Source organism: Mesorhizobium sp. P3_B5, assembly GCF_056402815.1.
The window spans coordinates 1-57,671 of sequence record NZ_JBFUGR010000010.1 but is presented as its reverse complement, the minus strand read 5'-3'; the positions used below and the strand labels follow the sequence as shown (position 1 = coordinate 57,671).

General features: G+C 62.2%; 41 protein-coding genes and 3 pseudogenes (1 of these 44 running past the window's edge). 14 read left to right on the top strand and 30 right to left on the bottom strand.

The features are described from left to right. A protein-coding gene (locus AC1DVW_RS22700; protein WP_477243135.1) for a hydrogen peroxide-inducible genes activator crosses the window boundary here: on the bottom strand, positions 1 to 366 show its beginning. 543 nt of this gene lie to the left of the window's left edge; only the first 366 of its 909 coding nucleotides appear in the window; its start codon is at positions 364 to 366; its stop codon lies off the left edge, out of view. A gap of 127 nt (positions 367 to 493) precedes the next feature. Between AC1DVW_RS22700 and katG the strand changes: the two genes are divergently transcribed. Then, positions 494 to 2,683 (top strand): catalase/peroxidase HPI, encoded by a 2,190-nt coding sequence (gene katG, locus AC1DVW_RS22695; RefSeq protein ID WP_477326035.1) that lies wholly within the window; start codon positions 494 to 496, stop codon positions 2,681 to 2,683. A 77-nt stretch (positions 2,684 to 2,760) separates the two neighbouring features. Here the strand turns inward: katG and AC1DVW_RS22690 are convergent, their stop codons facing one another. Then, complete coding sequence (locus tag AC1DVW_RS22690) at positions 2,761 to 3,438, bottom strand: MIP/aquaporin family protein (RefSeq protein WP_477326033.1); 678 nt, start codon at positions 3,436 to 3,438, stop codon at positions 2,761 to 2,763. A gap of 318 nt (positions 3,439 to 3,756) precedes the next feature. Here AC1DVW_RS22690 and AC1DVW_RS22685 point away from each other — a divergent pair, with 318 nt between their 5' ends. The 3 genes from AC1DVW_RS22685 to AC1DVW_RS22675 all read left to right on the top strand — a co-directional run bounded on the left by AC1DVW_RS22685 (position 3,757) and on the right by AC1DVW_RS22675 (position 6,284). Beyond that, the gene (locus AC1DVW_RS22685; RefSeq protein ID WP_477326031.1) at positions 3,757 to 5,046 is read left to right on the top strand and encodes an RsmB/NOP family class I SAM-dependent RNA methyltransferase; all 1,290 of its coding nucleotides are present in this window, start codon (positions 3,757 to 3,759) and stop codon (positions 5,044 to 5,046) included. Between the two features lie 139 nt (positions 5,047 to 5,185). Beyond that, a complete protein-coding gene (locus tag AC1DVW_RS22680; protein WP_477243140.1) occupies positions 5,186 to 5,644 on the top strand; it encodes a PaaI family thioesterase in 459 nt (152 codons plus the stop codon). A 4-nt stretch (positions 5,645 to 5,648) separates the two neighbouring features. Then, positions 5,649 to 6,284, top strand: a complete 636-nt coding sequence (locus AC1DVW_RS22675) for a 5'-methylthioadenosine/S-adenosylhomocysteine nucleosidase (RefSeq protein ID WP_477274586.1) — start codon at positions 5,649 to 5,651, stop codon at positions 6,282 to 6,284. A gap of 10 nt (positions 6,285 to 6,294) precedes the next feature. On the opposite strand, the gene AC1DVW_RS22670 is transcribed toward AC1DVW_RS22675, so the two are convergent. Further along, entirely contained in the window at positions 6,295 to 6,612 is a 318-nt protein-coding gene (locus tag AC1DVW_RS22670) for a hypothetical protein (RefSeq protein ID WP_477243142.1), read from the bottom strand. An 84-nt stretch (positions 6,613 to 6,696) separates the two neighbouring features. On the opposite strand from AC1DVW_RS22670, the gene AC1DVW_RS22665 reads away from it, so the two are divergent. Then, positions 6,697 to 7,200, top strand: a complete 504-nt coding sequence (locus tag AC1DVW_RS22665) for a MarR family winged helix-turn-helix transcriptional regulator (RefSeq protein ID WP_477326029.1) — start codon at positions 6,697 to 6,699, stop codon at positions 7,198 to 7,200. A gap of 56 nt (positions 7,201 to 7,256) precedes the next feature. Further along, positions 7,257 to 8,819, top strand: coding sequence for a glutamine-hydrolyzing GMP synthase (guaA, locus tag AC1DVW_RS22660; protein WP_477326027.1), 1,563 nt, complete (start codon positions 7,257 to 7,259; stop codon positions 8,817 to 8,819). 278 nt (positions 8,820 to 9,097) lie between these two features. Here guaA and AC1DVW_RS22655 read toward each other — a convergent pair whose 3' ends face one another. Both AC1DVW_RS22655 and AC1DVW_RS22650 read right to left on the bottom strand, forming a co-directional pair. Continuing rightward, positions 9,098 to 9,943 (bottom strand): fumarylacetoacetate hydrolase family protein, encoded by an 846-nt coding sequence (locus AC1DVW_RS22655; protein ID WP_477326025.1) that lies wholly within the window; start codon positions 9,941 to 9,943, stop codon positions 9,098 to 9,100. A gap of 66 nt (positions 9,944 to 10,009) precedes the next feature. Next, positions 10,010 to 10,689 (bottom strand): annotated as a pseudogene (locus AC1DVW_RS22650) (aldo/keto reductase); the annotation flags it as partial. Between AC1DVW_RS22650 and AC1DVW_RS22645 the strand changes: the two are divergent. After that, complete coding sequence (locus AC1DVW_RS22645; protein WP_477326266.1) at positions 10,630 to 11,073, top strand: aldo/keto reductase; 444 nt, start codon at positions 10,630 to 10,632, stop codon at positions 11,071 to 11,073. The pseudogene AC1DVW_RS22650 and the gene AC1DVW_RS22645 overlap by 60 nt on opposite strands. 281 nt (positions 11,074 to 11,354) lie before the next feature. Here AC1DVW_RS22645 and AC1DVW_RS22640 read toward each other — a convergent pair whose 3' ends face one another. Beyond that, positions 11,355 to 13,574: a mechanosensitive ion channel family protein gene (locus AC1DVW_RS22640; RefSeq protein WP_477326023.1), complete on the bottom strand. Its 2,220-nt coding sequence runs from the start codon at positions 13,572 to 13,574 to the stop codon at positions 11,355 to 11,357. A 492-nt stretch (positions 13,575 to 14,066) separates the two neighbouring features. Here AC1DVW_RS22640 and AC1DVW_RS22635 point away from each other — a divergent pair, with 492 nt between their 5' ends. Beyond that, positions 14,067 to 14,285 (top strand): glycosyltransferase family 2 protein, encoded by a 219-nt coding sequence (locus tag AC1DVW_RS22635; protein WP_477326021.1) that lies wholly within the window; start codon positions 14,067 to 14,069, stop codon positions 14,283 to 14,285. 6 nt (positions 14,286 to 14,291) lie between these two features. Next, a complete protein-coding gene (locus AC1DVW_RS22630; protein ID WP_477326019.1) occupies positions 14,292 to 17,252 on the top strand; it encodes a trifunctional glycosyltransferase/class I SAM-dependent methyltransferase/polysaccharide deacetylase in 2,961 nt (986 codons plus the stop codon). Positions 17,253 to 17,294: 42 nt separating this feature from the next. On the opposite strand, the gene AC1DVW_RS22625 is transcribed toward AC1DVW_RS22630, so the two are convergent. Further along, positions 17,295 to 17,975, bottom strand: coding sequence for a peroxiredoxin-like family protein (locus AC1DVW_RS22625; RefSeq protein WP_477326264.1), 681 nt, complete (start codon positions 17,973 to 17,975; stop codon positions 17,295 to 17,297). Between the two features lie 19 nt (positions 17,976 to 17,994). Next, complete coding sequence (locus AC1DVW_RS22620) at positions 17,995 to 21,294, bottom strand: ATP-binding protein (protein ID WP_477326017.1); 3,300 nt, start codon at positions 21,292 to 21,294, stop codon at positions 17,995 to 17,997. 240 nt (positions 21,295 to 21,534) lie between these two features. Between AC1DVW_RS22620 and AC1DVW_RS22615 the strand changes: the two are divergent. Beyond that, positions 21,535 to 23,300, top strand: a pseudogene (locus AC1DVW_RS22615) (adenylate/guanylate cyclase domain-containing protein). A 16-nt stretch (positions 23,301 to 23,316) separates the two neighbouring features. Here AC1DVW_RS22615 and AC1DVW_RS22610 read toward each other — a convergent pair. The 3 genes from AC1DVW_RS22610 to AC1DVW_RS22600 all read right to left on the bottom strand — a co-directional run bounded on the left by AC1DVW_RS22610 (position 23,317) and on the right by AC1DVW_RS22600 (position 26,137). Beyond that, positions 23,317 to 24,696: a hypothetical protein gene (locus AC1DVW_RS22610; protein WP_477243153.1), complete on the bottom strand. Its 1,380-nt coding sequence runs from the start codon at positions 24,694 to 24,696 to the stop codon at positions 23,317 to 23,319. Continuing rightward, positions 24,696 to 25,208, bottom strand: a complete 513-nt coding sequence (locus AC1DVW_RS22605; RefSeq protein ID WP_477243154.1) for a GNAT family N-acetyltransferase — start codon at positions 25,206 to 25,208, stop codon at positions 24,696 to 24,698. Before AC1DVW_RS22605 ends, AC1DVW_RS22610 begins: the two co-directional genes overlap by 1 nt. Positions 25,209 to 25,282: 74 nt before the next feature. Continuing rightward, entirely contained in the window at positions 25,283 to 26,137 is an 855-nt protein-coding gene (locus AC1DVW_RS22600) for a hypothetical protein (protein ID WP_477326015.1), read from the bottom strand. A 161-nt stretch (positions 26,138 to 26,298) separates the two neighbouring features. Here AC1DVW_RS22600 and AC1DVW_RS22595 point away from each other — a divergent pair, with 161 nt between their 5' ends. Beyond that, complete coding sequence (locus AC1DVW_RS22595) at positions 26,299 to 27,714, top strand: DUF5939 domain-containing protein (RefSeq protein ID WP_477326013.1); 1,416 nt, start codon at positions 26,299 to 26,301, stop codon at positions 27,712 to 27,714. 57 nt (positions 27,715 to 27,771) lie between these two features. On the opposite strand, the gene AC1DVW_RS22590 is transcribed toward AC1DVW_RS22595, so the two are convergent. The 8 genes from AC1DVW_RS22590 to AC1DVW_RS22555 form a co-directional block, all read right to left on the bottom strand. After that, positions 27,772 to 28,251, bottom strand: coding sequence for a class I SAM-dependent methyltransferase (locus AC1DVW_RS22590; RefSeq protein ID WP_477243991.1), 480 nt, complete (start codon positions 28,249 to 28,251; stop codon positions 27,772 to 27,774). Between the two features lie 147 nt (positions 28,252 to 28,398). Continuing rightward, on the bottom strand, positions 28,399 to 29,580 hold the full coding sequence (locus AC1DVW_RS22585) for an ABC transporter permease (protein ID WP_477243157.1): 1,182 nt from the start codon (positions 29,578 to 29,580) through the stop codon (positions 28,399 to 28,401). Next, positions 29,577 to 30,575 carry an ABC transporter permease gene (locus AC1DVW_RS22580; protein WP_477243158.1) on the bottom strand — a complete coding sequence of 333 codons (999 nt, stop codon included), beginning with the start codon at positions 30,573 to 30,575 and terminating at the stop codon, positions 29,577 to 29,579. Before AC1DVW_RS22580 ends, AC1DVW_RS22585 begins: the two co-directional genes overlap by 4 nt. Positions 30,576 to 30,577: 2 nt before the next feature. Beyond that, positions 30,578 to 32,476 carry an ABC transporter substrate-binding protein gene (locus tag AC1DVW_RS22575; RefSeq protein ID WP_477243159.1) on the bottom strand — a complete coding sequence of 633 codons (1,899 nt, stop codon included), beginning with the start codon at positions 32,474 to 32,476 and terminating at the stop codon, positions 30,578 to 30,580. Next, a complete protein-coding gene (locus AC1DVW_RS22570) occupies positions 32,473 to 34,368 on the bottom strand; it encodes an ABC transporter ATP-binding protein (RefSeq protein WP_477326011.1) in 1,896 nt (631 codons plus the stop codon). The genes AC1DVW_RS22575 and AC1DVW_RS22570 overlap by 4 nt, the downstream gene beginning before the upstream one ends. Positions 34,369 to 34,511: 143 nt before the next feature. After that, positions 34,512 to 35,852: an adenylate/guanylate cyclase domain-containing protein gene (locus AC1DVW_RS22565; protein ID WP_477326262.1), complete on the bottom strand. Its 1,341-nt coding sequence runs from the start codon at positions 35,850 to 35,852 to the stop codon at positions 34,512 to 34,514. A gap of 232 nt (positions 35,853 to 36,084) precedes the next feature. Further along, positions 36,085 to 37,428 (bottom strand): nucleotide sugar dehydrogenase, encoded by a 1,344-nt coding sequence (locus tag AC1DVW_RS22560; protein WP_477326009.1) that lies wholly within the window; start codon positions 37,426 to 37,428, stop codon positions 36,085 to 36,087. A gap of 111 nt (positions 37,429 to 37,539) precedes the next feature. After that, positions 37,540 to 38,721 carry a DUF3095 domain-containing protein gene (locus tag AC1DVW_RS22555; RefSeq protein WP_477326007.1) on the bottom strand — a complete coding sequence of 394 codons (1,182 nt, stop codon included), beginning with the start codon at positions 38,719 to 38,721 and terminating at the stop codon, positions 37,540 to 37,542. A 74-nt stretch (positions 38,722 to 38,795) separates the two neighbouring features. On the opposite strand from AC1DVW_RS22555, the gene AC1DVW_RS22550 reads away from it, so the two are divergent. Both AC1DVW_RS22550 and AC1DVW_RS22545 read left to right on the top strand, forming a co-directional pair. Then, positions 38,796 to 39,884: a glycosyltransferase family 4 protein gene (locus tag AC1DVW_RS22550; RefSeq protein WP_477326005.1), complete on the top strand. Its 1,089-nt coding sequence runs from the start codon at positions 38,796 to 38,798 to the stop codon at positions 39,882 to 39,884. Then, entirely contained in the window at positions 39,881 to 40,642 is a 762-nt protein-coding gene (locus tag AC1DVW_RS22545; RefSeq protein WP_477326003.1) for a polysaccharide deacetylase family protein, read from the top strand. Before AC1DVW_RS22550 ends, AC1DVW_RS22545 begins: the two co-directional genes overlap by 4 nt. Positions 40,643 to 40,704: 62 nt before the next feature. Here AC1DVW_RS22545 and AC1DVW_RS22540 read toward each other — a convergent pair whose 3' ends face one another. From AC1DVW_RS22540 to AC1DVW_RS22530, 3 genes are all read right to left on the bottom strand, one after another. Continuing rightward, positions 40,705 to 41,559 (bottom strand): MBL fold metallo-hydrolase, encoded by an 855-nt coding sequence (locus tag AC1DVW_RS22540; RefSeq protein ID WP_477326001.1) that lies wholly within the window; start codon positions 41,557 to 41,559, stop codon positions 40,705 to 40,707. Between the two features lie 134 nt (positions 41,560 to 41,693). Beyond that, entirely contained in the window at positions 41,694 to 42,143 is a 450-nt protein-coding gene (locus AC1DVW_RS22535) for a cyclic nucleotide-binding domain-containing protein (protein ID WP_477325999.1), read from the bottom strand. A gap of 186 nt (positions 42,144 to 42,329) precedes the next feature. Then, positions 42,330 to 45,044 carry an ABC transporter transmembrane domain-containing protein gene (locus AC1DVW_RS22530; RefSeq protein WP_477326260.1) on the bottom strand — a complete coding sequence of 905 codons (2,715 nt, stop codon included), beginning with the start codon at positions 45,042 to 45,044 and terminating at the stop codon, positions 42,330 to 42,332. Between the two features lie 268 nt (positions 45,045 to 45,312). Between AC1DVW_RS22530 and AC1DVW_RS22525 the strand changes: the two genes are divergently transcribed. Continuing rightward, entirely contained in the window at positions 45,313 to 45,987 is a 675-nt protein-coding gene (locus AC1DVW_RS22525) for a class I SAM-dependent methyltransferase (protein WP_477325997.1), read from the top strand. 122 nt (positions 45,988 to 46,109) lie between these two features. Here AC1DVW_RS22525 and AC1DVW_RS22520 read toward each other — a convergent pair whose 3' ends face one another. The 8 genes and pseudogenes from AC1DVW_RS22520 to AC1DVW_RS22485 all read right to left on the bottom strand — a co-directional run. After that, the gene (locus tag AC1DVW_RS22520; RefSeq protein ID WP_477243169.1) at positions 46,110 to 47,282 is read right to left on the bottom strand and encodes a glycosyltransferase family protein; all 1,173 of its coding nucleotides are present in this window, start codon (positions 47,280 to 47,282) and stop codon (positions 46,110 to 46,112) included. After that, positions 47,279 to 48,523, bottom strand: a complete 1,245-nt coding sequence (locus AC1DVW_RS22515) for a glycosyltransferase (RefSeq protein WP_477243170.1) — start codon at positions 48,521 to 48,523, stop codon at positions 47,279 to 47,281. Before AC1DVW_RS22515 ends, AC1DVW_RS22520 begins: the two co-directional genes overlap by 4 nt. Position 48,524: 1 nt before the next feature. Continuing rightward, on the bottom strand, positions 48,525 to 49,739 hold the full coding sequence (locus tag AC1DVW_RS22510; protein WP_477243171.1) for a glycosyltransferase family protein: 1,215 nt from the start codon (positions 49,737 to 49,739) through the stop codon (positions 48,525 to 48,527). A gap of 115 nt (positions 49,740 to 49,854) precedes the next feature. Continuing rightward, positions 49,855 to 50,457, bottom strand: coding sequence for a hypothetical protein (locus AC1DVW_RS22505; protein WP_477243172.1), 603 nt, complete (start codon positions 50,455 to 50,457; stop codon positions 49,855 to 49,857). Positions 50,458 to 50,601: 144 nt separating this feature from the next. Further along, positions 50,602 to 52,335, bottom strand: coding sequence for a tetratricopeptide repeat protein (locus AC1DVW_RS22500; RefSeq protein WP_477325995.1), 1,734 nt, complete (start codon positions 52,333 to 52,335; stop codon positions 50,602 to 50,604). A 28-nt stretch (positions 52,336 to 52,363) separates the two neighbouring features. Then, positions 52,364 to 53,704 carry an HlyD family type I secretion periplasmic adaptor subunit gene (locus tag AC1DVW_RS22495; protein WP_477325993.1) on the bottom strand — a complete coding sequence of 447 codons (1,341 nt, stop codon included), beginning with the start codon at positions 53,702 to 53,704 and terminating at the stop codon, positions 52,364 to 52,366. A 105-nt stretch (positions 53,705 to 53,809) separates the two neighbouring features. Next, entirely contained in the window at positions 53,810 to 56,113 is a 2,304-nt protein-coding gene (locus AC1DVW_RS22490) for a peptidase domain-containing ABC transporter (protein WP_477325991.1), read from the bottom strand. 229 nt (positions 56,114 to 56,342) lie between these two features. After that, positions 56,343 to 57,671: pseudogene (locus tag AC1DVW_RS22485) on the bottom strand (hypothetical protein); the annotation flags it as partial.

Genomic DNA, 57,671 nt, shown 5'->3' with positions numbered 1-57,671 from the left:
CGCCGGGAAATGCCGTTTCAGCTCCGGCAGTACATGCGGCAACAGATAGGGTGCCACCGTCGGGATGATGCCAAGCCGGAAGCGGCCTTCCATGGCCGGGCGGCCGCGCCGCGCCGTGGTCTCGATCTCGCGAATGTCGGCAAGAATGCGCTCGATGCGCGGCAGCATGACCAGCGCCTCGTCGGTCATCCGCACCGCTTTGCCGCCGCGCTCGAACAGCCGGCAGTTGAGCCGCTGCTCCATCTCGGCGATCTGCGACGACAACGCCGGCTGGCTGACGCCGGCGAGTTTCGCGGCGCGGCCGAAGTGCAGCGTCTGCGCCAGCGCCTCGAAATAATGCATCTGTCGCACGGTGAGGCCAATCATAAGGAAAACCTATCGCAACAAACAGGAAAGGCAATTTGTTTTTATCGGCTAGGCAGCCTAGTCTGGAACCATTCCAGAGTGGCGCGGCTCAAGGCCCGCCCGGGAAATCAGCGAATTGGAGAGCAAGATGGACGCGAACACTGACGATCCCAGCGCGGGCAAATGCCCGGTCGTGCACACGACAATTGCCAGGGCCAACCGCGACTGGTGGCCGAACCAGCTCAACGTCCAGGTTCTTCACCAGCAGTCGCCGCTGTCGGATCCGATGGGCGAGGCGTTCGACTATGCCGAGGAATTCAAAAGCCTCGACCTCGACGCCGTCATCAAGGACCTGCATGCGCTGATGACCGACTCGCAGGAATGGTGGCCGGCCGATTTTGGCCATTACGGCCCGCTGTTCATCCGCATGGCATGGCACAGCGCCGGCACCTACCGCATCGGCGACGGCCGTGGCGGCGCCGGAGCCGGCCAGCAGCGTTTCGCGCCGCTGAACAGCTGGCCGGACAACGTCAACCTCGACAAGGCCCGCCGCCTGCTGTGGCCGATCAAGCAGAAATATGGCCGCAAGATCTCCTGGGCCGACCTGATGATCCTCACCGGCAACGTCGCGCTGGAATCGATGGGCTTCAAGACCTTCGGCTTCGCCGGCGGCCGCGCCGACGTCTGGGAGCCCGAGCAGGACATCTATTGGGGTCCCGAAGGCAAGTGGCTGGCCGACGAGCGTTACAGCGGCGACCGCGACCTGCAGAACCCGCTCGGCGCCGTGCAGATGGGCCTGATCTACGTCAACCCGGAAGGGCCGAACGGCAACCCGGATCCACTGGCCTCCGCCCGCGATATCAGAGACACCTTCGCCCGCATGGCGATGAACGATGAAGAGACCGTCGCACTGATCGCCGGCGGCCACACCTTCGGCAAGACCCATGGTGCGGGCGATGCTGCCCTGGTGGGCGTCGAGCCGGAAGGCGCCGAGATCGAGCAGCAAGGCCTCGGCTGGGCCAACAAGTTCGGCACCGGCAAGGGCGGTGACGCGATCGGGAGCGGTCTCGAAGTGACCTGGACCACGACGCCGACCAAGTGGAGCAACGACTTCTTCGACAACCTGTTCGGCTTCGACTGGGAACTGACCAAGAGCCCGGCCGGCGCGCATCAGTGGACGCCGAAGGGCGGCGCCGGCGCCGGTACTGTCCCGGATGCGCACAATTCGGGCAAGCGTCACGCGCCCGCCATGCTGACCTCGGATCTCGCGCTGCGTTTCGATCCGTCCTACGCAACGATCTCAAAACGCTTCCATGAGAATCCGGACCAGTTCGCCGACGCCTTTGCCCGCGCCTGGTACAAGCTCACCCACCGCGACATGGGTCCGCTCGTGCGTTATCTCGGCCCGCTCGTTCCAAAGGAAGAGCTGCCTTGGCAGGACGTCATTCCGGCCGTCGATCATGTCTTGATTGACGAGCAGGATGCCGAAGCGCTCAAGGCCAAGATCTTGGCGTCCGGCCTTTCGGTGGCGCAGCTGGTCTCGGTGGCTTGGGCGTCGGCCTCGACCTTCCGTGGCTCCGACAAGCGCGGCGGCGCCAACGGCGCGCGCATTCGCCTCAGCCCCCAGAAGGACTGGGCCGTCAACCAGCCGGCGGAATTGGCCAAGGTTCTCGACAAGCTCGAAGCGATCCAGAAGGACTTCAACGCTTCGCAGACCGGGGGCAAAAAAGTCTCGCTGGCCGACCTGATCGTTCTCGGCGGCAATGCCGCTATCGAGAAGGCCGCCGGCCACAGCGTGGACGTTCCGTTCTGGCCAGGCCGCATGGACGCCTCGCAGGAGCAGACGGACATCCACTCCTTCGCACCGCTGGAACCGACAATTGACGGCTTCCGCAACTATGTCAGCGGCAAGCAGCGCCTGTCGCCTGAGGAGGCGCTGGTCGACCGCGCGCAATTGCTGACGCTGACGGCGCCGGAGCTGACGGTTCTGGTCGGCGGCCTGCGCGTTCTCGGCGCCAATGCCGGGCAGTCGAAGCACGGCGTCTTCACCAGCCGGCCGGAAACGCTGAGCAACGACTTCTTCGTCAATTTGCTCGACATGGGCACCGAGTGGAAGGCGACGACGGACGCCAAGGACGTGTTCGAGGGCCGCGACCGCAAGACCGGCGAAGTCAAGTGGACCGGCACCCGTGCTGACCTCATCTTCGGTTCGCACTCGCAGCTGCGCGCCATCGCGGAAGTCTATGCAACGGCCGACGCCAGGACGAAGTTCGCGAAAGACTTCGTTGTGGTATGGACCAAGGTGATGAACGCCGACCGCTTCGACATCGCCGGCTGATCCAGCCAGAGCTCTGTCTCACAAAAAAGGCGCGGGCCGTGGCCCGCGCCTTTATCTTATATCCAGCCCTCGAAAAATCAGTCCTTTTCGAAGATGCGCGCCTTGGCAACGACGCCGGCAATCGCCCCGCCGATCAGCGGTGCGACAATGAACAGCCACAGCTGGCCGATCGCCGCACTGCCCGAAAACAGCGCCGGACCGATGGAGCGGGCCGGGTTGAGCGACGTGCCTGTGACCGGGATGATGGCGAAGTGCAGCCCCGCCAGCGTCAGGCCGATGACCAGCCCGGCGAACGCCGTCGAGTGCTTTTCCGCGGTTACGCCGAGGATCACCGTGACGAAGGTGAAGGTGCCGATCAATTCCCACAGGAAGGCCGAGCTGACGCCCCATTTCGTCACGTCCCAGCCATTGGCACCGAAGTTGGTGATGGGCTCGCTGGTCTTGCCGGAGACGATGATCCACAGCGCCAGCGAGGCGAGGATCGCGCCGATGATCTGCGCGATCCAATAGGGAACGACATCCTTGGCGGGCAGCCGGCCGGCAAGGAAGACGCCGAGCGTCACCGCCGGATTGAGATGCGCGCCCGAGATCGGGCCGATCGCATAGGCCGCCGCAATCAGGCCGATGCCGAACGCCAGACCGATGCCTTCCTGGCCAAGCGGCAGCGCGCCGCCGAAGCCACCCGTCACCACCGAAGCCGTGCCGATGAACACCAATAGAAATGTGCCTAGAACTTCCGCCAGGTAAGTCTTCATTGCCCTCTCCTCGTATCGATCCGCTGGCCTGCTTTTTTGCGCCGCGAATCATGGCGGAAAGAGTATTCCCAACGGAAAAACTTGGAAAGCAGAGCGGTTGCGCCACAGATCATGCTTGCAGTCGCCAGTTGCGAACATTAGAGACCTGTCATCTATTGAGTGGTCTGTCGTTGCACGGACATATACTGGCCGGGTAGCTTCGCCGGCCCCGATTGGCATTGCCTCATCCAGCGAGGCGGAAGCGGGGTTCAATCCGGACGCGAAAGGCTCTAAGAGCAGGCCGAGAAGATCATGCGCTCGATTTTGGTGGAATGACGAATGAGACTGGGCGGACGGCTGGCGGCAGCCATCGAAGTGCTGGAAGACATTAGCCGGCGCCACCGGCCGGTGGCCGACGCGCTGAAGGACTGGGGCCTGTCGCACCGCTTCGCCGGCGGCGGCGACCGCGCGGCGATCGGCAACATCGTCTACGACGCGCTGCGCCACAAGCGTTCCGCCGGCTGGCTGCTCGGCGATGACACGCCGCGCGCCGTCGGCTTCGGGGCGCTTCTGCTCGAATGGAACCAGACGGCGCTGTCGCTGAACCAGGCGCTCGACGGCGACAAGTTCGCACCGCCGCTGTTGAGCGAAGAGGAATTGAAGACGCTCGCCGACCGCCGCCTTGCCGATGCGTCGCCGGCGGTGCGGGCCGACATTCCCGACTGGTGCGCGCCGCTTCTCGAAAGGACCTTCGGCGAGACATGGGTCGATGAAGGGGCCGCCCTTGCCACACGCCCGCCGCTCGACCTCCGGGTCAACACGCTGCAGGCCGATCGCACCAAGGTGCTGGCCGAATTGGCCGAGACCGGCGCCAAGGCCGCACAGATCGCGCCATACGGCATTCGCATCCCGCCGATCGACGGCGACGGCCGGCATCCGAACGTGCAGGCAGAACCCGCCTTCCAGAAAGGCTGGTTCGAGGTCCAGGACGAGGGCTCGCAGATTGTCGCCGCATTGGCCGGCGCCGAGGCCGGCATGCAGGTGCTCGACTTTTGCGCCGGGGCCGGCGGCAAGACGTTGGCGCTGTCGGCGGCGATGGGCAATAAAGGCCAGGTGTTTGCCCATGATTCCGAGAAGGCGCGACTGGCGCCGATCTTCGACCGCATGCGCCGCTCGGAAAACCGCAACGTGCAGATCGTCACCAAGCCGGCGGAACTGGCGCCGCTCACTGGCCATATGGACATCGTCCTGGTCGACGCGCCTTGCACCGGCAGCGGCACCTGGCGGCGCCGTCCCGATGCCAAATGGCGGCTGACGCAAAGACAGCTCGACGCGCGCAAGGGCGAGCAATCGGCGATCCTCGATGTGGCCAAAGCTCACGTCAAACCGGGCGGGCTGCTGGTCTACATCACCTGCTCGGTCTTCGATGAGGAGAATGGCGAGCAGGTTGCCGCCTTCCGGGAACGCCATGACGGGTTTGTCCAGCTCGATCATCGCAAGCTGTGGGACGGCCGCTTTCCGGGCCACGCGGCCGCCGCACGGATCGGAGAAAGCGGCGATATTTCATTGTCGCCTGCGCTGAGTGGCACCGACGGGTTTTACTTCTGTGCGCTGCGCCGGGCTGGCTGACCTTGCCTGAACTCCGGCAATCCGCAGCGGATCGGTCCGCCGGGGGCAAACGCGGCTGATTGCTGCAGTGCAGCAATTGCGATTGCCTGCCGCCCATGCCTCTGCGATAAGCTTTGCCAGGAAAACAAAGGCGTTGGCCATGGCAGCAAAGATCGTACCCGCCCCGGACTATGAGGATCGCGTCAGGACCTCTTTTGCCCGCCAGAAGGCAATGGCGACGATCGGCGCCGAACTGACGCTGGTGACGCCCGGCATCATCGAGATCGAGATGCCCTATTCAGCGGCACTGACCCAGCAGCATGGCTTCCTGCACGCCGGCGTCATTTCGACGGCGCTGGATTCTGCCTGCGGCTATGCCGCGTTTTCGCTGTTGCCGGAAAGTTCCAGCGTGCTGACCATCGAGTTCAAGGTCAATCTGCTGGCGCCGGGCAGGGGCGAACGCTTCCTGTTCCGCGGCTCGGTGACCAAACCCGGCCGCACCATCATCGTCGCCGACGGCCAGGCCTATGCCTTTACCGCCGACGGCGAGGCCAAACTCATCGCCACCATGACCGGCACCATGATGACGGTGGTCGGCCGTGATGGCATAGCGGGCTGAGCCGATGGGTGACGTCGTGCGCATCGGCGGCAAGTCCGTCCTCTTCGTCATGGCGGCGCAGGCGGAGTACGGCCCGCATTTGCAGCGTCTGTTCACGCCGCTGATGACCGGCGTCGGGCCGGTCGAGGCCGGCGTCAGGCTGGGCGCTGAACTCGCCCGCCTGAAGTTTGAAAAGGCGCTGCCGGACCTCATCGTCTCGCTTGGCTCGGCCGGCAGCCGGACACTGGAGCAGGCGGAAATCTACCAGGCCGTTTCGGTCAGCTATCGCGATATCGACGCCTCGCCTTTGGGTTTCGAGAAGGGCGCCACACCGTTTCTCGATCTGCCGGTGACCGTGCCGCTGCCGCTCCGGATTCCTGATATCAGGCAAGCGACGCTGTCGACCGGCGGCGGCATCATTTCCGGCGCCGCCTACGATGCCATCGCCGCCGACATGGTCGACATGGAGACCTTCGCCTGCCTGCGCGCCTGCCAATTGTTCGGCGTGCCGCTCATCGGCTTGCGCGGCATTTCCGATGGCGCCGCCGATCTCAGGCATGTCGGCGACTGGACCGAATATCTGCACGTCATCGACGAGAAGCTGGCGGGCGCCGTTGGGCGGCTCGAACAGGCGATCGGTGACGGCCTGCTCGGCGCTTGACCGCAACCGATCAGGCCGCAAGGCGTTCCGGATCGCCGAAATCGATGCGTGAAATGCGCCCGCGCACGGTGCCGGTCGCGTCGACATAGTCGATGGCGCCCGGCGTGTGGTCGAGTTTCCAGGCGCCGGTGGGGCCGTCCTGCCATTCGACCTTGTAGCCGTCGTCCTGCAGCGTCCAAAGCCCATGGAAACGGGTGCCGTCCGGCAGCAGCATGTGCGCACGGGTCCCCGTTTCGTAGTGGATGAAGGCGCTCTTGCCGCCCATATCGATGACATGCGTGGTGCCGATCATGATAATGGCCAGCGTATCCTTGTTCAGAATTGTCATTGTCCCTGTCCGAAGGTTTGAGTTCGAAAACGCTCGACGCAATGGAAATCGTCAAGTACCTTGACTATATGGAGTCCTGAGAAAATGGTCAAGGAGCTTGACGAAAAAACCGATGCACTGCCCGATCACGTCGGCTGGCGGCTGTGGCAGGTAAGCCGTGCCTGGCAGGCCGAGTTCGCGGCCGCGATGCGCACCGCCGGCCATGGCTGGTTCACCGAAGCGCGCGCCGGACTGCTGGGGCACATCCCCCGCGGCGGCATGCGCCAGTCGGCGCTGATCGATCGCTCGGCGATCTCCAAGCAGGCGGTTCAGCAATTGCTCGACGGCCTGGAAGCGGACGGCGTGCTGGAGCGTCTGCCCGATCCCATGGATGGTCGCGGCAAGCTTGTGCGCTATACCCGCAAGGGGCTGGACGCCTTGCGCGACGGCGACCGCATCAAGCTGCAGATCGAACAGGGCTACATCGCCCGTCTCGGCCAGCAGCGCTTCGCGGCGTTGATGGACGCCTTGCGCTCCCTCGACGCGGGGCAGGCGCACGCATTGGAGAAACCCGTCGGACCTCGAGACGAAGCACCGGAATCGAAGTGAGAGGCGCGGCTTTCTAACCCATTGCGCCGACTCATTTCTTTCTCTAAACGCTCGCCATGAAGACAGCCAATCACCCCGACACCGTCCTGATTGTCGATTTCGGCAGCCAGTTTACGCAGCTCATCGCCCGCCGCATCCGCGAGGCCGGCGTCTTTTCCGAGATCGTGCCGTTCCAGTCGGCCGAAGCAGCGTTCAAACGCATCAATCCGAAAGCCGTCATCCTCTCCGGCGGCCCGGCCTCGACCTCCGATATCGGCAGCCCGCGCGCGCCGCAGATCGTCTTTGACGCCGGCGTACCGGTGCTCGGCATCTGCTACGGCCAGATGGCGCTCTGCGTGCAGATGGGTGGCGTCGCCGAGAGTTCCGATCACCGCGAATTCGGCCGCGCCTTCGTCGAGATCGAAAAGGACAGCCCGCTGTTCGAGGGCCTGTGGGCGCCCGGCCAGCGCCATCAGGTGTGGATGAGCCACGGCGACCGCGTCATCTCGCTGCCCAGGGGCTTCGAGGTCCTGGGAAAGTCGGAGGGCTCGCCCTTCGCCATCTTCGGCAACGTCGCGCGCAGGATGTACGGCATCATGTTCCACCCCGAAGTGGTGCACACGCCGGACGGCGCAAGGCTGCTGCGCAACTTCGTCCACAACATCGCCGGCATCGAGGGCGACTGGACGATGCGCGCCTACCGCGAGCACGCGGTCGAGACCATTCGCAAGCAGGTCGGCAAGGGCAAGGTCATCTGCGCGCTATCGGGCGGCGTGGACTCCTCGGTTGCGGCCTTGCTCATCCACGAAGCGGTCGGCGACCAACTGACATGCATCCTTGTCGACCATGGCCTGATGCGCAAGGACGAGGCGGCAGGCGTCGTGGCGATGTTCCGCCAGCACTACAATCTGCCGCTGATCCTGGTCGATGCGTCGGAAAAATTCATCTCGGCGCTGGAAGGCGAGTCGGACCCCGAGAAGAAGCGCAAGACCATCGGCCGGCTGTTTATCGAGGTGTTCGAGGAAGAGGCCAAGAAACTCGGCGGCGCCGATTTCCTGGCGCAAGGCACGCTCTACCCCGACGTCATTGAAAGCGTCTCCTTCACTGGCGGCCCGTCGGTGACCATCAAGTCGCACCACAATGTCGGTGGCCTGCCCGATCGCATGAACATGCAACTGGTCGAGCCGCTGCGCGAACTGTTCAAGGACGAGGTGCGGGCGCTCGGCAAGGAACTCGGCCTGCCCGACAGCTTCATCGGCCGCCATCCTTTTCCCGGCCCCGGTCTCGCGATTCGCTGCCCGGGCGGCATTACCCGCGAGAAGCTGGAGATCCTGCGCGAGGCCGACGCCATCTATCTCGACGAGATCCGCAAGGCCGGTCTCTACGATGCCATCTGGCAGGCCTTTGCCGTGCTGCTGCCGGTGCAGACCGTCGGCGTTATGGGCGATGGCCGCACCTATGAATTCGTCTGCGCGTTGCGAGCCGTCACCTCGGTCGACGGCATGACGGCGGATTTCTACCACTACGACATGACGTTCCTCGGTGCCGCTGCCACGCGCATCATCAACGAAGTGCGCGGCATCAACCGCGTGGTCTACGACGTGACCTCGAAGCCGCCCGGCACGATCGAGTGGGAATGATTCAGACCCACCCAAACGCCGCCGAGAACACGCCAATCTGCGACGTAACATGCTGAAAACAAAAATAAATCGTTCCGGGGACAATCAGCGACAATCGGTACGCACATAAGTCCGCATGGCGGATATCGGCTGCCTTGGGATATGACGCCTCGCAGACCCTGCTTGGCCATTCCGGCAAGAAGGTGATCCGCTGCCGAGCATCGTGCTACCGAGATGGCACAGCGCCACGCCTCGCGCAGCGCCTTTGAGTCACGCAAAAGGCTCGGAGGGAGAGCCGCCTACACGTCCGCCCTAAATGTCTGCTTCTGCTGGCCGAGCCCTTCGATGCCTAGCTCCACCACATCACCAGCCTTCAAAAACACCGGCGGCTTCATGCCGAGGCCGACGCCGGGCGGTGTGCCGGTGGAGATGATGTCGCCGGGGTGCAGCGACATGAACTGGCTGAGATAGGAAACCAGATAGGCAACGCCATAGACCATGGTCCTGGTCGAGCCGTTCTGCATGGTCTTGCCGTTGACCGTCAGCCACATTTTGAGGTTTTGCGGATCTGAAACCTCGTCCTTGGTGACCAGCCACGGTCCTGTCGGGCCAAACGTGTCGCAGGACTTGCCCTTGGTCCACTGGCCCTGACGCTCGGCCTGGAAGGCGCGCTCGGACACGTCGTGGGCGACGCAGTAGCCGGCAACATAATCCAGCGCGTCGGCCTCGCTGACATATTTTGCCGTCTTGCCGATGACCACGGCCAGTTCAACCTCCCAGTCGGTCTTCTCGGAGCCGCGCGGGATCAGGACGTCGTCGTCTGGCCCAACAATGGCCGAGCTTGCCTTCATGAAGATGATTGGCTCCGACGGCACGGTGGCGCCGGTTTCGGCGGCGTGGTCGGAATAGTTGAGGCCGATGCAGATGAACTTGCCGGTGCCGGCAACGCAGGCGCCGAGGCGCGGCTTGCCGGAAACGGCCGGCAACGACTTCGCATCGAGCTTCGACAGCGCGGCGAGCGATGCCGGGTCAAGCGTCTTGCCGGCAATGTCGGTGACATGAGCGGAAAGATCGCGGATCGTTCCATCGGCGTCGAGCAGGCCGGGGCGTTCGCTCCCGATCTCGCCATAGCGCAGCAGTTTCATCTTGTTCTCCTGATTGCGCGACAGACGGTAGCAAACTGTCCCATCGATGCGGCCAGCGGTGTTTGATCACCAGCGCTGGTGCACGTAGGGCTTGATGTCCTGGTCGTAGATATCCCGGATATTGCCCATGAGTTCGACGGACAGCGGCGCAAGCTCCGCGGCTTCGGCATTGGCGATGGCCTGCGCGGGATTGCGCGCGCCCGGGATGACCACCGTGACCGCGTCGAACATCAGGATCCAGCGCAGGGCAACTTCGCCATCGTCGTGTCGCCCGAAACGAGTGGCCGGATGCGTTCGACCACAGCCAGCCCGACTTCGTAAGGCACGCCCGAGAAAGTCTCGCCGACGTCGAAGGCCTCGCCGTTGCGGTTGAATTTGCGGTGGTCACTGTCCTCGAATTTGGTCTCGGACTTGAACTTGCCCGACAGCAATCCGCTCGCCAGCGGGACACGGGCGATGACCGCCACATTGTTCTTCTTCGCGAGATCGAAGAACAATTCAGCCGGGCGCTGCCGGAAGGCATTGAAGATGATCTGGACGCTGACGACGCCGGGATATTGCATCGCCTTCAGCGCCTCTTCGACGCGCTCGACGCTGACGCCGTAGTTGCGGATCTTGCCTTGCTCCACGAGGCGGTCGAGCCGCTCGAACACTTCCGGGTGGTAGTAGAGGTCTGTCAGCGGGCAATGCAGTTGCACGAGATCGAGCGTGTCGGCCTCGAGATATCTGAGGCTGCGGTCGATCCAGTCGGTCCGCTGGCGACCTTGCTGCCACTGTGCGAGCAGCGCGGCACCAGGATCATCATCGGTGGTCCCTACAATTCCGGCATCCTGGCGACAGGAGCGGTCAAGGGCGCGACCTTCAACACCCGGCTGGCGCCGGAACCAGTGCTGGAGCGTGTGCGGCGCATCGAGGTGATCTGCGCCCGCCACAATGTTTCACTGCCCGCGGCAGCCTTGCAATTCCCGCTGGGGCATCCCGCCGTTTCGAGCGTCATCCCGGGCGCGCGGTCGGTCGAGGAACTGACGCAAAACCTGGGCTATCTCAGAGAGGATATTCTCCCGGCTCTCTGGGTCGATCTCAAGGGAGAGGGGCTCATCGAGCTCGGCGCACCCGTTCCCGCAACGTGACAAACGACCTGAAAGATGGATGAGGCGGACCGGAAGAATCGCACTTTCGCGCCGCCTGAAGCTCCTTTGGAGCTATCGCTTGCGAACGTAATTGGTTGGTCGTGAGCCTAGTTGGTCTTTACCTGGCCGACGCGGTTTTCGGCAATCCAGCGGGCGGCAAGCACCAAAGCGCCCATACTGAAATCCTTGCCATGCTTGGCCACAAATTATCGACTACCCAAGTCACTGATTTTTTTGGCCCTGCGAAAAGCCGCGCTGTGACCGGCGGTGTCACAGCTTTCCTACTCCGTTGTGCCAGCTTTTTTTCTGCGCCGATTGGTGTGCGACTGCGCGACCGCCATTTGCAACTCGGGTGTGATCTCCAATGGCGCATTCTCTGCATCATGTGGGTTCTGTAGCCCTTGGACGTGGACAGTCGGAAATGGCAGTTCGATGCCCTGCTCCTTGAAGACCTGGCGCAGGCGCACATAGAATTTGCGTTTCATGCCAAAGGCGCCTCCGGGTCTGGTCATGGCCTTGACCCTCAATACGATGCCGTACTCGCCGAATTCCTGTACGCCCTGCATCTTGATCGGGTCGAGCACCCAGTTTTTGAACTCGGGATCTTCCGCCAGTTCGAGGCCGATCCGCTTGATCAGCTTACGGGCGAAGTCGATATCGGTGTCATAGCCGACGGTGATGTTGAATTTGTCGATGACCCAGTCACGGCTTTGGTTCTGGACTGCCCCGAGTTCACCGAACGGTATCGTGAACAGCGGACCACGATGGTGGCGCAGCTTCACCGAGCGCAGCGAAAAGCTTTCCACGGTACCCTTGTAATTGCCCGAGGAAATATATTCGCCGACCCGAAACGCATCATCGAGCAGAAAAAACACGCCCGAAATGATGTCCTTGACGATGGTCTGTGCGCCAAAGCCCACCGCGACGCCGACGACGCCGGCGCCGGCGATCAGCGGGCCGATCTGGATACCCAGCGAGGCGAGCATCATCAACACCGCCATCACGATGATCGATGCAAGCAGAATGTTCTGGAGGATCGGCAACAGCGTGTGCAGCCGCGCCTGTTGCGGATCGAGGATCGGGACCTCCTCCTCGCTGATCACAGGGTGCGGTGTTTCGATGCCCAGTTTTCGCTCGATCAAAGCCTTGATGATCGACCAGCCGAAATCGGCTGCGAGGGCAATGACGACCACATTGATCAAGCCACGCAATATGAATGTCGTCGTCGTATCGCTGTCGCGCATGGATTGCATGTTCAGACCCCACACACGCGCGAGAAAGTAAGCCGCCGCCAGGATGAAAATCATTCGGATTGCGCGATCGATGACGGCGATCGTCACCGCCGGGATCGTAGGCCGGCCGGCATCTTCCGAACCCGGCCGCAGGACGAAATTAACCCCGCGCTGCGTCAGCACGACTGCCAAAGGCAGGAAGAATGCGGCGAAGGTAAACCAGAAGTACGTATAAAGGCCGCCGATGCGCTGCAGGAACAGGGTGACGAAATAAGCAGTCAACAACCATGTCGCTTCCATGTGACCGCTGTGGCGCGCACCGTCTCGCTGCATTCTTGGCCGACGCCAGATGGCAAGCAGCAAGAGCACCAGCAGCACGAAATCGGCGCCCAGTGAAAGGACCATCATTCCGTCCTGATCGATGCCGAGCCCCGGCAAGAGGATGAACGCGGCGCCAAAGAAGGCGAAGACGCCGACGATCCGGGGTAGCCAATAGGACCAATGGTCAGCCACTTCGTTGGAGATAGGCAAAGCACGAACCTCGACGGCGTTCTCGACGTTCATGAAGGAAGGGACGAGCGTGGCCATGACGTACAGGCGCACACCCCATGTAACGACTGCCGCCATCAGAAATGTCAGTACAATCTCGCGGATAAGCATTGGCCAGTCGAACAGCATGAACGCGCCGGCGCTGCCCAGTGCAAACGAGACGATGAGCATGCTGGAATAAAGCGCGCGACCACCAATCTTCTTGGCTCGCCCGATGGGTGTATCCTTCGACTGCGCGATAACCCAAAGACGAAATGGGCGGGTGACTTTGTACGTCGCCCAAGTGAGCGCCAGGCCGGCAGCGATGAACATCGCAATCAGGATCAATACGCTGACAGGCCCCTTGCTGGACATATCCTGCATGGTCTCTGCCCGAACGCGCGCGAACTGGCCTGGCAGCAGGGGCAAGGTCCGCACGATCCGTTCGATATGATGCCTGACCCGATCGAGCGTCGAGGACGCCATCGTATTCATCTGGCCGGGTGCGGCCGCAGCGTCGGACGATACGTCGGTCGGCGAAGCTCCCGTCTTGGCAGGCGTTGATCCGGCGTTCTGATTTCGTTGTTCGGCCACCCAGGCCTTCACCGACGGATCGTCGAGAAGCTCGAACAGCTGTTTGACCCTTTCAGGCGGGACGGTTGCCGGCGCCTGCGCCTGTGCCTGACCAGCCAACAAAAGGGCGAAACCAAAGACGAGCGGCCTGGCAATCAGGACAAACATCGCAGTCAGATCTCCGAGCCGGCATGCCGGATGCGCCCCGTTCCTGGCTCCCAATCGTCGAATCATGCGTGGCATCGTGCTATAACCTTCCGGTCAAATCGGCGGGCAACGACATCTATGTCCATCGTTGCTCCTACCTTGAACAAGCCGATCTTGTGGTGCAAGACGTCATCGTTCCTAGCTAGACCGTTGGGCAGGGCACCTTGGCGTTGGCGGTGTTTATTTAGCCGCCGGGGGCAGGGGATTCCGGCCTTGGCCTAGGCCTCCAGCCGCTCTATGGACTAGGCATCCGTGATGCAGGGCGCAGAACGCCCGGCACCAGAATCCCAGGCCAATGCTACGAGGGCATCAGCGCTTGCCATTCAGCCTGTCTTCAAGTCTTTTTTTGCCTGCCTCTAATTCGCCCCGTTCTTGACAGGGCAGTGCTGCCATCCGATGCCGTCATCCGTTTTTCGACATTCGCCGACTCTTGCCGAAGAGAACGAAAGCTCGATGATCCAGGACAATGAACCCGCAGGCGGTGTGGTATCGATGTTCAATGCCGAGCAAACCATCGGCGCAACGCTTGCCAGCATCCGCAGGCAGACCTATCAGGTACTGGATATAGTCGTGGTGGACGATGGGTCGACGGACGGATCGGCGTCGATTGTGACGGCCTACGCCGAGAAAGATCAACGGATCTTGTTCTATCTTCGAACCAGGCGCGGGTAAGACGGCGTGGCGCATAATCCCTTGGTTTCAATCGTGGTCCCTGCTCGCAACGCGGAGGTAACGCTGGCGCGCGCACTCGATTGCCTTCTCGATCAGGAAATTGTGGATTGGGAGGCGATCATCGTCGACGACGCCTCCACGGACCGCACCCCCGCGATCATCGCCGGTTATGTGGAGCGCGATGCCCGATTTCGGACGTTGAGCTCTTGCGCGCATAGCGCAGCCGGCGCGCGCAATAGCGGGATTTCGACAGCGCGCGGCCACTGGCTCATGTTTCTGGATGCGGACGATTGGGTGGATGCCAGCTTCCTTGCGAAAATGCTGGCCGCGCTGAAAACCGCTCCCGATGCAGTGGCCGCCTATTGCGGTTCTCGGCGCGTGATGCCCGATGGCGAACTCACCCCTTCGAGCATCTCAACGGAGGTTGCGATCCGGCCCTTCGAAACGCTCGCCCGCCGGTGTGCCATCCGCACGCACGCACTGCTGGTCGACCGGGAGACAATTGTCGAGTTGGGCGGTTTCGATGTGTCGCTGCGCACCTGCGAGGACTGGGATCTGTGGCAGCGCCTCGCACGTCTGGGCAAAAATTGGGTGCTGGTCGACGAGCCGCTCGCTTTCTATCGGGCCAGCCCCAATGCACTCTCCCGCAATTCAACGCAGATGCTGGTAGATGCGGAAATCGTGATCGCCCGCGGCTTTTCTGCTGATCCCAGGGTCAAACACCCGGCGTCAGCGCACGCCAATGGAGCGATTTCGGCGAACGGCGGCACCGCTACCGAAGCACTCGCGTGGTTCGCGTTGTGGAACGCCGCGTCGGATTGCGGCTGCGGCTCGCGCTCGATCGACCCGCAGTCCCTGCGCGCGCTCCCGGCAGGACGTAAGTGGGCGCGTGAGATCGCCAAGGTGGCCGTCGATGGCCTTATGGCAGGAAGCCTGTCGGTGCCAGCGCAATTGGCTGCCAGCTGGGACAGGTTCGGCGGCGCCATCACCGAGTTGATCATCGAACTCGGCAAGGTCTGGGACAATCCCGCAGCGGCTCGCCGCGTCCAGTATCACCTTGAGCAGATGCTTCTCGAGGCCGACGATCTTGCCGCGCCGCGTAGGCTGGCGCGGACACTTGGACTTCGCGTCGACGCTCGAAATCCGACCTCGATCGAACTTCCGGAAGGAATCGATCAAATCTATGCCTACCTGATGATGGATGGCCAGATCGAGGCTGTCGTGCAGTTCGGCGTACTCGGGACAGTGACAACGGATCATTGGATCGAATTGATTCTGGATGTCGTGCCGCCTGAGCGGCTTTCAGACAGTCCCGCAAGGCTTGCGAGACGATCGCCTCTACCGCAAGAGGGCACCTGTGCCGACACGTCAAACACGCTTGCAGCCGAGGCATTGTTGTCCACAGCCGAACGCCGGTCCGATCCGGACGGTCACTTCGGCAAACTCGCCCAATTGGCCGCTGAAGCGCGGGAGCTGGTTCGGTCGAGCGCCGAACCAGCACAGCCTCCTGCAGCGCGGCGCCGAGCACGGGCCGCGGATAGGAATGATCGCACGGCGTTCTGGAACAGCTATTTCGCGACCGAGGATCCGTGGAACTACGGCTCGCTCTATGAGCAGGAAAAATATCAGCGGCAGCTCGAAATCCTGCCTGCCGGTCCCATCGGACGGGCGCTTGAGCTGGCCTGCGCGGAGGGCCACTTCACGCGGCAGCTGGCACCGCGTGTGAGCCATTTGACCGCAACCGACATCTCCGCCGTAGCCATCGAGCGGGCCTGTGCGCGATGTAGTGATCAGCCTAACATTGAGTTCGGCGTGCTGGATTTCGCCGCGGACACGCTGCCGGGTGAGATGGATCTGATCTTTTGTTCGGAAGTGCTCTACTATCTGGATGATCTCGCCGAGTTGCGGCGCATCACCAAAAAATTCGCTGAGGCGTTGGCGCCTGGCGGCAGTTTCATCAGCGCACACGCATTCGTGCTGCGTGACAATGTTGAAAGGACGGGCTTCGACTGGAACACATTCGGTGCCCAAGCGATCTCAGAGGCGCTGGCAGCGACCGAAGGCCTCGTCTTGGAGCAATCGATCCAGACCGAGCTCTATCGCATAGACCGCTTCTGCCGCCTGTCACCGGACGACGAGGCGACGGAGCCGGTGATTGATCATGTGCCAATCCGCGCGCCCATCGAAATCGGGGTCGCGCGAAATATCATCTGGGGCGGGGCGCGGGCCTTGCGCCGCGACGTCGCGCGTAACGAGCGGCGGCAGCGTATCCCTGTCCTCATGTATCACAGCGTCGCCGATGATGGTCCGGCCGCGCTTGCCCGTTTTCGGCTCACGCCCGCCGCATTCGCCAGCCAGATGGCCTGGCTGCGCGCCAATGGCTTTCACGCGATTAATTCCGAGCAGTTGGAAGGGTTCATCGCCAACCGTCAACCTTTCGTTGGCCGCCCAGTGCTCATCACCTTCGATGACGGCTTCCAGAACTTTGCCGACCATGCGTGGCCGACCTTGCGTGCGAACGACCTGACCGCGGAAGTGTTCCTGGTGACGGACCTGGTGGGTAAAGGTGCACAGTGGGACGCCTACAGCGGTCCGCCGACGCAGCTTATGGACGCCGGGACGGTGCGACGCCTCGCCGGCGAAGGTGCTTTCTTCGGAAGCCACATGGCGACGCATCGCGCTATCGATGGTCTGTCGAGTTCTGACCTGGCCGCCGAGCTCCTGCGCTCTCGTATGTTCATCGAACGGTGGACCGGTCGGCCAACCACGGCGTTCACGGCACCCTTCTCTGTCACCGACCGGCGGCTTGGCCGGCTCGCCAAGGAGTGTGGCTATCGAGTAGGCTTCGGCCGCAAACACGGGCCGGCGGACCTCGACTGCGATCCCATCGACCTGCCGCGCATCGAGATTCGCGGGGACCGCACGCTCGATGACTTTGTTGCCACTGTCGAGGCCGTGCTCGAATGAACGGTAGTGGGTCAGTGTCCCGCCGTTTACCCCTTCGCAAGTCTATTGGGCGACCTGGGACACGGCTGACATCAGCTCCTGCGGGTTTGGCGCCCCAAACATGTATCGCCCACCCTCCGGAACCTCCGTGAAGCTCCAGCGGACGATCCCCTGCCGGTCCAGCAGGAACTGACCGACCAATTGTCCGTGTCCCGTTGCCATCATCTGCTCGTCGGCTTCGGTCAGTTCGTAGTGGTCCTTCTTGTCGAGGATTGCGGCGGCTGTCATAGGATCCATGGGACCGGGCAATTCGCCAGGTATGTCGACCCGCATATCCTGTGCCGCTGCCATCGCGACCTTGTACGGCCAGTTCGTCTCGTTCTCGGTGAATTCGAGATTGGGCAGCCCAAAAGCACGATGTGAAGCGCGTTCCGGGTCCGAGGCCGCAAGCAGGTTCGGCATCGGGTGGTAGCGGAAATAGAGACGCGCCCGTTCGATCGGCGTGTTGACCACCGTCAGGCTCCCCACGCCCCTTTCGCGCAGCTCCGGATCAAGCCGCGCCTGGGCGGCGATATGGCGCCGGCAAAACGCACAATGCAGACCTCGAAACAGGCCGACCAGTACCGGCCTTTGTCCGCGAAAGTCGTCAAGCGCGATCTTGCCTTCCTGGGTAATGGCGTCGAGGACCACGTTCGGTGCCCGGTCGCCCGGTTGAAGCGGCAACAAGTCACTACGCGCGGACATTTCCAACCTCCAACCCCGGCTAGTCAAGAAACGGCAGCACCACAAGCCCTTCCGGGTCGAGCCCGTGCTGGGCGCATATACCCTGCGCCAGGGAAAAGTAACGTTCGGCCTCGGCCAGATTGTCTAGGTCGAGATTGAGCGTTGCAAGACCATCATAGCACGGAAACAGCAGTTGGGGTTCGCCCGTTTCGCGGGCTACGTCCAGTGCTTCTTGGAACAAGCTAACCGCCAGGTCCGGGCGGCCGTTGCACTGGTGGATCTGCCCAAGCACGATCAACGGCACCGCCAGGTGCTCGCGCTGGTCGAGCGCGCGGTCGATCTCGATGGCCTTCTCGGCGGCAGGCACGCCCTCCGTTGGACAGCGATCCGTGAAAGTACAACAAGCGACCGCCAGATTGACGAGAAGGCGCGCCTGGAAGCCCAGATCACCGATACGGCGCGCCACTTCAAGACCGCGCCGGCAGACATCCATCGCCTGCGCCGGATCGATGGTCGTGTAAAGCACGCCGAGATTGGTGTAGCCGCGGCAGGCCGCGCCCGGTAGACCGGCGGCTTCCGCCAATTCAATGCTACGCTCAACCTGACGCACGGCTTCATGGTTTCGCCCAAGGCGAGCCAACGCGACAGCCTTGGTATTGAGTGCCTCGGCGGTCACGAGAGTGGCATCACGCCCCACCTCGGAGATATGCTCGGCTGTCAGAGCACCTACGCAATCCAGCGCCGCGTCTGCCCATTTTGCCGCGAGAGCGTGATCTCCGCTACGGAACGCCTGTCGGCCACGTTCTTGCCACAGATGCGCTTGCTCGACCGGAGCATCCGCTCCATCGAGGAGCGCCGCCGCTTCAGCATAGCGGGATTCTGCGTTGTCCCGCTTGCCGACGTCCCAGAGCAGCCGACCGATCTTACGCAAAACGCGTGCCGCAGCGACACGATCGGCTGACGCGCGGTACGCCTGCAACACCGTCTCGTAGTGGTGGTGCGCGATCTCGCGGCGGCCTGCCGGGCCGCTCAAATCGGCAATGCGCTCTGCAATTGCCAGTTTGAGCGGTGTTTGCCCGATCGCGTCCAACGCAGTCAGTGCTCGCTCGTAGAAACGAAGGGCGTCGTCGTTGGCGTATATCATGCGAGCGCGATCGCCCGCCGCCTGCAGGTAATGCGCGCCCTTCTCGCGCTCGGCGCTCAGTGCGAAATGATGACCGAGCACGGTCAAATCCTCGAGCCGTTCCGGCTTGTCGCCGCACAGTTGCTCCAAGGCAGAACCGACCCGCCCGTGGATGTCGGTCCGGCGCTGCAGCAACAGGTTCTGGTAGACTACGTCCTGCAGCAATGTTTGCGTAAAGCGGTAGCTTTGCGACGAGACCGAGCCTGATCCGGCAACCTCCTCGATGATTTCCGCGTCGCAAAGCAGTTCGCAGCCGGCCTCCAGGCGACCGGGGTCGGCTGTCACGGTTTTCAAAAGTGTGGCATCGAAGCGCGGGCCGATTACCGCGGCTTCCTGGGCCAACCGGCGCACCTCCTGGGGCAGCCGGTCGACGCGAGCAAGCAACATTGCCTGAATGGTGGCGGGAATGCCGGTTGCGACTTCGCCTGCCACAGTCCGCCATCGCTGGCCCTCGCGCATCAGCACTCCGCGATCGATAAGGCCGCGAACGATCTCCTCCACAAAAAGCGGGTTGCCGCCTGCGCGCTCGAGGATCTGGTCGACAAGCCCGCCTGCGGAGTTTACCCAGCTCTCGCCGAAAAGCGCCACCAGCAGGCTGCGTCCGTCGTCACTGTTGAGCGGCGAAAGCCGGAGCGCTGTGTGACTGACCCGACTTGAATCGAGCTGGTCGTTGTCCGGCGCCGGACGATGCGTGACCAGCAACATCAAGCGCGTGCGTTCCAACCTGTCCATCACGAAACGCAGTGCCTCGAGCGACACGGCGTCGGCCCAGTGCAGGTCTTCGACGACAATCAACAAAGGCGACAGCGCAAGCCGCCGTTCGATGATTGTGCGGACCGCGTAGAGAATTTGCCGCCGCAACTGTTCGGGCTCGACATGCTGCAAGGTGGCATCGGGGTCGCCAAGGCCAAGCACATGGTAGAGCAAGGGCATCAGCCGCTTCGCCTCGTCGCCCTGCAGGCCGAGATCGGTAAGCAAGGCCGCGAGCTTCGCCCGCATTTCGTCCCCACTGTCGTTTTGCATCATCCCGGCAGCGCTGCGCACCACCGCGCCCAAGGCGCCGAAGGATTGTTCGCCCAGCGGTGAGCACGTGGCCTGCCGCACGGCGACGTTGCGAAAACGATCCTCGTCGCCGACGCGGGCGACGAACTCCTTCACCAGCCGCGACTTCCCGATACCGGCTTCGCCGACGAGGTGGACAAGTTGGGCCGAGCCGCCGCATGCTTGGTCAAGGCTGGCCAGCATTCTGTTGAGCTCCGCACCACGACCTATTATCGGCGCGCTGAGGCCGAGCGCCTCGAGCCCACGCGCTGCACGCGGCGCCGCCAGTGGTGCATCCAGTCGATGGACGAGCACACTGCCAGCCTTGCCGCGAAGCACGACATCACCCATCGACTCGTAGGAGAACGCATGCCGGGTCAGCCTGTGCGTGAGCTCGCCTACCAGCACCTCGCCCGGCGCGGCCAGCGATTGCAGGCGTTGCGCCGTATTCACTGTGTCGCCGGTCACCGAATAGGATTTGGCGGTGCCGATGCCCAATCCACCGGTAACGACGGGACCGGTGTTTATGCCGATATGGAGCAGCAGAGGCGAGCCGGAGTGGGGGGCGCGTTCGCCGAACCGCGCCGTCCGGGCGATCATGTCGAGAGCGGCGCGAAGCGCACGTTCCGGATCGTCCTCATGCGCGACCGGCGCACCGAACAATGCCAGCAGCGCATCGCCGATGAATTTGTCGACGAAACCACCGAAGTTTCGCACGGCCGCCGTCAGTTCCTTGAACAGTTCGTTCTGCAGCGTTTGCATGACCTCGGGGTCGAGCTGCTCGCTGAGCGTCGTGAAGCCGCAAAGGTCGGCGAACAGGACCGTTACCGTCCGGCGATCGGCGTCAGAGACGGGATGCAGCCCTTCCTCGCTTTCGATGTTCGCAAGCAGCGACGGAGTTCGAGAAGGCGGCACAATGGTCCGGCTTGGTGTCGGAGCAGGCCGCTCGACGGCTTTTGCGGGCGCACCGAGGCTTGCCCCGCATTTCGGACAGAACTCGAAATCAGGTGCGCAGGCATAGCCGCAACTGGCGCATTGCGCGGGCTGGCGCCTGCCACACCTCGGACAGAAGGCGAAGCCGCTCTCAACCTCGAAACCGCAGCCCGAGCAGTCCATAGAACAAGACCTCACTAGGGGCCGTGACGGCGTGATTTCGCTACGCCTTCACGGCCAGGGTAATCACAAGGATGAACCGATAGCCGTCGACCAGCAAGCGGCAGCGCAAATGGGCGTCAAGCGATCCGTGGGTCCTGGGGCAAAGCGCTGCCGATTCGGGCGGCTGCGTGGCCGTCGTTTGCGAAAATTCCCTCTTACCCTTCCGTCTTCCTGCTATCGCGGAGATGAGGAGACGAACCCATGAGCGAGAACCGTAAGCTAGCCGCAATCCTGGCTGCAGATGTGGTCGGATACAGCCGGCTCGCGAGCGCCGACGAAGATCGTACCCTGGCGAGGTTGCGGGCACTGCGCAGCGACCTGATCGATCCGATCATCGCGGTGCACAACGGGCGGGTGATCAAGCGCACCGGGGATGGGGCGCTGGTTGAGTTTCGCAGCGTCGTGGATGCGGTGCGCTGCGCCGTTGAGGTTCAGAACGGCATGGTGGAGCGCATGCCGGTGTGCCGCAGGAGCGCCGCATCGAGTTCAGGATCGGCATCCATCTGGGGGATGTGGTCGAGGAAAGCGACGGCGACCTGATGGGCGACGGCGTCAACATCGCCTCGCGTTTGGAGGGCGTCGCGGCGCCCGGCGCCATCTGCCTGTCCGAGGATGCGTATCGCCAGGTCAAGGCGAGGCTCGACCTCTCGGTCAGCGATCTCGGCAGCACGCAGCTCAAGAACATCGCCGAGCCGATCCGGGTCTATTCGCTGCAAGTCGGCAGCGCCGGGGCCAAGGCGACCGCGACCTCGGAAACCGCCGCCCGCCGGCCGGCGGCCGCAGTGCCGCCGAAGCTGTCGATCGCCGTCCTGCCGTTCGCCAATATGAGCGGTGACGCGGAACAAGACTACTTCGCCGATGGCATTTCCGAAGACATCATCACGGCGCTGTCCAAGCTGTCGCAGCTCTTCGTCATCGCTCGCAATTCGTCGTTCACCTTCAAGGGCCAGAACGTCCATGTGCAGGAGGTGGGCACGAAACTCGGCGTGCGGTATGTGCTTGAGGGCAGCGTACGCAAGTCGGGGAACAGGGTTCGCATCACCGCGCAGCTCATCGATGCAGGTTCGGGCGGTCATCTTTGGGCGGAGCGGTTCGATCGCGACCTGACCGACATATTCGCCGTGCAGGACGACGTGACGCAGCAGATCGTCGGTGCGCTGGCGCTCAATCTGACCGAGGATGACCGTCTGCGGCTGGCGCCCGAGCACCCGCGCAGCCCGGAGGCGTATGACTGTTTCCTGCGCGGCCGGGAGCTGTGGCATCGGCTGACGAAGGACACGAACGTCGCGGCCCGCGAGCTCCTGCATCGGGCCATCGAACTGGACCCCAAATTTCCCGCGGCCCACGCTTTCCTCGCCCTCACGCACGGACTCGATTACCTCAACAGGTGGGGTGCGTCGGAATCGATGGCGCAAGCGGAAGAGGCCGCAACGCGAGCGGTAACGTTGGATGACAGCGATCCCTGGGCGCACTGGGCGCTGGCGACGGCCAAGCTGTACACAAGGCGACACGATGGGGCCATCGACGAGGTCGAGCGCGCACTGGTCCTCAATCCGAACTTCGCCGAAGGGCATGTCTGCCGCGGCGAGGTGCTGTATTATTCGGGCAGACCCGAGGAGGCCCTCGAGAGTTTCGCCCGAGGAAAGACCTTGAACCCATACTTTCCCGATGTGCTTCTGCACTTCCAGGCCTTGGCGTCGTTTCAACTGGGACGGTACGAAGAGGCCGTTGACCTCTTGCTGCAACGGCTGGCTCGCAACGCTGTCACCGACGTCTCGCGCGCGCTTCTGGCTGCCTGCTACGGCCATCTGGGCCGTTTGGAGGAGGCCCGCGCGGCATGGCAGGACTTGCTTCGCGTCAATCCCGACTATTCGCTGGAATACCGTCGCAAAGTCTTGCCTTACAAGAACCCTGCCGATTTCGACCTCATGGTCGAAGGGCTCCGCAAGGCCGGTCTGGTGCCATGACAGGGTGACGGCCGGATCAGACGCCGGAGGCCCGGCCGATCTTGCGCCATCGGGCGTTTTCGCGAACCAGTTTCAGATCCTCGGTCGTGTCGGCAAATGTCCGCAAACGGTATTGCCTAAGCAGGTCTGGGAAGAGCGCTCCTTCCGGCAGGCCGGCAAGCTGCTCGCGGACCGAGATCTTTTCATCGATGACCCGCATGCCCCAGGCATTTTCCCGAACCTGCAACTCCGCAGCCAGATCGCGCTCTTCGGGCGCGCTTTCGTCCAGCGCAGACAGCAGGATCGAGTGGAAAAGCGCTACATAGCCAACCTGTCTCAGGCCGCCCACAACCCGCACCCGCGGCAATATGGCAAGGACGAGGAACGTCAGGAACAAGTCCGGCAGCAGCACGCCGTCCAGCAGCGCCTGCCTGAGATGCGGCCGCTCGAACGGGATGGAAACACCATGCGGCCTGTCAGGCTCGATCAGTTGCCCGTTCTCCAGGGCGAGCTTGCGCACGCGCTCCTCGCGGACGCCCCAGAAATAGGTCGTGGCATTGGGCAGGAATCTGCCGAATGGGCCCAACGCGGCCTCTTGCAAGGCATGGTCGAGACGCTGGCGCCTGGCGGGCTCAAGGAGCAGCCTGGAAAGAAGGCTGCCGTCATCGTCCAGATGCCGCGCCATGGCAGAAGCGGCGAGCCTATCGTCGATGAAGACCGGCCGGGCCATGCCGGAACGATCCCAATCGGCAACCAAATCCTGGTTGAGGGCTGTCAGCGCATCGGCGGCGGTTGCAAACACCTTGTCCTGGCTGGCGAGCAGTGTACCCAGCCAGCGGCTGGTGTCCGTTTCGTCGCCCACCGCTTCGAGTGCGCGTTTGTTGAGGGTGACGGGACCGGCCGCGCAGACGCTTTTGCGGCACAGTTTGTGGCGCCCCATGCCAAACAGGTTGACCTTGTCGTCGCCGACATCGAGCCATCCCGGCCCCTCCCGGCCGATAGTCTCCATGGTCATCGTCGCCCCCATGAAGCCGAAGAAGGCCGATAGCCCGTTTTCAACCGCGCCGAGCCAGGCAAGCAGCAGCGCATCGAAGGTGATACGATCCATCAAAAGCAGGCAGTGCAAGCCGGACTGGATCACCGGTCTGTGCTCGAATTCGTCGAGGGCCTTGCCGATCTCTTCGGGCTGTATGATCAAACCAAGGCGCTGATGCAGAACGTCGCGCAGGATCGAGCGGGCAGCGATCGCCGGCCCCGATGCAGGCCTTGCCACCGGCCGCCACAGATGGCGCGCGTATTCGGAAACCGGTGCATTCCAGTTCTGCTTGATATCACGCACGACTTCCGGGCAGAGCAGCGACAGCACAGCCAGAATTTCCACCGGAGGCGCAGGGGTCGGGGCAAAGTCGGCGGTCATCAGAACCGCAGCCGTGCCATGGTCAGGAGGTCGTGATACTGCCCGTCGGTAAAACCGGCCTTCAAATGCCGGCCTTCGATCTCGAAGCCGTGGCTGGTGTAGAGGCGGATGGCCGGTTCATTGTCGGCATAGACGGTCAATTCGACCCGCTTCAGGGCGCGCCAATTGTCGGCCACCTCAAGCAGCGCGCCAAGTATGGCAGAGCCGATGCCTTTGCCAACAAAGGCATCGTCAAGGCCGATATTGATCTCGCCTATATGCGAACGGCGCGGCGAACCCTGCACGACCAGGCTGCCATGGCCGACCACCTTGCCGTCCAGCTCGGCAACGATCCAAGTGGTCTCCTGGCCGGATTTGGCGATGCGCCGCTCCACCTGCTCCACCATCTCGAACGGCATCCTGAGCGTCCCCCAGCGGAAGCCCGGCATGTTGAAGATAGCGCAAAGCGCCTCCGCATCGCTTGGCCGGACGGCCCGGAGTTGCGGCTGGATTTTCTCGGATGGCGAGGTCATGGCTTTCCCGGCGAACGCAATCGGCCCGGCACGATGCACCGGACATCACCTGAAAATCCAGCCGTCTCTGCAGACTATGCCGCCGATTGCGCGCTAAAATGCCGGGAGGCGGCGTAGAGCTTGAAGGCGCCGCTGATCCCGATCCAGCCGAAAAGGGCGAGCCAGCACAATGTCCCGGTCGCCGTCCAGTCGATCCGGTGCACTGCAGCGTCGGTGATGACGAGGCCAAGGATGGCAAGCAGGCCAACCAGAAACTGCGCCAGGCCGAGCACCAGCAACTCCTCGCGCGGCGCGCTTTTCCAGACGAGATACACGCCGCCAGCGCCGGCGAGGAAGATGGCGCTGTAGACCTGGGCGTGAAAGGGATCGACCGGCCATGGCCAAGTGCTGCTGACCATCAGGGGAAACAGCAACATGCCGAAGCCATAGAGCCCAAGGATCGCCGTTTCCGCCAACATGTAGCCGCGCCATGCGGGGTTTAGGGTCACGCCTTTTGCTGAAGGATGGGCCCTGGCCCGCCACAGGAACAGCCCGGATACCGCGGCCGAGGCAAGATAGACCAGGAACCAGAGCCAGGTCGCTTTTCGCTCGAAGTTGAAATAGCCGAGATTGATCAACGAAACCGCCGACACGATGACGGTGAAGATGAAGGCCATGACGAGCACCAGCCTGCCGGGCGACCAGCGGTTCCAGAACAAGAGCGCCGCCATCACCGCCATTTCGGCAGTGTAGAAGCCGCCGAGGAAGCGGGCACTGAATGGCGTGACGGGCCAAGGCCAGCGCGGCTTGACCAGCGCAGGCGCGAAAAACAGGCCGGCGCCTACGATCAGGACGATGATGACCCCCACCGAGAAAAGCCGCAGGGCTGCGGGAAACGGCGGGTTGTCGGATGTCGGCGTGGGAGAAAGCCCCAAAGATGAATGCCCCATAGACCCATCATAGTTCCGAATCCGCCGAATGGAAATTGACCTGTCACCAGGCTTGTCCATTCGAATGGCCGTACGGTCCGTTTCGACGTAAGATGGGGCGCTCGGACCGAAGACCGGTCCGGTTAACACGCCTCGGGGGCGCATTTTCCGGAGCCTGCCCAATGAACGAAGCTCAGGATCTGTTCTCGCTTCTGCGGCAATCGACCGACGTCGACCCACAGGCAATCGACGCGATCAGGCGAACCATCGCGGAGGGCAATGACCGCGAACTTTGCCGCATCAATGCGCCAGCCTTCGCCAGCAAGCATGGCCTCGACGAGGAGCGCGCCATTGGAGCCTTTCTCCATGCGGCGCGGGTGGGCATCTTCGACATTTCCTGGAATGTTCTGTGCCCCGGCTGTGGCGGCGTGCTCGACACCAACGCCACGCTGAAAACCCTGCAGAAGGACGAATACACCTGCGCGCTGTGCTCCCAGGGCTATTCGCCGACCCTCGACGAGATGGTCGAGGTGACATTCACCGTCAGTCCCCGGGTGCGCAGGATTGCCGCCCACAATCCACACGAACTGCCGATGGTGGAATATTTCCGCCAGATCTACTGGGCGTCCGGGGTCGATCTGCCGGACGAGGATTTCGCGAAAACGATCGAAGCGTTCTCGCTGGAGGATATCGAGCTTGCGCCCGGTGAAAAGGCGGTTCTGCCCATACAGCTTCCGTCCGAATTCATCATTGTCTTCGAGCCGGTCACCCATTCAGCGCAGTTCATAGACGTGAAGGGCGAACCAACAAAGGAGCGCCGAAGCCTCTCTCTGGTCTTCGACCGCGACCATGTCCAGAACCAGACGCTGGAGATGCAACCCGGCCCGTTGCGCATTTCGCTGGAAAACAGGACCGACACCCGCGTGCTGCCGACGGTCTTCATCGCCGGCCAAGCATTGCATGATTTGCTGGGCAAACGCCGGCCCTTCCTGACCGCCAAGCGCCTGCTCACCAACCAGACGTTCCGCGATCTCTATCGCACGGATACGCTCGACATCGACCAGCGCCTGAAGATCACCAGCCTGACCTTCCTGTTCACCGACCTGCGCGGATCGACCGCGCTTTACGAGCGGGTGGGCGACCTTTCAGCCTTCGATCTCGTGCGCGAGCATTTCCAGGTTCTGCACGAGATCGTCGCGGCGGAGGCAGGCGCGGTGGTGAAGACGATTGGTGATGCGGTGATGGCGACCTTCGCGACGCCTGATCGTGCGATGGCTGCGGCCCTCAGGATGCGCGATGCCATGCGTGCGCTCAACGACAAGAGCGGGCGCGAGGATTTGTTGCTCAAGATCGGAGTCCATGCCGGCCCCTGCATCGCCGTGTCTATGAACGAGCGACAGGACTATTTCGGCCAGACGGTCAACATTGCTTCGCGCGTCCAGAACCTTGCCACCGCACAGGCGATCTTCGCCACTCGTGCGGTGGTCGACGACAAGCTCACCGCCGATCTGTTGCACAGGAACGCGCTGACGCCCGTGCCTCACGAGGTCTCGCTGCGCGGCATCGAGCGGGAGATAGCAGTCTATACGATCCCCTGAAGACTCGGCCCCGAAGAGACGACCTAGGCTCCTGAAGATTTGGGCCGTCTCCGCCCCTTACACGCGCCTGCAGAGGAAATAACGATCGGCGGGCTCCGAAGTCGGCGGCGGGAGGCGTTGCAACTGCGGGTGATCGAGCGGTGTGCCGCTGACCGCGAAGCCGCCGACGCGAAGCAGGCGCGCAATCAGATCGGGAAGCCAGGTAGCGGTCACTGCATCGCGATCGTCATAGCCAGTGCCGATGTCGGCATGAACAAGAGCGGCGTCGATGCCGATGAACCTGACCGCCGTCTCGCGTATTTCGCCGAGCACGAGGTTTTCAGCGTCGGGAATTGAGCTGGCGTGTGCGCCAACTTCGCGGTCGAACACCACTATCCGGCGTCCGGGCAGACGCTCGCGCAGATGGTGGAACGTCCGGCCATTGCCGAGGCCGAGCTCGAGCACAAGCCCCTCCATCTTCGCCACCTCGGGGCAGATTTGATTGAGAATGTCGCGCTGTGCGGTCATCCTGCTGATGAAATTATCGAGGCGACTCATATGCGATTGTATGTCCTGAACCAGCAGCCCCGATCGAGGCTTGCCGCATATAGAGGCGAACGACGAACCCTGCAATAACGCAACCGGCCGCCGACAAGCGTCATATCGGGTGGAGTCGTCGGCAGGCCGCGCGGCGGAACAGCGATCTCACTTGTAGGGGTCCGCGGCGTCCCGCAAGCCGTCGCCGAGGAAGTTGAACGCCATGATGACGAGGATAACGGGGAGCATCGGCAAAAGCAGCCATGGATAGAACGCGATCACGCTGACACTGCGCGCCTCGGTGAGCAGGATGCCCCAGCTGGTTATCGGTGCCCTCAGGCCGAGCCCGAGGAAGCTCAGCGCCGTCTCGCCCAGGATCATGCCGGGTATGGAGAGCGTCGCCGTCGCGATCAGGTGCGACATGAAACCGGGAATGAGATGCCGCCTGATGATGCGGCTGCTCCCGGCACCCATCAACTGCGCGGCCAGAACGTAATCCTCCTCGCGCAGGGCCAGAAGCTTTGAACGCACGGCCCGCGCCAGTCCGGTCCAGTCGAGCAGCCCGAGGATGACGGTGATGCCGAAATAGATCAGGATCGGACTCCAGGTTATCGGCATGATTGCCGCCAGGGCCAGCCATAGCGGAATGCTGGGAATCGATTGCAGCACTTCGATTATTCGTTGAACGATCAGGTCGAAGATACCGCCGTGATAGCCGGCCAGTCCGCCGATGACGATGCCGAGCAGGAAGCTGAAACTGATGCCGACGAGGCCGATTGTCAGTGAAATGCGTGCGCCATAGATCATGCGCGAGAGCACGTCGCGCCCAAGCCTGTCAGTGCCGGCCAGAAAGAGTTGGCCGTTTTCGGGAGGGCAGACAAAATGCCTGTCACCTTCGATCAGGCCCCAGAACTGGTAACTGTCACCCTTGCAGAAGAAACTGAGCCGCTGAACATCGTCCTGGTTCTCGATGTAGTTCCGCTTGAGCGTGTCCATATCCAGCGTCATCTGGCGGCCATAGACGAACGGCCCGACGAACTCGCCATTGTGGAACAGATGCACCTGCTGCGGCGGCGAATAGATGTAGTCCATGTTGCGCGTGTGCAGATTGTAGGGCGCCAGGAACTCGCAGATCAGTATCATGAAATAAAGCGCTGCCAGGAATATGCCGGATATAAGCGCAAGCCGGTGCTTGCGGAATTTCCACCACATCAGCCGCAACTGCGACGCCTGAAAGACCTTCGACTGCTCCGGCGTCATCGCCTCGACAGACTGCAGGTCAAAGGGCGCGATGGAAACGTAGTGTTGCAGTGGAGCGCCCGGAGCGGGCAGCGGCGATTGCGTGTTCATTTGGTGCTGCCGCCCTGCAAACGAATTCGTGGATCAAGCAACGCCAGCGCCAGGTCGGAAATCAGCACGCCGATGACCGTCAGGAAGGCGAGAAACATCAGGAACGACCCTGCCAGATACATATCCTGGCTTTGCAGCGCCTTGATCAGCATCGGCCCGGTCGTTTCCAAAGACAGCACGATCGCCGTGATTTCGGCGCCGGAGATGATGGCCGGCAGGATGGAGCCGATATCGGAAATGAAGAAATTGAGCGCCATGCGCATCGGATATTTGACCAGTGCCTTGAATGGATGAAGGCCTTTGGCACGCGCCGTCACGACATATTGCTTGTGCAGCTCATCGAGCAGATTGGCGCGCAGCCGCCGGATCATGCTTGCCGTGCCCCCGGTGCCGATGATCAAGACCGGGATCCAGAGATGGGCGAGGATCGACTTCGCCTTGACCCAGCTCATCGGCTCGCCGAGATATTGCTGGTCCATGAGATGGCCGATGGACGTGCCGAACCAGATGTTGGCGAAATACATCAGGATCAGCGCCAGCATGAAATTCGGAATGGCAAGGCCGAGAAGGCCGAAGAAAGTCAGGCCGTAGTCGCCCCAACTGTATTGATGCGTGGCGGAGTACATGCCAATCGGAAAGGCGATGAGCCAGGTGAAGATGATCGTGACGAAGGAAACCAGCACGGTCAGCCACATTCGGTCCCCGACGACGTCGCGAACCGGCAGCTCATATTCGAAGGAATAGCCGAAATCGCCGTGCAGCATCCCGCCGACCCAGTAGAAGTAGCGAATGACCGGCGGCTGGTCGAAACCATATTCCTTGCGCATCATCTCGATGCGATCAGAATCCACCGCTTCGCCCTGGGCCCGAAGCTCGGCGACATAGCTGTCGAAATAGTCGCCCGGCGGAAGTTCGATGATCGTGAACACCAGCGCCGATATGACCATCAGCGTTGGAACCATCACGGCGATGCGCCAGACAAGATATCGAAGCACGCTCAGGAGCCTCCAAGCCAGAATGTATCCGGCATGTAGACACCGAAATAGGCGGTCGGGTCATAGCCGTAGAGCGCCTTGTCAGGCAGATTGCGCAGCCGCGAGGACACCAGAATCGGCTGATGCGTTCCATTCACAGTGCCGATCGAAAACACCTGATCGGTGTAGATCGACAGCATCGAATTCCAGATTTCGGCGCGCTCCGTGGCTTCGGTCGATCCGTTCCAGCGCTTGAGCAAAGCCATCAACTCGACCACTTCAGGAAGATCGGGCGCCTCACCCATCTTGCCATGGGACAGATAGTGAGCACCCCAGAGCGGCCACTGCAATTGGTCATCGATGGTGGGGGCAAGTTGGTACGGGTTCATGTCGGCGGTCGGCACGCCATTGTCGATGCCCGACCACATCGACATCATGATCTGGCCGCCAAGCGCGCGGCTGCGGAAGATATCGCGCTGCGAAGTCCGGATGAACAAAGCGATGCCGATCTTGCGCCAGTGATCGGTGATGAGTTCGAGCGCGTCGGTTTCCAGCGTGCTTTCGCCGGCCGTTTCCACGATGATCTGCGCAGAGCGTCCATCGGGAAGCATCCGCAGGCCGTCATCGTCACGTGCCTGAAGCCCGACCTCGTCGAGCAGGGCATTGGCCTGGTCGGGATCATGGGCGACCCAGGCTTTCGCGAATTCCGGCCGGTAGAGCGGGCTCTCCGGCAAGACCGTATCGGCACTTTCCTGCGCCAACCCGTAGAACACGGCCAAATTGATCTCGCGCCTGTCCACAGCGAGCGAAAGCGCGCGGCGCACGCGCACGTCACGCAAAAGGCCACGCCACACCGGGTCGGCACAATTCAGATTGGGCAGCAGCGCCAGCCGCGAACCCTGTGTGCGTTTCCACAGATGCATCTTCACCGGGTAGCGCTTCTCCGCGTCCTTCAGGAAGGAGTAATCGCTGAAGTCAATTCCCATGCATTGCAGGTCGCTCTCCCCCGCACCGGTCTTGGCCGAGATGATCGCCGACGAGCTGACATTCATGATGATCCGGTCGACATAGGGCAGTTGCCGGCCATTCTCGTCTATTCGATGAAAGAACGGGTTGCGCTCGAAGATGAACTGCTCGGCCGGCGGCTTGGTCCGGTTCTGCCAGGGATCGAGCGTCGGCAGATCCGGATTCTCCGGGCGATACTGCCGCGACATGCGGATATGCAGGAGCGTCCATTTCTTGGCCCGGTTCTCCTTCATCAGGCCGGCGAGCCGGAATGGATCCTGATATTTCTTGTGGAACTGCTTGAGATAGGCGGCCGGCAGAACAAGCGACAGCGGCGCGGCAGCAGCGAGCTTGGGCAGGAAGTCGGGATTGGGCGCATCCCAACTGTAGCGCACCGTCAACGGATCGACGATCTCGAAGCGTGGCGGCTTGCCATCCGCCATCAGGGCCGGAGCGAGCCCGCCTTGCGAAAGCTCATCGTTCAGCCAGACATCTTCCCAGCAATAGCGAAAATCCTCCGGCGTCAGCAGGCTGCCGTCGGACCATTTATGTCCTTCCCGTATCTTGAACGTGAAGATGCGATCATCCGCTACGTCGAAACTTTCGAGAATGTCGGCTTGCAAGCTAAGCTTTTCGTCATAGCCGACCAGCCGAGAATACCCGTAGATCGTCATCATCCGGATATCTTTCTGGCTGCCGATGATCGTCCGCAGCGTGCCGCCATACTCGCCGGGTTGCCGGCCCATGGCGGCGAGATTCAACGCGCGCGGGCTCTTGGGCAAGCGCTCGGCGAGTGCCGGCAGCGCCTTGGCCGTTAGCTGCGGCCGAAGAAAATCCGGCTCCAGATCGCCGGCACGCGACGTGCCCGGCAGAAATACCGAAGCCATGAGACCAAGGACGGTGCGACGGCTGATCAATGGCGCAACTCACTGACATCGGCCGAACGTCGGGCCAGCACGAGATGGCCGCCGCCAAGATCGAGCGGCGACAGCATATCCTCTTCGCCCTCGTCGCGGAATTGCGGTCCCCACGCGCTGGTGTCGGAAGCGCCGCCGAGCTTCAGCGTCTTGAAATCCATCGGCCGGTCGAGATCGGGGAAAGGGACTGCGGCGAGCAGTGAGCGCGTGTAGGGGTGGATCGGTTTCCTGAGCAGAATTTCGCGCGGCGCAAGCTCGACGATACGCCCGCCGCACATCACCGCGATACGATCCGCCATGTAGTCCACCACCGCCAGATTGTGGGATATGAACAGGTAGGTCAGGCCGAGTTCCTTCTGCAGATCCTTCAGAAGGTTCAGGATTTGCGCCTGGACAGAGACATCGAGCGCCGAAACGGGCTCGTCGCAGATCAGCAGTTCAGGTCCCAGCGCCACGGCGCGCGCGATGCCGATACGCTGACGCTGCCCGCCGGAGAAACTGTGGGGATAGCGCTTGATGAAGCGCGGATCGAGCCCGATTGCCTGCATCAGGCTCTTGACCGTGGCGAGTCGGGACGCGGCATTGCCACGTTGATGGATTTCCAGCGGCTCGCTCAAGATGTTCTCCACCGTCATGCGAGGTGAGAGCGACGAAACCGGATCCTGGAAGACCATCTGGATTTTCGCGCGCAGCAAGCGCAGGGCGTCTCCCTCGGCTTCCAGGACGTCGATCGGTCCTTCGCGACCGTTGAAGACCACGGAGCCGCCGCTGGGCGTGACAGCCCGCATGAGGATCTTGCTGACGGTGGTTTTGCCGCAGCCGCTTTCGCCGACCAGACCCAGGCACTCACCCCGCCTGATGTCGAAGCTCACGCCGTCCACGGCGCGAACGGAGGTTTGACGGCTCCCGCCGAACCATCCGGACTTGCGGGTGGTGTAGACCTTTTTCAGATCCCTGACCGACAGCAGGATGTCGTCCTGCCCCTTCGATTCCGGCGCCGTCTGCTTGCCGAGCAGGTTCTCGACATTCACCGGCACCTCGCGGAGCGCCTTCAGCCTTTCGCCAGGCTTCAGGTCGAAATGCGGAACGGCTGCCATCAGGCCCTTCAGGTAAGGGTGACCTGGCCGGCGGAATATCGCCTCCACAGGTCCCGCTTCCATGATCTCGCCATGGTACATGACCACCACCTCGTCAGCGACATTGGCGACCACGCCGAGGTCGTGTGTGATCAGCAGCATCGCCATGTTCAGCTTGGTCTGAAGCCCGCGCAGCAATTGCAGGATTTGCGCCTGGATGGTGACGTCCAACGCAGTCGTCGGCTCATCGGCGATCAACAATGCGGGCCGGCAGATAAGCGCCATGGCGATCATGGCGCGTTGCCGCAATCCTCCCGAAAGTTCAAACGGATACATGTCATAGGCGCGCTTGGGATTGGGAAAGCCGACAAGGCTGAGCATTTCCTCGGTCCGCGCCTTGCGTTCCGCGCGAGCCATGGGCGTATGAATCTGCAGGGATTCGCTGACCTGATTGCCGATCGTGTGCAGCGGCGACAGTGATGTCATCGGCTCCTGAAAGATCTTGCCGATGCGGCTGCCTCTCAACGCCCGGATTTCGGGTCCATCGCGCGGCATCTGCAGGATATCCTGCGTCGTGCCGGGCTTTTCAGGATCGGAAAACAGGATACGGCCACGAACATGGGCTGTGTTCGGCAAAATGCCCATCACGGCCTGGCTGAGAACCGATTTTCCGGAACCGGACTCGCCCACAAGCGCGGTAACCTTGCCGGGCAGGACGCGAAGATTTGCACGCCTGACGGCATGCAACGGTCCCCCGATAATGGCAAAAGAGATGCCAACATCCTCGATCCGCAGCAGATCCACGCCCGAACTCATCCTCACACCAGCCCCGCTCTGTCGGCCTGCCGGCCGCCCCCACAAAGCGAGACTAGCGCATTGCCAGCCTAGAGCAACTTGGATTCGAAACGAGCTTCCCCGGCGGACCCGGCGACCCAGGCGTTCTGGTCAGATCGTGGCGGTTACTGGAGCTTCCTCCGGTCGCCCGCCGACAGCCGCGTAGCATCGCGATGAAGCAGCATGAGCTGCTCGGCATCCGATATCCGGTCGTGAAACGGCTGCAGCGCACCGTCTTCCTCGAGTGCGAGAGCACCCGACAGATCGGGTGAAAGCACCGTCAGCTTCTGCTTGATGCCCGCCAGTTCCTCCTCGCCGAGCGTCAGCCAGTTGTTGGTGCCGCAATAGCCGGCGAAGTCTTTGCTGGCGAGAACGCTGTGTGGATATTTCTTGGTCAGGGTCTGGAGGCGCTGGACCTCGTTTACAGCCGAGCCGAAGACAGAGAATGTGAGCCGGTCGGTAAGCCCGACATTGCCGAACATCACATTGCCGACATGCAGGCCGATGCCAAATTTAATGTCGCCCAACCCCTGTTCTTTTCTGCGCAGATTGAGATCCATCATGCGCGCGCTGGCCTTGTGCGCTGCCGCAAGAGCAGCCTGGCAGGCGATCTCGGACTGCGCGCGGTGCCTTTCGCAAGGGTAGACGGCAATGAAGCCATCCCCTAGGAAACTCATGATCTGCCCGCCTTCACGATTGAAAGGTGCAGCAATGGCATCGAAAAACTGGTTCAGCGTATCGATATAGACTTCGCGGCCGGAGGTTTGGGCAAGCCTTGTCGACCCGCGCATATCGCCCATGACCAGTGCGGCCCGGATTGTATCACCCTCGCCGCGCTTGATCTGGCCGTCGAGCACGCGCCTGCCGGCGTCGCCGCCGAGATAAGTGGTCATCATGTTGTCAGCGAGCTTGGTGAGTACCGCCATCTTGGTTGCGATAGCGAGATGGTTCTGGATGCGCAGCAGCGCCGAAATCATGCTGTCGCTGAAGCCTGCAGCACTGTCGGTGGACCAGGACCCCAACATGCCCTGACTGGTGTTGCCGTTGAAGGGATGGACGAAAGCCATGTAGTCGGTGACGCCCATAAGCTTGAGTTCATCGAAAACAGGAAACTCCGACGGCACCGACGCGTTGAACCGGCGCCGCAGATGGTCGAGCTTGTTGCTGAGCAGATGGTAGTATGGGCTGGTCAGGAATCTGTCGGACTGCACGCCGCCCTCCTTGCGGAAGCCTTCCATTTCCATGCCCTGGCCGCGAAGCCAGGTGAAGCCAAGCGCGTCATAAAGCGGATGAAGCATCGAAAAACTCAAATGCACCCGCTTCAGTGGCAGGCCGGCAGCAGCCAGCCGTTCACAAAAGCCTTTTACCAATGTTTCCAGGTCGTTGCCGGCCAGCGCCGATTGCGTCAACCAATCGGCAACCTTATCCATGAGAATGGTGGAAATTTCTGCTTGTGCTGTGCTCATGCTATCTCGAAACCCGTCGAAGACGAGCCATCTCCTTTGATCCGCCACACCCTCGAAGTTAATGAAGCCGGCTTCGGCGGCAAAAGCCGGCGAAGAATTTCCCGAATGACTGTCCTTGCAGGCAAGGAGCAGGCGTAACTGCATCTATCTCCTGGGGCACATATGTGGCGAGGCTGCCGGCGGAGTGCAACCCCGATCCTGACATCGGGCAAATTCGCCGGCTCAGACGCCGTCAGGCCTTCACCACCGTCTCTCGGGCTAGCCCGAGGCGGCCAAAAACATTGCGTGTATCGACGATCAGAAGAGCGTGATCAGCGATCGCCTGATAATCGATCGCGTCGTGGTCGGTTGCAACGACGACAGCGTCGAAATCCTTTAAGGCCGCCTCGGTCAATTCGACCGAGCGACGCCCCTTGATGGCCATATGCTCCCGTGTGGTCGGGATCTCGGTAACATGCGGGTCGTGGAATTCCGCCCTGCCGCCCCATTCCTCGATGAGTTCAATGAGCCGCAATGAGGGGCTTTCGCGGATGTCGCGCACATTCTTCTTGTAGGCTAGCCCGATGATGAGAATGCGCGAGCGGCTGAGCGCTTTGCCGCAGCGCCGGTCCAGCGCCTTCGCCAGTTCATCGACCACATGACGCGGCATGGCCGTGTTGATCTCTGCCGCCAGCTCGATGAAGCGGGTCGGCAGTTCGTATTCGCGCGCCTTCCACGTCAGGTAGAAGGGATCGATCGGAACGCAATGCCCGCCAAGTCCGGGGCCAGGATAGAAAGGCATGTAGCCGAAGGGCTTGGTCTTCGCGGCCTCGATCACCTCCCAGATGTCGATGCCCATCGCACCGAGCACGACCTTCAACTCGTTGACGAGGGCTATATTGACCGAGCGGAAGATGTTTTCAGTCAGCTTGACCGCCTCGGCGGTCGCCGTGGTGGAAACCGGAACGACGGTCTCGACCACGCCCTGGTAGAAAGCCTGCACGAGCGTCGCCGCTTCAATGCCGTCGCCTGCCACGACCTTGGGGATCGTCGCGACTTCAAAGCTGCGGTTGCCAGGATCCTCGCGTTCGGGCGAGAAGCCGAGGAAGAAGTCTATCTTCGACTGCAAGCCAGTTGCTTCCAGTATGGGCTTGATCACGTCGTCGGTGGTGCCGGGATAGGTGGTCGATTCCAGCACGATCACCTGGCCGAGACGCAGATGCTTGGCGATGGTGCCTGCTGTGTTCCTGACAAAGGAGAGGTCCGGCTCACGGTGTTTCGTCAGCGGTGTGGGAACGCAGATAATGATGACATCGCAGACGGCCAGGTCGGCAAAATCCGCAGTGGCGCGGAACCGTCCGCTCGCCACATGGCCGGCAAGGGCTGTCGACGTCACCGCCTCAATGTAGGATTGGCCGTTGTTCAGGCTCTCAACCTTCTGGGCTTCGATGTCGAAGCCGGAAACCGGGAAGCCGGCGCGTGCGATCGCAACTGCCAGCGGCAACCCGACATAGCCCAGTCCGATCACGCCGACTTGCGCGGTGCGCGTCGAAATCCGGTTCAGAAGACGGTCATATGTCGATCGTGAGGCGTCCAAAAATCTGCTTTCCCGTCAATTCGGACAGACTACCCGCGCCAATGGCGGGGCTCACCGGGTCCCGAGAACCATGGCCGAGGCATATTGCCGAAAATCGAATTCCGCAAGCCGTCATCGGACCGGCGCCTTCGCCTTCAGGCTTGCGGCAGCCATCGCATAGCCGCCGTCGGCGCCATCGATGAAATGAACGTGATCGGGCTGCAGCGGCGAGATGACGAGGCATGTCATCAAGGCCGACTGCTGGGGGTGCAGGCCATAGCTGCAGATGCCCGCCTCTTCCGCCTGCTTCAGCCGGTTCTCGATCCGTTGCAACACATCCGCGTCGACGTCGATGGTCATCTTCAAGCCGTCGTCGAACTTCCGGAAATCCGAATTGCTGGCCACCTCGCGTTTGTAGACCTTCGGATCGAAACGGCCGATCGTCCAGCCAAATCTATCGGTGACGGCCGTAAGCGTCATCAGGAACACTACCCACAGCTTCATCAGCCACCGCCGCCCTGGCGGCGCCGTGGCCCGCGCCTCGACATCGAGGCCGGCGGGCAGAAGACTGTAGGCCGGCCCGTCCACCGGTACCGGGTGGCCATCGCGCTCCTGCCTGCTTGCAAGGGCGATGATGTCGGAAGCCAGAAACTGAAAACCGCGCAAGTCGCGCGATGCCCCTGGTATGGCTATGATCGAGACGATTTCGCCGTGCCGTGCTTCAATCGGGTTCCAGCGGCAGGAGAGGCCGGTCAGATCCGGCCGCGCGCCGGCCGGCGCAGGGTCGATGCGGTAGCGCCCCGCTTTCATCTCGGCTTCCGCCCAACTGCCGCCACCGCCGGCGAACATGGCATAGAAGGCCGCTTCGGAGGCCTGGAACCTTGCCACGCGAACATCGAGGCCTTGCGCCCTTATGTCCTTTATCGGCACGATTGCCGCACGCAAGGTCAAGTCCAGTTCGTCCGCCACCCATCTCTGCACAGAAGCCAGCGCGTTGCGGGCGATCTCCAGCGCCGAGCCGGGAAACGCCACGAGTGCGCCGTCGCCGCCGAAGACAAAGGGAAGATCTTGCCGACCCAGCGCATTGAGCAGCGCCGAAATGACGCTGGCGCCGGCCATATTGACGGTTTTATAGCGCCCGGCCTCGATCGCCTTCGTCGAGCCGACGATGTCGGCGGTGGCCAGCGCCCAGCCATCGGGGAGAGGCCGATAGTTATCGATATCGGCAACGCTTTCGAACTTTGCGAAGACCGGCAAAGAAGCGACAAACGGGTCGGACGCGACATCTGTTTCCATGAGCATCAGATAGCACATTCCAGCGCTTGAAGGTGAGGTCGATCGTGCGTCGAAATTGACTTGCGCAGGTTTACCGATGATAGGATCGCGCGATGCGAATTGTCTTCTACGCGCCGCTGAAGTCGCCCAATCATCCTGTTGTCTCCGGCGACCGCCAGATGGCACGGATGCTGGTCAAGGCGCTGGAGCATGGCGGGCATAGCGTCGAACTGGCATCCGAGTTGCGCTTCTATCTACGCCAGCCGGAGCCGAAAAGTTTCGATGCGCTCAAGATCGAGGCCCGGGACGAAGCCGCGCGGCTGACAAGGCTTTGGCACCGTGACGGCAAACCCGATCTCTGGTTCTCCTATCATCCCTATTACAAGGCGCCCGACCTGATCGGGCCCGAGCTGGCGTCGGCCTTTGCCGTCCCCTATGTGACAGCAGAAGCCTCCTATTCCAGGCGGCGCAACGCCGGCTTGTGGGCCGATAGCCAGGCGTTGGTGGCGAAAGCCGTCGAACAGGCAGCGCTGAACATCTGCTTCACGCAAAGGGATCGTCAGGGGCTGGTAGATGCGATTCCCGACGCCGCTCTCGGTATGCTTTCGCCCTTCATCGACACATCGGCATTCCGCGAAATGCCGGCACGGGGTTGTTCGACGCGCCTCGTTACCGTCGCCATGATGCGCCCGGGCGACAAAGTCGAAAGCTATCGCATGCTGGCGCAAGCGCTCGGCTCGATCGGCCACCTACCCTGGACCATGTCGGTCGTCGGTGACGGGCCTGCCCGTGACGAGGTCGAAGCGCAATTCGCCTGCTTGCCCGCCGACCGTATCGAATGGCTTGGCGCCATCGAGCCGGCCGCCGTGCCGGATATCCTTTACAGCGGGGGAATTTACGTATGGCCGGGTTACGGCGAGGCCTATGGCGTTGCCTATCTTGAAGCACAGGCCGCCGGCCTTCCGGTGGTGGCTCAGGACATTGCCGGCGTGCCGGAGGTCGTGCGGGATGGCCAGACCGGGTTTCTCACCCCGCCGGGCGATGTCGCGGCGTTCGCTTCCGCCATTGAAAGGCTTCTGGCCCATAACGACGAAAGAATCATCATGGCCGCAGAAGCCAGACGTTTCGTCCTTGAGGAACGCTCCCTCGGTGGTGCAGCGGAGCGCCTGGCCGAACTTCTCAAGAAGATTCCGGTCTCATGACATCCGATCCGACCTGGCAGCCCTTGGTGGAAGAACTGGTGCGCCAGCAACGGGCGGGCCGCAAGGCAGAGTTCTGGCTGCGCGACGATGACGCCGTGGACCCGACGCCTGCGCTTGATCGGCTGCTCGACCTCACCGGTGAATTCGCGGTTCCGGTCACTCTGGCCGTCATTCCGGCGCTGACGGATGAGAAGCTTGTCGTCCGGCTTGACGAGGCGCCGCATGCCACGGTCGCCGTCCATGGCTGGGCGCACCGAAATCATGCGCCCGAGGACCAGAAAAAGCAGGAACTCGGCGCGCATCGGCCACGCGAGGCGGTGCTCGATGATCTGGCTCGCGGGCTGTCGCACATAACCGGCCTGCACGGCGCACGTGCCGTTCCGATTCTGGTGCCACCCTGGAACAGGATCGACGCCGGCTTGGTATCCGACCTTGGATCGATAGGGTTTGCGGCATTGTCAGTCTACGGGCCGCCGAAGCCGGCTTCGCTGGCGGTGATCAACAGCAATGTCGACATCATGGATTGGCATGGCACGCGCGGCTGCCGCGATCATGGCCTATTGGTTCAGGCTATCATCGCGCAATTGCAGCATGCAGTCGACGGCGGCGGACCAGTCGGCCTGCTCACTCACCATCTCGTACATGATGAATCAGCCTGGCTTTTCCTCGAACGGTTGTTCACAGTCACCGCGCAGACTGGAGCCTGCGCATGGCTTCCAATCAGGACCTTGATCGGGCGCAGCGCCGCTGGAGCATGATCCCGAAAAGTGGAATCCGGTTTTCGGATAAGATCATGCTCAAACAAGGAGAGGAAAATAGCTCAGCGCTCTTTGCGCAGTGAGATTGGAAATTTGAGCGTCTGGCCATCCCGCGCGGCAAAAGCGCCGGCAAACCTGTCTTTGGCCAGTTTCTCCATCTCGTCCAGTTCCCGGTCGGTGCGTGCCGGATCGTGGTGAAACAGCGCAAGCCCTCGCGCACCGGCGGCCTCACAGAGCTTGACCCCTTGTTGCCATGTCGAGTGCCCGTTGCCGCGGTAGCGCTCCATTTCCTCCTCGGTGTAGGTACAATCGTAAATGACCAGGTCGGCATCTTCGATCAGCCGAAGCACCGCCTGATCGAGTTTGCCCGGCTCGTGCTCAGTGTCTGTGATCACCGCCACGACGCGGCCGCCCCATTCGACCCGGTACCCTATGCAGCCGCCCGGATGGGTAAGACTGCCGGTTCGTACCATCACCCCTTCGCGCGGGCGAAGCACATCTCCGGATACGAAATCGCGGCAGTCGAGGCTTGCCTTGCAGATATCGAGTGTCACCGGAAACCACGGCGGCCGAATGAAGTCATCGACCATCTGCCGGGTCGTCATGCGTCCAGCGAGATGCCCGGACCAAAGCGTAAGCTTGATGCCCCGTTCATACATAGGCTTAAAAACCGGCAGCCCGATGATGTGATCGTAGTGGCAATGGGTGAAGAACAGGTCGAAATCGGTCACGCCCGATGCGCGAAGCATCGCGCCGGCAGGCCGCAGGCCAGAGCCCGCATCGAACAGAAGCGTATGCTTGCCGCATCGCATCTCTATGCAGTTTGTGTTGCCGCCATAGCGAGAGAAGTCTGGCCCAGATACCGGAATGCTGCCGCGCACGCCCCAAAACCTGACCAGGAAACCGTCGTCGTCCATGCTACCCCTTAGCAGTCCAGTCGCCCATCGTAGCCAAACAACTGTTGCTAGGCGAGACAGGTTTTTCTCCTGGTGACCTTGTCAGTATGAGGCCAGTGCCATCAAGACGGCGAGGATTGAGCGCAGGTCATTCGTCATTTGGCGCTTCGTGCGTCGATAAGATCCGCGGTCGTATGGCTCAGGCGATCAGCAAGAACCCGCACCATTTCGATGGTCATTTCCGGGAACTCGTTCATAAGCCTCAGGAAATGATCCTTGCGGATTCTCAAGGCTTCCAGCGGACTTGCCGCTCTGACGGTGGCCGTGCGGGAGCTGTTGCACAATATGGCGATCTCGCCAACAATCGAATTTGGCGCCAGTTCGGCAACTTTTATCGGCCCACTGTCGGAATCGACCAGAATATCCGCGCGGCCTGAAAGGATGACATAGGCGGCGTCTCCCTCGTCGCCCTGCCGGAAAAGGATCTGGCCGGTGCTGTAGCTCACCCGATCGGATGTGAACGCAAGCAGCTTGAGCTTTGTCGGCTCGATGCCAGAGAACAAGGGAACGCGTTGCAGCATTCCAACTTCATCCTTGAGCAGCATTTTCGCAAACCTTCCCAAAATTCGCGTTTGCCAGACTAGAGCAACGGTCGCCCGGATGGAATCAATTCTGTTACCGGATGGACAGACGAGACACGCGAAAGGTGGCGAGCCCGATCAGCCGAAAACCTCAATGACCATGCAGCAAGTTCCCACCGGCAGAATGATCCCATCTGAATGTCCAATGCTCTATGACAGCAATTCCTTGTAAATACCGTTCCCTGCCAAAAGTGTCTCGTGTGTTCCGTCTTCCACCAATTGACCCGCGTCGAAGACGACAACGCGATCGAACATCACCGCCATTGCCGGATTCGTCACGACCCACACAATTGCCGGCGAATGCCCGTCGCGCCTGGCTTCCTCGAGCACGTTTCGCAGCACCTTATCTTGCATGCGCTGGTCGAGCGCCGACAGCGGCCGGTTGAGAATGAGAAAATCGGGGCGCTTGAGCAAGGCCCGGGCAACATCGAGCTTTTGTCGCTGTCCACCGGTCAGCCGCCTGCCGGCGGAGCCGACGTTGAAGTCCAGGCCGACATCCAGAAGTTCGGCATAAAGCCCCAGCTCGTCAAGAATGTCATAGACGATGGAGCGTATGCGGTCCGGCGCGTCGGGATGGTTGGTGCCCACACGCCCGAACAGGACATTATCCATGACGGTGGCCGCGGCAATGTATTTGGCAGGATCATACCGTTCGACCGCATTTTGCAGTTCGGCCGGCAGGTTTTCATAGAACCGGTTGCGTGCAGCGACGATCTTGCTCATTAACTCGTCGCTCAGCAGACCGAAGCGGTGCCGGGGCTCGATATAGGCAAAGCTCAAGGTGATGATCATGGCGCGATCGTTCTCCGAAACCGCCTCGTGAGGACGGTTCTTGAGCCGTTGCAGCAAGGTTTCGTAGGCGGGTATCTCCTCGGCGCTCATGAAGGCGAGCTGCTGGAAGAACTGATGATCGGGCGGCAGGTCGGCAAACAGCTCGATCGTCTGTTCGGCGATCTCCATGCCCATTTCGTAGAGCGTGCGGTCGAGGCCGGCTTGCCTCAGCACAGAAGCAAAATAGGGGTTGGCCGCCAGGGCCCTGTCGGCCAGTTCGGGGCCAGCGGCAGCGCCGAAGAGCAGGTTTTGGCCGATTGTTGCTTCCTTGTTGTAAGCGCCCGGTTCGAAAGGAACCACCAGTCCGCTCAGCCCTTCGTGTTCCAGCCGGGTTCGCAGCGCCGCACGCAGTTCGACGATCCGCCTGGCAAGCTCCGTGTGACGCGTGAGGTCGGCCGAAGACCGCAAGCCAAGATCCAGAATGTCGCGCAACAGAACAACCGCGTCGAGCGCACGGCGCACGGCTTCAAAGAGGTCGTGTGGGCCGGTAGCGCCGGCGGAAGCATAGTTGATCCAGTCGCTGTGGATATCAAGATCCGGATTGCCCGACCGGCGTGCCTCGTCGACGTTCCAGCGGCGCTGGTCTGCCGCGGCACCGTCATAAGGCACCGATGTCAGCGGCGCATGCTTCAACCCGTAGAGCAGGTTATCGCGGAGGCTTGCCTGGAACAGGAAAACGTCCGACGAGGCATAGGACATGCGCCGGCCGGTCACTGCTTCGGGGAGTTCAAGCAGGTCGTCGGCGCCCGAAGTGACCCTTCCGCTGTCCGGCCAGTGCAGCCGCGCGAAGGCTTCTGCGAGCGCCTCCGCTCCACCTGTTGCGGTACTGACCAGCGCCACGGTCTCACCCGGCTTGATCTGGAGGGAGATCCGGTTGAGGAGCATTGCACCGCCATCGTCTGCTATGGACAGACTGATCGCCGACAGGGGGTTGGTCATCGGATCAGGATCGTCGATCGTCAATGCCCCGATTTTCGGCGCGATGAGACCCTCGACGGTGAACTGTTCAACGACCTGTTGATATTTGACCTGGACATCCTGCCGATCCTGATCCCAGTCGATCAGTTCCTTCATCGGTCCGGGCAGGTCCTTGTAGGCGCCGATCACGGCCACGAGCTGGCCGACGTCCAGCCGGCCCCCGATGACCAGATACCCGCCGATCATGTAGAACAGAAAGGGCGTGAGCTGCGCGAGAAAATTGTTGAGGAACTTCACCATGAATTTCCATTGGTAAAGATCGAAGCGGATCTTGAAGATGAGCCCGAGCCGGGCAGCTATGTCGGCGCGCTCGTAGTTTGATGTATCGTGGACGTGAACCGCGCCGATGCCGTCGACGATTTCGCCAACCCGGCCCGAAAGCGCGCGCGCCGTCAACTGCCGTTGGCGCCCGAGCACGATCAGCCGCCGCCGCATTCGCGGGATGAGCACGATCTGGATCACCACGATCACGACCGCTATCATTCCGAGCCAGACGTTCTGGATCATGATGAACAGCATAGCCGTCAGCGCCTGGCCGCCGAGCAGTACCGGCTGCAGGAAGGCATCGCCGATGAAGCCGCCCAGCGGCTCCACCTCGTCCTTCACCATGGTCGCCACTTCGGCGGATTTCACCCGCTTGAAGTAAACCGGCGGAAAACGCAGCACACGATCGATCAGATCGAAGCGGATACGCCGCAGCATGCGTTCGCCGAGGCGGCCCTTGTAGGTGTTGATGTAGAGTTTGAACAGGCCGTTGATGACGACCAGCAAGAGGAACACGAGGCTCAGGGCAAACAGCGTCTCCGTGCGGTCGAGCTGAAAACCGGAGAAGAATTGCACCTCTCCAATGAACGGCAGGTTATAGTGCAGCCTCATGAAGGGCAGGGTCGCGCCGGGTTGCTCGAACCCCTTGCCCTGGATTGGGCCGTTGACGATCAGCTTCGGCAGGTCGAAGGACATGAAATACGGGATCATCGAAAGCAAGACGATCATCAATATCCAGATCTGCTGCTTCCTGGTGTGCTTCCAGATATAGCGGGCTAGGCTGGGTTCCATATGCGACTGTGGATCCTTCAGTTGGAAGGATGCAGGGTGCAAAAGCACCTGCCGGCGAATGGCGTATCGGCAATGTCTTCGTCGCCAGCGACACGCTCGAAGCTGCGGTGCATGGAGGACGCCGACGGTCCGGACAGATGCAACCGGCACTCTCCGGCACCGGGCAATGGAGAAGCGGCTAGCAGCATATTCATGTCCGCGGATCAAACAGCCTTGCTGGGGGCAAGATTGCGTTGTGTCGCCCGAAATCCCACCATACAAGACGAATATGATGGATGTCACGCAACCACGCAATGCCGGCATTGACAGGCGCGAGCAAGCCCTGGACCTCACGCGGGGAATTGCAGCCTACGTCAACCATCCTCTCGTGGCCGGGCTGGCGCGCGTCATCGCCAAGCATCCGACGGCCGATATCGCCAACGCCTTCAACCACAAGCAGGTCGCCTGCAAGATGTGGGCGCTCGACAGGCTGTTCGAAAGCTGCGGCGGCCGGTTCGGGCGCATATGGGTTCTGGGTGGATGGTACGGCGTATTGCCGGCAATGCTTTTCAACGACGCCCGCTTCGACATCACGGCGATCGACAGCATCGACATCGATCCTGCAGTCGGACCGGTCGCCCGAACCCTCAACCGGGAAGCCGGCGACCGCTTCCGGGCGCTGACGGAAGATATGTACGCACTCGACTATGCGGCCGGGCGGCCCGACCTGGTGATCAATACGAGCTGCGAACACATAGCCGACCTGGGCGCATGGCTTGCCCTGCTTCCGCGGGGGACGAATGTGCTGCTGCAATCGAACGATTATTTCAGCGAGCCGACGCACATCAATTGCGTGGCGTCGCTTGCAGCCTTCGAAGCAATGGCGGCGCTACGGGAGGTGCGGTTCTCCGGCGAACTGCCGACAAAAAATTATACGCGCTTCATGCTGATTGGAACTGTTTGATGCATTTCGGCCAAAAGCGCGTAGCGGTTTTGGGACAACGACATGCATTAAAACAAGGACTTGAAGCGCGTCGCACCAATCTCACCAGACGCGACGCGCGTCAGGATCCAGCGTCTGTTTGATCATGAACCTTTCCGAAACCAGGCCGCTTTTAGGGACCATGTTCGATACCGCTCGCGCAGGATTTGCGCCGAGCGACGCGCGCCTTCCAGATCGAGACGATGCGCGGATGGCGTCGGTCCCACAAGCGCCTGTTCGATCGCTTGCGCCAGACCTTCAGGCGTCAGGTCCTTTTCCATCAGCACCATTGCAAGACCGAGTTCTTCGAGCATCAGGGCGCGAACCGTCTGTTCGGTTTCCCCGCCGGCTGCAAAGGGAACGAGCAGGGAGCGACAACCCGCACGCAGGACGTCACAGACCGTGTTGTAGCCGGCCTGCGAGACTGACAGGCGGGCGCCGGTCAGCAGGCTGGCGAAATCCTCGCGAAACCGGAAGATTGACAGGCCCGGCGTGGCGTCGCGTGCAATCGCGTCAACCTCGTCTTTCGGCAGATTTGGGCCGGTGATCAAGCACCATTTCCAAGCGTTGTTGGCATTCCGTGCCGCTGCGATGGTGGAGCTGACAAGGCCCTTTCCGGCAGCCCCGCCGCCAACCGACACCAGAACATCGAAGCGCTCGGGGGCCGCGGGGGGTGGCGGCGCGGCAACTAGCCCTGTGTAGGTGACCTCGGTCCTGATCGTCCCAGCCAGCGGAAATGTCTTGTCGATGGCTACGAAAGCCGGATCGCCATGGACCATAACAAGATCGAAATGCCTGTTGACGAGATCGACCGTTTCCTCGTTTCGGCCCGGCTTGACGCGCTCCTGAAGGATATCACGGACGGACGTCGCCAGCAGCGGTCTGGGCGACGTCGCGTCGATGGCCTCGATCAGCGGCAAGAGTTCGAAACGCATCTGCCGGCGCCCAAAGGGAAACGCCTCGACAATGACGATATCAGGCCTGCAGTCCCGGAATGCCTGCAGCAACATCTCTGAACGCCATTTCTTGAAGTCATCGTCGATGGGTTTGCCCTGCAGGTCGACAAGTCCGGAAAATCCTTCATCGCCGGAGGTGACAGGTGGCAGGGTTACAGATTTTACACCCGGTCCCGGAAACCCCGCGATCGGCGCTCCGCCGGTCACCACGGTTACGTCAAACCCGTCATCGACCAGAGCCGCCGCAATGCGGCTGGCGCGCGCGAGATGGCCAATACCGAGCAGATGCTGGACATAGAAGAAAGCGCGCGGCCGCTTCATTCGGCGGCCCGCCACTCCCGCTCGAACAATTCCTTGAGCTGTCCAATGCTTGCCATATGATCGAAATTGCCGCGCACGCGCGCCTCTGCGGCGTCGCCGAGGCGGGCACGGAGCACGGGATCACGGATCAGGCGCTCCAGCGCCTGTGCCAGGGCAACTGGGTTTTCCGTCGGAACCAGCAGCCCGGTTTCATCCGGCGATAAAAGCTCCGGCACGCCGGAAATATCGGTCGACACGCAGGCAAGCCGCTGGCTAGCCGCCTCCACCAGGACATTCGGCAGACCGTCCCGGTCGCCATCTGCGGTGATCCTGCAGGCCAGGGCGAAGATGTCGGCACTGCGATAGTGCTCAAGCACTTCTTTCTGCGCCAGCGCGCCTTTCCAGGAGACGCGACCCTCCAGTCCGAGCTTTTGCGCTAGCCCCTTGAGCCGTTCCAGTTCCTCGCCGCCGCCGATATGCTCGAAACGCCACGCCAAATCACCAGGCAAGAGGGCGAGAGCCTCCAGCAACGTGTCGTAACCTTTCTTTGCAACGGCGCGCCCGACACTCAGGATGAGGACCGGTTCGTCCGGCGCCGAGCCGTCATGCTGCTTTCGCGCCTCGCCGGAAATGCCGAAGCGATCAAGGTCGAGCCCATGATAGCTCAGATGCACAGACGAGTTGCCGTTAGCGAGTTTTTTCAGACGGTCGAAGCCGGTTTTCGTGCAAGTGACCGTCCAGCGCGCCGAGGCAAGCTTGCCAGCCAGATCCCAGTCCGCCGAAGTCCAGATGTCCTTGGCATGAGCCGAGCAGCTCCAGGGCAGGCCACGAAGCTGGCTGGCATAGCGCGTCACCGATGCCGGCGTGTGCGCGAAATGTGCATGTAGCCAGCCCGCGTCTTTCGGCCATTCGGTCGCCAGCACGAGCGCTTGCCCGAAGCGGCGCACGCGATTGCGCGTAAAGTCGCGGGGGATATCGGCCGCAAGCGATCCGAGCGCGCGCCAGAAGCCCGGCCGCAGCAGACAAGCAAACAGCGAGCGAACCACGCGCAGCGGCTCTTCATGCAGATATTCCGGTAGATAATGGACGGGCGCTTTGATCTCGTCATGCACGGGGTGGCGTTTTGCGTCGGTCGGCCGCCTGAGCGCGAAGATTATCAGGTCGAACCCCGCACGCTCCAGACCGAGCAGTTCCTGCGCGATGAAGGTTTCCGACAGCCGCGGATAGCCCTTCAGAACCACGACGATCTTGCGATGTTGCAACTCAGTTCATGCCTTCAATGACCGAAAGGTGATGGCCGGCCCGCCGGTCGAGCAGTTCCGCGACGATTTCAGAAATATGAGGCAGCCCTTCCAGCGTCAGATGCGGATTGCTCTGCGACGGACGGGGCCGGTCTGGCAGCACCTTCAGTGCATCGGCAAACCGCTGGGAATCCTCGGCTTCTTCCGGCAAAAGCATCTCGATGAGGCCGAGTTCGGCTGCGCGCCGTGCGCGGATCAGTTGTTCCTCGCGGGGCTCGACGCGCGGCACGATCAGCGCCGGCTTGTCGAAAGACAGTATCTCGCAATAGGTGTTGTAACCGCCCATCGCCACTACCGCCTTGGCGCCGGCAATCAGCTCTTCCATGCGGTTGTCGAACTCGATGATCTTGATATAGGGGATCTTGGACCCCTTCCTGAGCAGCTTGTTGCGCTTGCGCGCCGGCATGTAAGGCCCAAGCACGATCAGCGCCCTATGCTGCAACTGCGGATCCTGCTGATAGGCATCGATGACGTCGTGGATCAGATCGGCGCCGTCACCACCGCCACCGGTGGTAACGAGGATATAGTCGCCCTCGGGCCGGTGGCCGGGCAACTCGTTCTTCTGCAGGCTCCGTTGCAGGAAACCGACAAACTTCATCTTTGCCCTGACAGCCGGCGGCACATCCAGGCCGGTCAACGGATCGTAGAAATCCGGCGGACCATAGGCCCAGACCTTGTCGTAGAACAGGCCTATCTTGCGCATCACATCCCTGCGCGCCCACTCTGCTTCGAGCAGATGCGGCGCGTCCATCACCTCGCGCAGGCCAAGCACGAGGGTGGTGCCCCGCGTCTTGAGGTAGGACAGCGTGTCCTCGATCTCACCGCGCAGGCCGAGCGGCTCCTTGTCGACGATGAAGATATCCGGCCTGAAGCTCTCGGCTGTGTGGCGGATGATCGACTGGCGCATCCTTAGCGTCTCATGCAGATCGATATCCTTTTCCAGCGAAGTGTATTCGCCGTTGCGCAACTTGATGACGCTGGGGATCTTCACGAAGTCGACACGTGCGCGGTAGTCAAAGGCGCCAGCGATAGGCGCACCCGAGATGATAAGCACCTGAAGTCCGCGGAAATCCTCGACCAGCGAATGCGCGATCGTCCGGCAGCGCTGCAAGTGGCCGAGCCCGAACGTGTCGTGGCTGTACATGAGAATTCGAGCGTTTTGTACGTGCTGTGTCATTGTTGAACGTCTCTTAGAATTCTCGCATTGAGGACCGTGAGCGACCCGCAGGCTTCGAAACCATCCTGGTCTACCGACCTGTTTTGAAACATGATGGCGCAATTTTCAATTTGTATTACCCAAGGGGTCCAAGGATGACGCACTTCTTGATCGTGCCTTCAGGCTGATCGTCGTCCGCTATACGACGTTCGACGATGTCGTCCAAAAGCTTATTAATCACTCCAAAGGTCGGGTAATCCGAGCCGCCGCTTGACAGCGCCTCGTGGCTGATAGTGGCGCCAGCTATCACCAAATCGAAAGTATCCCGTGGAATGCCCGTCAGATAGGCTTTCTGATTACCTGAGCCCGAAACTGGATGGAATGGCGAATATCGCTCGGCAGGAGCCGGCCGAGACTCCATATTATCGTTTTGGGACGGATCGAACGGCAAAGCGGTGTCCAAAAGGTTGGCAGGGGCCATCCCCTCTTGATTCCAGTTAACTCCTGTCTCTCCGAACTCCATTGGTTTCAGAACGGTGAAGGCGAATTCCGCTATCCCGCCAACATACCTAATTGCTTGATGGGCATAAAGGACAAGGTCGCCAGGCGTCGCACGGCGCATATTGTTGTAGAACTCACGTCGCGCGCCATTGCTCTCGGTCTTGGGGGACCAAAGGTGCTGCCCATCAATCTCTTGACGTGCGGTCCGATTATGATTCACCCACCAGAGCTGAGCCATCTATCGCCCAGCCTAGCCGGAAATTCGGCAGGAATCGAGTGGATGCCAGCGTTCAAAACACACCGCCTGCAGTAGGGTGTGTGCAACACCGTTTGCCTGTCGATCGCAGACGTGCGTGGTTTGGCGTGCTTGCACTTGCAGGCCTCAACCCGAGACGAGTTCGGCAAGTTCTTCGGCTGCTTCATTGATACCGTGTGCAGCCGCTCGCTCGAGCCAAAGGCGACCGGCCGCTGGGTCGCTCTCCCCGGCGAGACCTTTGGAGAGATAGCGCCCGAGCATGAGTTGGGCTTGGCCATGCCCACGCTCGGCGGCGGCGACGAACCATTTCTGCGCCGCCGTCTGGTCGATCGGCAGGCCATGGCCGGCTGCGTACAGCGCACCAAGTGCAAACATCGCCCCGGCGTGGCCGTCGGCGGCTGCCCCCTGGAACAGCTGCACTGCGGTGTCTGGTGCGCGTGTGCCCCCGCGCCCGTTGAGCAGCATCTCGGCAAGCGCCACCTGCGCGTCCAGCACGCCGCCATTGGCCGCCCGGGCAAACCACAGACGGGCCTGCGTTGGGTCGGCCGCCACGCCGCGTCCATCCTGTAGGAGGCGGGCATACATGTACTGCGCCTCGGCGACGCCCTCGGCCGCGCGCCTCAGCCATTGAGCCGCCTGCCCCTCGTCCTGGCGGACGCCAACCCCATTGGTGAAGCAGAGCCCAAGATTGAATGCCGCGATCAGGTCGCCCGATGATGCGGCCGCCTCGAACCATCCGGCAACGCTTGCGCGGTCGTCCGGCTCGCCGGCTCCGCCGAGGACGAGATTGGCGAGGTCGATCTGTGCTTCCTGATTGCCGTGATTTGCGGCAGCGCGCAGCCAGCGCGCCCCCTCTTGGACGTCCTCGGCTACGCCGTTCCCCGTCAGGTAGAGAGATGCCAAAGCGCGGGCTGCGGCTTGGTGACCCGCTTCGGCCGCCCGCCGATACCAGTTTGCGGCTTCTGCAAAATCCGGCCGCTGCGTCTTCACATAACGATCGCCAAGGAGATAGGCTGCTTCGATATTGCCGGCCAAGGCGGCACGTCGCATCCAGGCCTCTCCGGCAATGATATCTTGGTCAACGAGTCCACCATCAATAAGTGCTAATCCCAACCGGAACTGGGCGGAGGGAAGGCCCTTCTCTGCAGCAGCCTGATACAGTCGGGCGGCTGCAGCCATGTCGCGTACCACGCCGAGTCCGTGCTCGGTAAGGACCGCCATAAGATAGGTAGCGGTCGGCAAGCCGGCGTCGGCAGCGCGTCTTACCTCGACCGCAATCCTGACCCGATCTTCGCGATTGCCACGCCGGGCGAGTGACAGGGCAAGGCCGAGACACCCTTCGGCGCAGCCAGCCAAAGCCGACTTCTCGTACCAGCGGTGCGCCGCATCTGCATTGCGCATCGGTTTGGGGCCGCTGGTAAGGATGTAACCGAGGATCGCCTGTCCGGTTGCCGAGCCCGCCTCGGCCGCCCTGGTTGCAAAGTCGAACGCGGCCGTGAAGTCTGGTTTGCCCGAGGAATCCGGTTTGAACAATTGCGTCGATTCGGCGCCCGTGCCATCAGCTTCCTTGGTCACCAGCCCGGTCAGGTAGAGAGCGGCGAGGAGCGCTTGCGCATCGGCGCTCCCGTGGTTGGCTGCCCGCAGCAGCCATCGCGCACCTTCCATACGGCTCGGCGGCACACCCGAGCCTTCGAGATAGCAACGCGCGACCCGGTACTCGGCGTCGACGATCCCCGCGCGCGCCGCTACCGCCATCAGCGGAAAGGCTTCAGCGGGCTTGCCGCCGTCAGCGAGCTGGATCGCCCGGCGCAACGCTGCCGCCGGGGAGGCCAGACCAGTCAGCCGATTTAGGATTGTCATCGATCCGGGCCTCTGATTCATCAGTACTCTATGGCTCCCGCATCGCCTCCTGGCCGATCGGGAGCATCACACCGAGAATGTACTTGAGCACTGTGCGCCGGCCGACCTTTACGTCGGCGGTCACCGGCATGCCGGGGCTGACGGTGAAACCGGCAGGCACGCCGTGGAGGGCGACCTGGTCGATGGAAATTCGCGTGCGGTAGAACGGTTCGGCGTCCGAAGGCAGCATGGCCAGGGAGCTGTTCGGATCGCGAGCCTGGTCCTGCGCAGAGAAGGAATCAGGGCTGAGCGTCCGCACGGTGCCATGAGCGAGGCCGTATTGCGAATAGGCGAAGGTGTCGAACTTGATGACCACCGGGTCGCCGACATGCACAAAGCCGCTGCTGCGGCCGACGATGTTTGTCTCGATCTCAAGCGGCGCGTTGGCCGGCACCAGCGTAATCAATCGCTCGCCGGACTGCAGGACCGAACCGACCGAGACCTTGGCCACGGATTGAACGATGGCGTCTACTTCGCTCTTCAACTCGACCAACTGCTTGCGCAGCTTTGCCTTGTTGAGAAGTTCGCGAGCGTCGGACATCCGCGAGCTCGCCTCCGAAAGACTCTGCGAAACATCCGCTCGCCAACCTTGAATGTAGCCGTTGCGCTCTGCGGCCACCGCCGCCTGCTGGAGCTTCGCGGCTTCTGCAGTCTGCTCGGCATTGCCGAGCGCCCTGGACATTTCGGCGCGATTGTCCTCGGCGAGCAGTGTGTTGAGGCGGCTGCCCACCTGTCTTGCTTCGAGCTGCCTGCGCATCTCTTCGATCGAGCCCGCGACCGCGAGCCGCTGGCGGTAGCCATCGGCATCCGATAGCGAACGCGAGATTACGGAACTGAGTTCGTCGCGCTGGCGGTCGAAATTTTCAACCTTGGCGTCGTAGACCGCCTTGCGGCGCTCAAAGATCGATGCCTGCAGGGTCCAGCTTGGGTCGAGACCGTCATAGTTGAAGGTCTGGCCATCGGCTTCCGCCTTCAGCCGCGCCACTTCGGCTTCAAGCGTCGAAACCTGCATCGCAAGCGCCGCCAGGTCCGCTGAAGCAAAGGTAGCATCGAGGCGAGCAAGCACTTGACCGGCCTGCACGTGCTGACCTTCACGGACATCGATCGAGCGCACGATCGCGGTCTCTAGCGGCTGCACGACGATGTTGGGCGATTTTGACACCACGAGCCCTCTGGCCGTCACAACCTGATCGACGGGTATCAGTCCTGCCAGGGCGATCAGCGCGATGACCAGGCTCGTAATGATCCAGACGATGCCGCGCGCCGCCTGCGGAATGGGCGCATTGGCGACAGCCGTCGACGGCCACTGGAACTCGAGTATGGCTGGCATCGTCGGGTCCCTCGTTTCCATCCGATGACGCCGAGCGGGGAGGGTGGTGAGCGAGGTACTACTCATGGGTTACCTGACCTGAAGCGCAAATGAGCCGCAGCATCGTCAAACCAACCGCGGCGGGATGGCGACCGGGCGGCCGCGGCGGCCGTCGAGGTGCCGGTTCTGCTGCGACCACAGCTGGCGATAGAGCGCGCATCGTTCAAGCAGCGTCGCGTGCGGCGCGACGTCGAGGACCTTGCCCTGATCCATGACCAGAATATTGTCGCATTCGGTCAACGAGGAGAGCCGGTGCGAAACGATGATCATGGTGCGCCCGCTGGCGATGCGCATGAGGTTGGCGCTGACCACGGCCTCGCTCTCCGGGTCGAGTGCGCTAGTCGCTTCGTCGAGGATGAGGATGGTCGGATCGTGGATGAGGGCGCGCGCGATCGCCAGCCGCTGTTTTTGACCGCCTGACAAATTGGGCGAACCTTCCTCGATGTAGGTGTCATAGCCATTCGGCATACGCTCGATGAATTCCTGGGCGCCGGCGAGGTGCGCGGCACGCATGGCGTCGGAAAGCGTTAGGCCTGCGCGCCCGGCGATGATGTTGTCGCGGATCGATCCGCGGAACAGAAAGTTGTCCTGGAGAACCACGCCGAGTCCTTGGCGAAGATGGCGCAGGTTGATCTCCTTGAGGTCGACGCCGTCAAGCTTGAGGAAGCCGCTGTAGTCGCGGTTGATCCCCTGCAGGAGGCGCGCGATTGTCGATTTTCCCGACCCGCTGCGCCCAACAATGCCAAACATGCTCCCGGCTGGGATGTGGAAGCTGACTCGGTCGAGCGCCGGTGTCTTGGTACCGATATAGCTGAAGGTCAGGTCGCTGAACGCGACCTGGCCGACAAGCCTGGGTCTCAGGCCGGTGGAATTTGAACTGCTCTCCAGCGGCCGGTTGAGGACCGACGCTGCCTCCCCGATCGCTGCACCGACCTCCTCGTAGTCCTCAACCAGTCGCGCCAGGCCGACCAGCGGCTGCGCCACGCGCTGGGAGATCATCATGAAGGCGAACAGGCTGCCGACCATATAGCCCGAACGGTCGTTCAGCGCGAGATAGGCGCCGATCAGCATGGTGCCGAGCACCATCACACGTTCGATCGGCGTGACCAGGGTCTGCGGCCAGTTGGCGAGCTGTCCGAAGGCGAGACGAGCCTTTCCCGCTTCCGCCACCCGCTCATCCCAGAGCGCCTTACGCTGCGGCTCAAGGCCAAGCGCCTTCACCGTCTTGATTCCGACGACAGTCTCGCCGAGCGCCGCCGACTTCCAGGTCTCGGCGTCGACCACCCTCTGGTATCTCCGGCGCAGCGGTCTGAGATAGGCCAGGATGATCAGCATGATCACGACCGCGCAGGCCAGCACCACCCAGGCGAGGGTGGCGTTGATGTAGAACATGACCGGTACCAGCACGCAGAGCGTGATCAGATCCAGGAACGTGCTGAGGAGTTTTCCGGTCAGGAATTCGCGGATACGATAGACTTGGGCCAGATGATACATCGTTTCGCCGGCCGGATGGCGCTCGAAATAGTCGAGCGGCAGGCGCAGCAGCCGACTGAAGATGTGCAGTTGCAGCTTGGTGTCCAGACGGGCGCCGACGACGTTGATGATCAGTCGCCGCGCATGGCCAAGAAGTGTCTCGTAGGCGAAGACCACGGCGATCACCGCAGACAAGAGCACCAACGTCGAGATGCTGTTGAACTGCAGCACCTTGTTGACCAGCGTCATGACGATGAGCGGCGGCAAGATGGTAAGGACACTCAGCGTGAACGAGGCAATGGCGATGTCGCGCAGGGGCCGGCTTTCCAGCCGCACCAGCTCGGCGAGCCAATGAAGAGTAAAAGGCGCATCCGCCGCCACATGGGACCGTGTCACGCGCAGCAGCACCGCCTCGCCGGTCCACACCTGCGACAGCCGCAGCTCATCGATGGCAATAGCCTCACCATCGTCTGGCGCGTCAGCGCTTTTGAGGAAGACGACGTTCCGCTCGGCACTCGCCCCGGTGAGCAGACCAGCGCCGCCATCGCTGAACAACAGGACGACCGGTCCGGTGTCCTGGAAGCGCAAAAGGTGGGACCAGCGGATGCGGACGGCGCGCGACCACATGCCGGCGTTCTGCGCCCACTCGGAGAGATCGGCGGCGGTCGGAATCTCGCTCGCTGCCCTGAATTCGTTGGGATCGAGTTCAACGCCGTGATAACGCGCGGCCCGCAGCACCGCCTTGAGCCGCGGCCCGACCTGGTCGAGCTCGGCAGGACCGCCAGGGGCTCGCGCGGCTGCGTTCTGGCCGCTCGCCTGGTCCGCTACGGTCTCGACTTCGGTGCCCGCGCGGATCGAGACTGGCGAGTTTTCGGGGTTTGCGGGGACGTTCACCATGGACTTCTCATCCGGTACGCAGGGCGAGGTTCAACAATGGCCGGGCCGAGGCGTTTCCGCCGAGGTTTCCGGCAATGCCCCATCGTACTCCGAACTGATCGGCCGCGCGACTCTCATGCCACCCCCTGTTTCGAGATGATGAACGCGCGGGCCTCGCTTTCCAGCGAAGCCCGCGCGCGCTTTTCAAACCTGGACCAATCTCCGTCCGTGGCCCATTCAACAATCCTGCTCACTCATGCGGCTTCAAGAGATCCTTCAGGGTCGTCTTGACGGTGTGGTCGTTGCTGGCGTAGCCGGCGCCAGACTTGGTCTGGTCCGAGGTGAGATCCGTGCTCGCCCCCGACGGCGTGTTCTGGTTCTGACCTCCGCCAATCGTCTTGAGGACGTTGAGCAGGTCCGTCGTCACGGTTGTGGACGCAAGGCCGATTAGGTTGCGGAACGACGCATGGCCGGGATCACCGCTGCCGTCGGTCGAGCCCGACTGCAGGAATTTCGCAGTGTCCTTGAGACCGAGGGTGTCGGACGTGACCTTGGCGTGGTTGTGACCAGGGCCGTTTTCGCCATTGTTGTTGTCCCCGGAACCACCAGGTGCATCCTGATCTCCATTGCCAAAGCCGTTATTGCCATGGTTGTGGTCACCTGTGTCACCGCCGCCCGAGCCCGTCGCTCCGGTCGCACCTGTCGCACCAGCCGAGCCCGTGGCGCCGGTCGCTCCTGTGGCGCCAGTCGCTCCGGTCGCACCTGTGGCTCCTGTGGCGCCAGTCGCTCCGGTCGCACCTGTGGCTCCGGTCGCTCCTGTGGCGCCAGTCGCTCCGGTCGCACCTGTGGCTCCGGTCGCTCCTGTGGCACCTGTGGCGCCAGTCGCACCTGTAGCTCCGGTCGCACCCGTGGCGCCAGTCGCTCCTGTGGCGCCGGTCGCTCCGGTCGCACCTGTGGCACCTGTGGCGCCAGTCGCACCCGTGGCTCCGGTCGCTCCTGTGGCGCCAGTCGCTCCGGTCGCACCTGTGGCTCCGGTCGCACCTGTGGCTCCGGTGGCACCTGTGGCGCCAGTCGCACCTGTGGCTCCGGTGGCACCTGTGGCGCCGGTCGCACCCGTGGCTCCGGTGGCACCTGTGGCGCCAGTCGCACCTGTGGCGCCAGTCGCACCCGTGGCGCCAGTCGCACCTGTAGCTCCGGTGGCACCCGTGGCGCCAGTCGCTCCCGTGGCGCCGGTCGCTCCGGTCGCACCCGTGGCTCCGGTCGCACCCGTGGCGCCAGTCGCACCCGTGGCTCCGGTCGCTCCGGTGGCACCCGTGGCGCCAGTCGCACCCGTGGCACCTGTAGCTCCGGTCGCACCCGTGGCTCCGGTGGCACCCGTGGCGCCAGTCGCACCAGTCGCACCCGTGGCACCTGTAGCTCCGGTCGCACCCGTCGCACCCGTGGCTCCGGTCGCTCCGGTCGCACCCGTGGCTCCGGTGGCACCCGTGGCGCCAGTCGCACCCGTGGCTCCGGTGGCACCCGTGGCGCCAGTCGCACCCGTGGCTCCGGTGGCACCCGTGGCGCCAGTCGCACCCGTGGC

What these genes read in the sequence shown, in the direction of transcription:
- katG (WP_477326035.1), top strand. Translation starts at nt 494, where the DNA reads ATGGACGCGAACACTGACGATCCCAGCGCGGGCAAATGCCCGGTCGTG.
- AC1DVW_RS22690 (WP_477326033.1), bottom strand. Translation starts at nt 3,438, where the DNA reads ATGAAGACTTACCTGGCGGAAGTTCTAGGCACATTTCTATTGGTGTTC.
- AC1DVW_RS22685 (WP_477326031.1), top strand. Translation starts at nt 3,757, where the DNA reads ATGAGACTGGGCGGACGGCTGGCGGCAGCCATCGAAGTGCTGGAAGAC.
- AC1DVW_RS22680 (WP_477243140.1), top strand. Translation starts at nt 5,186, where the DNA reads ATGGCAGCAAAGATCGTACCCGCCCCGGACTATGAGGATCGCGTCAGG.
- AC1DVW_RS22675 (WP_477274586.1), top strand. Translation starts at nt 5,649, where the DNA reads ATGGGTGACGTCGTGCGCATCGGCGGCAAGTCCGTCCTCTTCGTCATG.
- AC1DVW_RS22670 (WP_477243142.1), bottom strand. Translation starts at nt 6,612, where the DNA reads ATGACAATTCTGAACAAGGATACGCTGGCCATTATCATGATCGGCACC.
- AC1DVW_RS22665 (WP_477326029.1), top strand. Translation starts at nt 6,697, where the DNA reads ATGGTCAAGGAGCTTGACGAAAAAACCGATGCACTGCCCGATCACGTC.
- guaA (WP_477326027.1), top strand. Translation starts at nt 7,257, where the DNA reads ATGAAGACAGCCAATCACCCCGACACCGTCCTGATTGTCGATTTCGGC.
- AC1DVW_RS22655 (WP_477326025.1), bottom strand. Translation starts at nt 9,943, where the DNA reads ATGAAACTGCTGCGCTATGGCGAGATCGGGAGCGAACGCCCCGGCCTG.
- AC1DVW_RS22645 (WP_477326266.1), top strand. Translation starts at nt 10,630, where the DNA reads ATGCAGTTGCACGAGATCGAGCGTGTCGGCCTCGAGATATCTGAGGCT.
- AC1DVW_RS22640 (WP_477326023.1), bottom strand. Translation starts at nt 13,574, where the DNA reads ATGTTTGTCCTGATTGCCAGGCCGCTCGTCTTTGGTTTCGCCCTTTTG.
- AC1DVW_RS22635 (WP_477326021.1), top strand. Translation starts at nt 14,067, where the DNA reads ATGATCCAGGACAATGAACCCGCAGGCGGTGTGGTATCGATGTTCAAT.
- AC1DVW_RS22625 (WP_477326264.1), bottom strand. Translation starts at nt 17,975, where the DNA reads ATGTCCGCGCGTAGTGACTTGTTGCCGCTTCAACCGGGCGACCGGGCA.
- AC1DVW_RS22620 (WP_477326017.1), bottom strand. Translation starts at nt 21,294, where the DNA reads ATGGACTGCTCGGGCTGCGGTTTCGAGGTTGAGAGCGGCTTCGCCTTC.
- AC1DVW_RS22610 (WP_477243153.1), bottom strand. Translation starts at nt 24,696, where the DNA reads ATGACCGCCGACTTTGCCCCGACCCCTGCGCCTCCGGTGGAAATTCTG.
- AC1DVW_RS22605 (WP_477243154.1), bottom strand. Translation starts at nt 25,208, where the DNA reads ATGACCTCGCCATCCGAGAAAATCCAGCCGCAACTCCGGGCCGTCCGG.
- AC1DVW_RS22600 (WP_477326015.1), bottom strand. Translation starts at nt 26,137, where the DNA reads ATGGGGCATTCATCTTTGGGGCTTTCTCCCACGCCGACATCCGACAAC.
- AC1DVW_RS22595 (WP_477326013.1), top strand. Translation starts at nt 26,299, where the DNA reads ATGAACGAAGCTCAGGATCTGTTCTCGCTTCTGCGGCAATCGACCGAC.
- AC1DVW_RS22590 (WP_477243991.1), bottom strand. Translation starts at nt 28,251, where the DNA reads ATGAGTCGCCTCGATAATTTCATCAGCAGGATGACCGCACAGCGCGAC.
- AC1DVW_RS22585 (WP_477243157.1), bottom strand. Translation starts at nt 29,580, where the DNA reads ATGAACACGCAATCGCCGCTGCCCGCTCCGGGCGCTCCACTGCAACAC.
- AC1DVW_RS22570 (WP_477326011.1), bottom strand. Translation starts at nt 34,368, where the DNA reads ATGAGTTCGGGCGTGGATCTGCTGCGGATCGAGGATGTTGGCATCTCT.
- AC1DVW_RS22565 (WP_477326262.1), bottom strand. Translation starts at nt 35,852, where the DNA reads ATGAGCACAGCACAAGCAGAAATTTCCACCATTCTCATGGATAAGGTT.
- AC1DVW_RS22555 (WP_477326007.1), bottom strand. Translation starts at nt 38,721, where the DNA reads ATGTGCTATCTGATGCTCATGGAAACAGATGTCGCGTCCGACCCGTTT.
- AC1DVW_RS22550 (WP_477326005.1), top strand. Translation starts at nt 38,796, where the DNA reads ATGCGAATTGTCTTCTACGCGCCGCTGAAGTCGCCCAATCATCCTGTT.
- AC1DVW_RS22545 (WP_477326003.1), top strand. Translation starts at nt 39,881, where the DNA reads ATGACATCCGATCCGACCTGGCAGCCCTTGGTGGAAGAACTGGTGCGC.
- AC1DVW_RS22540 (WP_477326001.1), bottom strand. Translation starts at nt 41,559, where the DNA reads ATGGACGACGACGGTTTCCTGGTCAGGTTTTGGGGCGTGCGCGGCAGC.
- AC1DVW_RS22535 (WP_477325999.1), bottom strand. Translation starts at nt 42,143, where the DNA reads ATGCTGCTCAAGGATGAAGTTGGAATGCTGCAACGCGTTCCCTTGTTC.
- AC1DVW_RS22530 (WP_477326260.1), bottom strand. Translation starts at nt 45,044, where the DNA reads ATGGAACCCAGCCTAGCCCGCTATATCTGGAAGCACACCAGGAAGCAG.
- AC1DVW_RS22525 (WP_477325997.1), top strand. Translation starts at nt 45,313, where the DNA reads ATGATGGATGTCACGCAACCACGCAATGCCGGCATTGACAGGCGCGAG.
- AC1DVW_RS22520 (WP_477243169.1), bottom strand. Translation starts at nt 47,282, where the DNA reads ATGAAGCGGCCGCGCGCTTTCTTCTATGTCCAGCATCTGCTCGGTATT.
- AC1DVW_RS22510 (WP_477243171.1), bottom strand. Translation starts at nt 49,739, where the DNA reads ATGACACAGCACGTACAAAACGCTCGAATTCTCATGTACAGCCACGAC.
- AC1DVW_RS22505 (WP_477243172.1), bottom strand. Translation starts at nt 50,457, where the DNA reads ATGGCTCAGCTCTGGTGGGTGAATCATAATCGGACCGCACGTCAAGAG.
- AC1DVW_RS22500 (WP_477325995.1), bottom strand. Translation starts at nt 52,335, where the DNA reads ATGACAATCCTAAATCGGCTGACTGGTCTGGCCTCCCCGGCGGCAGCG.
- AC1DVW_RS22495 (WP_477325993.1), bottom strand. Translation starts at nt 53,704, where the DNA reads ATGCCAGCCATACTCGAGTTCCAGTGGCCGTCGACGGCTGTCGCCAAT.
- AC1DVW_RS22490 (WP_477325991.1), bottom strand. Translation starts at nt 56,113, where the DNA reads ATGGTGAACGTCCCCGCAAACCCCGAAAACTCGCCAGTCTCGATCCGC.